The organism is Pseudorhodoferax sp. Leaf265 (genome assembly GCF_001422365.1).
Classification (GTDB): Bacteria; Pseudomonadota; Gammaproteobacteria; order Burkholderiales; family Burkholderiaceae_C; genus Pseudorhodoferax.
In genome coordinates this window covers 1-56,985 of the sequence record NZ_LMMT01000019.1, presented here as the reverse complement: position 1 = coordinate 56,985, position 56,985 = coordinate 1, and the positions used below count along the sequence as shown (strand labels likewise).

Sequence of the window (56,985 nt, the reverse complement as noted above, 5' to 3'; positions counted from 1 at the left end):
GGCCCAATCCGGCCGCGGTGGTGGGATTGCGTTCGGCGCGCGTCCAGCTGCGAGCCGGCGACGAGGTGGTCACGTTCGTCGCACGCGAGCTGGAGCCGTACCGCGGTTACCACACGTTCATGCGGTCGTTGCCGTCGTTGCTCGCTTTGCGTCCGAAGGCTCGTGTGGTGATCGTCGGCGGGGAGGGGGTCAGCTACGGAGCAGCAGCACCTTCCGGAAAGACTTGGAAGCAGATCTTCCTGGACGAGGTGCGCGGGGAGATCGATCCAACGCGCGTCCATTTCGTGGGTCGGATACCGCACGAGGTCTTGACGCAGCTGATGCAAGTGTCGGCGGTGCACGTTTACCTGACCTATCCGTTCGTGCTTTCGTGGTCCCTGCTGGAGGCCATGAGCATCGGATGCCTGGTAGTAGGCTCGCGCACGGCACCCCTGGAAGAGGTGATCGAGCACGGTCGTAACGGCTTGCTGGTGGACTTCTTCGATCCGAAAGCGCTGGCCGACACCGTGGCCGACACCCTCGGTCACCGTGGTGGGCTGCAACACCTCCGTGCGTCGGCGCGCGAAAGTGTGGTGGCTGGTTTTGATTTGCGGGGGAAATGCTTGCCCGGTTTGGTCGACTTTGTGATGGGATGAATCCCCCTGGTTCGGCATGAACATTGCGCCCGAGCTTGGTGTTAAATCGAAACGCCGATTGATGGCCTAACGCTTACCGACCGCCTTTGACTTCGATCTTCGTAACCCCGTTGATCAGTTGCGTGCTCAGCCATTGCCAGGCCGCGCGCTATTGGACCGCGGCCTCCGGCCAGAGCCCGGGGAAGTAGAAGCGCAGTGCGTGCTGCGGCACGCCGAAGCGCAGGCGGCCATCAGGTGAGTCGCTGCTCAGCAGGCCGCGTTTGAGCAGCGCGCGGATCTGGGCCTTTGCCAGCCGGTCGCCAAGGCCGAGGATGGACTTGAAGTCGGAGCGATCCAGTTCACCTTCGGCGACGAACAGGTGATGCAGCGCGCCCAGGGCCTGGCTTCCTACACCTTGGCGGACGACCTGCTCCTCATGAGCCAAGCAGGCTGCAAGGCGCTCCTTCATGCCCTCCGTCGCCAGCAGATCGGACATGAACTGCACCTCGCCCAGGCACAGTCCCAACGCATAGCTGATCCAGTTTTCCAGGCCGCGTTCGGTGCGGCTACCGCGGCCGTCGAGATCGCCGGCGCGGGCTTCGTCGGCTTCTGCCAGGTGGGCGTAGTACGCGTGGCTGCGCGCAAAACCGCGCGTGACGGACCAAATGCCATTCGTCAAGCCCAGCTGGGCGAGCAGCAGATGCGTGTGCAGACGAGCGACGCGGCCATTGCCATCGCGAAACGGATGAATCCACGCGAGCCGCTGGTGCGATGCCATCGCTGCAAGCACACGTCGTTCGCCAATGTGTGTGCCGCCATAAAACTGGCTCCAGCGTTCCAGGAAGTCCGGCAACTTAACGGCATCGGGCGCAGCGTGCCGGCCCACGCTCACCTGCTGCGTGCGCAGTTCCCCTGGCTCCAGCGGCTCCTCCTTCCTGGGCTGGCGTTGGTCGTCCGGCGGCAGGCGCGCGAACAGATCTCGGTGGATGCCTTGCAACGTCCGTGGCGACCAGACCGTGGCCCAGTCGGATCGCGACGCCCGGCGTTCGATGCTGGTTTCGGTGGCCATGTGGGCCAGGGCCAGCCGCTGACGGCGCGCAATGTCGGCATCGCTGGCGTAGTCGTTGCGCAGGGCCTGCTCGATCTCGGCCGGCGAAGCGTGTTCGGCCTCGATCTTGTTGCTGTAGTACGAGTGCATGGCCCGGAGTTGTCCGCGCAGACCCAGCAAGGCCCCGGGTGGGCACATGCCAGCGAGGCGGCCGGCGCTGCGGATCAGCTCTCGGGCTTGCTCGAGAAGCGGTGGCAACCGGTGCTCGCCAGGCAGCAGCGGCTCCATCTCCGAAGGATGGCTGTAGAGCGCGAACGCTTGCGAAATAGGCGGCATTGAAGGCAGTGATTGAAAGGACTTTCACCCCTTCCTGCAAGATGTTTTCGTGAGCTCGCGCTGGGCGAAACGTGGGCGGGCCGGCTCACGACCTCTTGAATGGCGCCATGGCAGCTGAACCGGCGCTACGGCGAGGGCGCCGTGCACGCCGCCAGCACCGGCATGAGCGACCACGCAGAGAATGGGGCATGCGGCAGGACCGCAGGAGGCCAAACCACACGACGTGTTGCGGAAGAGGTCGGTGGCGAGAACGCGATGTCGCCCATACGAGGCGTCTCGAAGACCGCCTGCGCGGAACCCGTAGCGCCTCTTGTATCGTCCGTGCTGGGCCACTGTCGTCGAAGTTGACCGTCTACAGACGTGCGCGGTCTGTAACGCATCTCGCACGGTGGCCCCCGCAAGCAGCCGCAGACTTTTTTGGTGCATGCTGGCGCAGGCTTAGACAACGCGTGCGACCCTGCATGAAAGGAGCAACCATGGTTTCCAAACGGTCGGTGAAAGGCACCTTGATCGCAATGGTGGGCGATGGCCTCGCGCTGGTGCGCACCGGACCTGAGCCAGCACCCCGAAAGACGCCCGCCTCGGAGTCTGCGCGGGTGTTGCTTCCAAAATTAGGGCGTGCGCTGAGCCGTCCTGGCCTGCCTCGGTCCAGCGTGTTCACCCGACCGGGCGTGTTCGCCTACTCGGCGCATCCAGACGATCCGAGATTGCTCGTCCAGCAAGCAGAAGACGGTTCATGTGTCACGGGACGGATGATCGGCGCCAAATTTGTTCCGTGCCCGCCGCCGGAAGTTCCTGTGCGCAAGCCTGGCTAGTCACTGGTCGCGCTTGACGCCACAATCGATCACCTCTGCTGGCCGTCGCTCGACAGCCTGACGCCGCCGGAGCGGATGGCGGCGCCGCTCCAGTCTGGTCCTGAGAGAAACGTGGGCCAGGTCGTGCGCTCGTATCCGCTTGTCACCTCGGTCGCCGGCCGACCTGAAGGCTAGGGCTTGGGAGGGTTGCGGCGAACACGCATGAGCTCACACGATCCGCACGCCCAGCATCCGAGCCAGTTCGACGCCGCGTGCGCGAGCGATCGCTTGAAGCGCTCTCACCTCATCGATCGTCAACAGATCCGTTCGGTGTGTCGTCTTGTGAAGCCTGCCTGGAAGGCGGCGCTCAGTTGCCGTGAAGACGGCATCCGAGGGACCCAGCAACTCGGTGAAATCGTACGACGGTCCGCGGGTTCGCGCCACGTGTGAAAGCTTTGGGTTTGGTTGCATCAACGCTAGAGATCAGGATCGCGGATCGTCATGCAAGCCCACGCTCTTCCGACCATCCCAACGCTAGCTCGAGCACGCGATCGACCATGCCCTGTCGAAGTGCCTGACTCACGTCTCGCCCGCCAAGCCCTCCGTGGCGACGGTGCCAGAAGATGAACTTATCAACCTCGTCGTCGCCTTTGAGCGCGCGGTTGATGCGGTGCACGTCGTCCAGCGAGAAGCACGCGAACACGGCAGGGTAGAACCAAAGTTCTCCGACCTTCAGTCGGAACAGCTCGTTGCGCTCGCAGGCCTCTTCGAGTGCGTCACTGCTCTGGCCGCATGCCTCGCCCAACCGCTCTGGCGTGATGAGCGAACCGTCGTGCACCCATCCCAGCCGCACGTCGTCCGCGTCCGCGTCCCGGTTCGCTTCGCTTTGTCGGGTCATGGCTGGGCTCCGTTGGTGATCGGCAGTTTCGCCAGCGACCACGGGTCGCGCAGTCTTTCGGACAACCCGTGCCGCTCGAACAAGGTCGCAAGCGCAGCTCCGTGTACGCGGGTGGTGGAGTCTCGACCGCAGACCATGCAGCGCGAACCGCAGGCCGTCTGCGCGGTCTCGATGTCGCTCTCGACGGCCTCGCGCAGGATAGCGAGTTCCCGTAGCCGAGCCTCAGCCTCCGGCTCGGAACGAGGCAGGCCAAGGTGGAAATAGATTCGGCAGGTCCCGAACTTCTCCTTGATTTGGAGGAACTGGAAAGACATGGCACTGCCGTGCAGACGAGCGTGGATGCAGGCGCACAGCGTTTCAAGAGGATCGAGCCAGCCCGCGTAGAGGTTGAGCATTTGGGGCTGCTCGAACATGTAAGGGCAGCGATCTACGAGTGCCTGGGCCTTATGATCGTTGGACATGCACTGCTCCATGAGCGTCAAGTGGGCGCCAAAGGGAACTATCCGCGACCCTTGCGCGCGCGGAAGTGGCCGTTCCTGATCGCGCCGATCACGTAGGTGCCGTCCTCGGCTTCTCGAACGAGGAGGGCAGGATCATCGGGAGCACGGAGTGGGCGTACACGCCACGCGCGCCGGTGAAGACCGAGCGGCGAGGCAGGCCAGACTTGCGAAGCGCGCGCCCCAGCCTGCGCGGAAGCTCCGGTGCTGATGGGCAGGGGACAGACGCTCGGGTGGTCAAAGCAATATGGCTCCGTGAAGACCGCGAACGTACTTCTTTGTCGCGCGCACCAGGCTGAGGCTGAGCCAGGTATAGAACGCGAACGCGAGGAACAGAAGCCCGAGGCCAAAGACCCAGATGGTAGCCACCCCCAACAGGATCAGCACCGCCATGGCGACGTACATGAAGAAGAGGCTGCCCGAAATGTCGCTGGCGTACAGGTTGTCGCCGAGCTTCACGGCTAGCAAGACGCCATTCTTCTTCAAGCCAGGCTGCACATGCAGCTCAACGGTCTGTTTCGACTCCAGAGCCACGTCGAGCTTTCCAGCAAGGCCGCCCACGACGACAACGTTGCGCAGCATGGTGCCGTCGGTGAACTGGACGTAGCTGTACGTGCTGCTGCTGATGTCCCCGTCGACCTCACCGACCCCAGGCCCCAGTTCCTTCAGCACCCCTCGGTGAACCCCTACCGGCTTTGGCATGTCGCATCCTTCCTGGTTGATCACAGGCCAACGCGAGCATCGGCTGGCCGGAGAATTGCTAAACATATATGTTCTAGATTCCACGCATTCTAGATGCGCCAATGCGGCGTGCCTCGAAAGCCTCCGTACTTCCCTCCGGCCTCTGATCTTCCCCGTGCCTTTCGCGCGGTGCGCGTTGCGAGGCAACTGACCCAGGGATCGTTCGACACGGTATCTTCGATGGCGCACGTCAGCCGCATCGAGCGCGGGACGAGCGATCCGACGTTCGGCAAGCTCGAAGCGTTGGCCCAGGTGATGAACGTGCACCCAGTGACGGTGCTCGCATTGAGCTACCTGAAGCGTCCCCATCCACGCGACCTTCAAGCGCTGTTCGACCGCGTCTCGGCCGAGGTCGAAGCACTCGGTATCGAGGAGTTTTCGGGGGAAACGTTGTCCCCGGGCGTCAAGCCGTCCGGAAAGTAGTCGTTCGCCTGGTCGCTGCTGGCCGCTGCTGGCCGCAGCTGGCCGCCGCAGTTCGACACGCGGCTAGGCTATGCCGTCACTGCTTGATCGGAAAGAGGGCTTTCAGAGGGTGAATGTTAGCCCCATGGTGGCTTCCTCAAGGCGCTTGCGCTCGGCCGAAAACGCAAAGTACTCGTACGAGATCGTGGCCCGATCATCCAAGCTGCTTGTCGGTCAGGATGAACTACGGACCGCTCACACGGTATGGCCATGGCTCGCGGGGCCCGCACACCTCGTAGTCCGCGCAGCAACTCATGCGGCACTGATGTCGGCTTGGCGATGCGACCCAGATGCGCCAAGTTCCGAACGTCATCGCGCAGCGTCGTCGGTTCAGGGCGGTGCATCGCCAGGCTGATGAATATCTCGACTCTGCGCCGTAGGGAACGCAAGGATTTAGATCATCAAACGATGGGACTGTTCGGGGCTAAGTCCCGCGGCCAGCGCGTCGGGTAGGCCATGTCGCGGCGTTCGGTTGCTTCGATCATGGGGGTATCCTCCGAAATGTCGTCGGCAAGGGCGATGATGAAACCCATCCGCTTCGAAGCCAAGTTGGTGAACGACCGCCGTCCCTGGGCAGCGCGCACGCAAATGCCCACGTCTGATAACGCCCCAGGTGTGAGGACGTGGGCGTACTGCAGACCTCCGCATGCCTGTTGCAAGAGGAGGTGTTGAACTGGTGATGGCCTAGCAGGCGCAGGCAAGTTGCTGAAAGGACGCGGGTGACGGGTATCGCATCGCGAAACGAACAGGATGCTGGTTCTGAACTGCGAAGGCATGGGTCGTAATCCTGGCGCGCAGCGAGTACAAGCTCCGACCTTCCAGTCGCGGCATCCTATGCGCGCGCGGGGGGAAGGTGGCGGTGCGCAACTAACCGTTTACCGGGCAATTAGCTTCTGCGCTTCAAGCGGCAGATCGACCAGCTTGCTCTTCTTGGCATAGTAGCGGTCAAGGCGACACTCTGTTGCAGCGCACACATTTGACCAGATCGGCCAGGTCCTCATCTGTCAACGCGACATCGGCGGCCCTGCGCCTGGCACGTTGGCGCCATTGGGTCGGAAAGCAATTGAAAAGTGACGACCGGGGTACCCCGGGTGGACCAAGCCACCGGCGCAACGCGCTGCTTGCAGCTTGAGCCTATCGTCGTCCTCCAGCCATTCGACCTTCTGGGGCCAGCGCCTTGAAGACTGGTGGATGTGGCAACTGCACGTGGGTGGCGTAACCTTGCCGGGTGCTCTTGAGTTGCAATGGCATCCGTGACTGGCGCGAGGCACCTCGGTGCCGAGTTCCGCGCGAGTTCGTTGCATCGAGCGGCGAGTTCTTGATCCGGTATCAACGACTTCTTCAGCAAGCCGCAGAATTGCGTGCACGACAAGATTCGTTAGATCGTCTCGTGAGACGCCTGCATACTGCCGCCAGGGTGATCTCGCTACAACCACAGCGCGATCTGCTGTGGCGACCGCTGCTGGGCAACCAGATGCCCCGCCCAGGGTAAACGCCGGTGCACACGCTTTGCCCTTGATCCCATAAGCGCTCGTCGGCCTTTGACGCACGGCAGCCCTCAGCGTGCAGGCGGTTTCCCCCGGCTACTGCGGTTGACGGCGCTCGCCCAGCGTTGCCTTGAAGTCTGCCCTGCCTGGCAGCCCGGCGGTCAAGCCGCGCGAGATCGGCTTCGCTCCTGCCCTGTCAGGGCCGACGAGGCCCGCTTGCGCCCTGCACTTTAGATTCCTCCACCGAGCGCTAGCAAGCCGTTGACAGAACCTGGGTTTTTCCATAGTGCACGACGACGTAGCTGTTCGACTCGCCAGCCCTCCATCTCTCCGACAGCTTGCACTTTGCGCATCCGGCAGCGCAAGACGCCCAAGTCGCGCCAAAGACCTCTACCTCGCTGCAGCCTTGCATTCGACGGCGTTGCGGCGACCGGTTGAACCGGGGGGCCTTCTTAGGATTTCGCGATCCTCTGTCGAGCGCCGGAGCTCAGCCTTCAGGACCCGCAGTCTCCGCCTGCGACGACTGCGCCTGGCGGTCGGTTGCCGGTGACGAGTGCGCCTTGACCCACTTGCTCAGCCTGTGCTGGCTCACGCCCATTCGAGCGGACATCTGGGCCACCCGATGGCAGCACTGCGTGATCTGCTTGACCGCATCGAGCTGAAATTCAAGTGCGGCAGGGTGCTCGCTCGTCGCGGCACAAGGCCCCGAGTTCGGGGCTCGGAGGTGGCTGCTGAAGCCGGGGCGATTCAAACATCATTCAGGCGGATTGGTCTGGAACACTTCTACGTCGTGTGCCTCTTCTGCCCGCGGACAAGTACTCGCCAGATTGCATCAGGAAGCTCTCGTTCCGCTGTATGCGCTCTTGGGCCTTGTACCCCAGCTTGTTGATGGAAAGAGCGCACAGAAGTTGTGCTATCGCAATAGCCCCAACCCCCGACTCCAAGAAGGTCCTGCTGGAGCTAGCTACGGTGAAGTGGAGGTTCTTAGCGAACTCGCCGATCGGCGCTGAGAAGCTGTCTGTGACGGCCACGACTTTCGCCCCTGACGCAGAGGCATGTTCTGCGAATGAATGCACCGTCCTGTTGAAGGGAGAAAACGTGAAACAGACAAGGACGTCATGTGCAGTGATGTCTTCCAGTGCGCTCTCCGGTGCGCCGCCGACGCCGTCCATGAGCACGACGTCAGGACGTGCCTTCGCGAGGAGATGCCGCATCATGAAGGCGGCAGGGAACGCGGTTCGCTTCGCGCAAACGAACACTCGTTTGGCCGTCGCAAGAAGCGCCGCAGCCTCTGTTGCTTGACCTATCGTCAGATGGTTGTGCGTTTCTTGGAGTACTCCAGTTTCCGCCTGAAAGAACTCCTGGATGAAGCTATCGTTGGCGCCGCTTGCAGCACGCGAGCCCTTCATCAGCGCACGCGCACTCTCGACGTTGCGTGTCCCATCGGACAACAGGCGCGGATGCGGCCCTTGCATGGACTTGATGAAACGCTCCTTGAGTTCGCTATAGCCGGTCAGACCCAACCTTTGAGCGAGCCTTACGAAGCTAACCGGCGGCACGTTGGCGCGTCTTGCGATCTCTCGCATCGATGAGAACGCTACTTCTTCTGGGTTGTTGATGAGGTAGTTGGCAGCCTCGATGGCCTGGCCAGTGAGTTCGAAGCAAATGCCTCGAATGTCCTCGATGACGTCAAATTTTTGCGATGACAAACGTGGCCTCCAAAAAAAAACTGCTCCGTAACTGTGCGCATACCGTAGATCTCAGCCGCCATTGCCCGCTTTTGGGGCGTTCTGTGGTCCGAAGAATGCGCGTGACGCCGAGCGGAAGAACATCGTCAAGCCGTTGTCGGACCGTAGCCCAAACGAGGTGTCAACGATGAGGACCCTGGATCAAGTGTTCCAAGAACTTCGCTCGAGAATCATAAGCTGCAACGGCGTGAAGGGCTGCACGAACGGTGCTCAAGTTCGGCCGCCGGGCTGCTCCTGTGAAGAGCCTGGAGTGGCGCTTTTCGATGACCTAGCGGACTGTGTGGGACCCCTGGCCCACCGGACGGCTGCCCAATATTGGTGCTTGGTCTATGCCATGGTTTTCCCTCGGATCGAATGATCCAAGTAGACAGCAACAAGGATCATGTGCTTCAATAAAGGCTTGTTTATCGATGTGTCTCGACGACCGCCATGAATCAAATTAGCAAGAACCCCGATGCAGATGCTCCTCGCGATGATGCGCGATCCGCTTCAAAAGCGGCCTTCCTGCGCGAACGATGCGTGGTGCCCGGAGGCTCCATGAGGGCCGCCTCTTGGTTCAGGCCGTACCCCTCCTACGTGGGGCGTGGAGAGGGTTGCTGGATCTATGACCTGGACGAGAGTCGAATCCTCGATTGCGCCAACAACTTCTTCTCGCTCGTCCACGGGCATGCGTTCCCGCCTGTGATCGAGGCGATCAAGAAGAAGCTTGGCGGCGGCACTGCCTTTGGCCTCCCTACCGAAAGCGAGATTCAGTTGGCGGAGGTTCTACGGGATCGCAATCCACAGTTCGAGCAGACCCGCTTCTGCAACTCTGGAACCGAAGCGGTGATGCACGCCATCAAGGGCGCTCGAGGTGTGACCGGGAGGGAGCGGATTGCGAAGTTCGAAGGCTGCTACCACGGTGCCTATGACTGGGTGGAGGTGAGCCTCGCGCCGAAACCAGGGGAGTGGGACGACGCCGATGGCAATCCGCGCTCGATCGCCGGCAACGTTGGCGCGCCGGCCTCGGTGTTGTCGCAGACCGTTGTGCTTCCATTCGACAACCCATCTCGTTGCGAAGAGATCCTCGAGCGCGAGGGCCCGACGCTGGCTGCCGTGATCCTCGACACGAACGCTTCACGGGCAGGCATGGTGCCGGTCAGCCGCGAGACGGCCGGTGTGGTGCAGCGGGCTTGCGAGCGGCACGGAATCATTTTGATCGTTGATGACGTGATCAGCTACCGGCTCTCAGTTGCTGGATCTGCGCCGCTGTATGGCCTCCACCCCGACCTGATCACCACGGCGAAGATCATAGGCGGCGGAATGCCGATTGGCGCGGTGTCCGGTCGCGCGGACGTGATGTCGGTTTTCAACCATGCTGACGGACCGCCAAAGGTCTCCATTGGCGGCACGTTCAGCGGCAACCCGCTCAGCATGGCAGCCGGGTTGGCCACGCTTGAGCATTACGACGCGGCAGCAGTGGATCGTCTCAACTCGAAGGCGGAGGCGCTGCGAGGAAAGGTGAACGCATCGTTCGCGGCTGCAGGCGTGCCTGCCCGCCTTCTGGGATCCGGCTCTCTCTTTCGACTTCATCTTACGACCAAGCCTGTCACAGACTATCGATCCGCCTATGCCGACGCCGCTTTGAGCAAGGTCTACGCCAAGATCCAGTTGGACATGCTGACCGACGGTGTCCTCCTAACTCCGAACTGCTCAGGTGCGCTGTCGACACCGATGACCGACGTGGAGGTCAATGTGGTCTCAGAGTTGCTCACGAAGCACACCCGACGCGCCATGGACGCTGCGGAAAGCGCCTAACCCTGCATCCACCCAGCATCGCAGATGCTTGCTCTTGCGACTTGCCGTCTGCTGGCGCCTGGGTGCTTCATCACATGTTCAACATCCGACCTATGCACCTCGAGCCGCCGCACTGGCTCCTTGCTGCGCCAGGTTCTTGCTCGCCGGTACAACCATGACAACTACAGGTATTGAGATCGCGATGAACACACGCACGATTGGCGTTTGGGAGCGACGCCTGATCGAGGTCAATCGATGGGTCGTCGTGGCGATGCTCGGCATCACGGTTGTTCTTGTGATCGGCAACGTGATCGCTCGGTACCTTTTCTCCTACTCGCTCACTTGGGTGGAAGAGGTCAGCCGCTACTTGATGATCTGGTCTGCCATGCTGGGCTGCGGACTGGCGTTGCGGGTGGGTGGTCACATCGCCGTCGATTCGCTTGCAGGAGCTGTGAAGCCTGCGGTAGCCAGAAGCATCCGTTCTGCCATCGTGTGCATCGTGTCCTTCACGTTGCTCGCGGTCACTTGGCTGGGAGTTGAGTACGTGGACTTTGCTTGGGGGCAGGAGACTCCGGTTCTAGGCATCTCGTACGGCCTGATCTATATGGCGATGCCGATCGGAGCACTTCTGATGCTTGTTCACTTGGCGCTTGTCGCCAGAAGTTGGGTCACCACTGGCAGCTGGGACAAGGTCGAAGGTTTCGACCCCCAAGCGATCTAAGAAGGCACTGACATGAGCCTCATCCTTTCACTGACCTTCGTCGCGTTGATGGCGCTGGGCGTGCCCATCGCCTTCGCCATGCTGATTGGGGGATTTGTTGCCATCCTTTGGCAGCCGGACTTGCCCGGCTTGGTGGTCGTCCAGAACATGTTCGGTGCCATTGACAGCTTCCCGCTGATGGCCATCCCGTTCTTCATCTTGGCGGCAGAGATCATGTCCGGCGGCGCGATGACGGACGTACTGCTGAAGTTCGCCGCGCGCCTTGTAGGAAACCGTCGCGGCGGCTTGGGTCACGCCAACGTGTTGACTTCGGTCATCTTCTCGGGCATCAGCGGCTCAGCACTGGCAGATGCAGCCGGCCCGGGCGCGATCCTGATCAAGATGATGAAAAAGGCCGGCTACAGCGAGTCGTACGCAGCGGCGCTTACCGCTTGCTCCGCCATCGTGGGGCCCGTCATCCCGCCGTCCATCATCATGATCGTCTATGCGATGACCGACACAAGCGTGACGATCTCAGGCTTGTTCATGGCTGGCATCGTCCCAGGTCTGTTGATCGCAGCGGCGATTGCGGCCGTGAACCAGATCATCAGCACCCGTCGCAACTATCGAAGCACGTTGGTGAACGACGGGACATCGACCCTCCGACTTTTCCTCAACTCGGTGCCTGCGTTGATGCTCCCGGTCATCATCCTTGGTGGCATTCACTCTGGGGTCTTCACGCCAACCGAGGCATCCGCCGCCGCGGTGCTGTACGCGCTCATCGTTGGGCGCTTCGTGTACCGGACGTTGCGCTTCGACATGCTGCCCAGCATGATCTTCCGAACGGCGCTCATGACGGCTTCGATCTTGCTGATCGTTGCCACCTCGGCAGTGTTCGCATGGGTTCTCACCATCAGCCAGATCCCCCAAGACGTCGCTGCATGGATCGCCCAGTTCCACCTTTCGCCGCTTGCACTGCTGATCGCCATCAACGTCCTACTGCTTCTGGTCGGCATATTCATTGAGCCGCTGCCGGGCATCATGATCACCGTGCCGATCCTGTCTCCCATGGTAGATGCCGCTGGGATCGAGCCACTACAGATGGCCATCGTCTGCATCATCAACTTGACGATTGGAATGGTCACTCCACCTGTTGGAAGCCTGCTGTTCGTGACCTCATCGGTGTCTGGCGTCAAGATGGGGCCGATGACCCGCGAGGCCATGCCCATCTTTGGCGCGCTCATGGTGGTTCTTGCCATGCTCACATTCTTCCCAGGTCTCTCCACCTGGCTGCCGGGTCTCATGGGCTACACCCACTGACCGTTCTCAATCCCCCACCGAAAGGAACGTTGAAATGAAAGTCGCCTACGCCATGCGTGCCGTGCTCTGTACGGCAATGTTGTCCGCCTTCGCGTCCTTCCCCGCGCAAGCAGAGAAGATCATCCGATACGCGCATTTCCATCCCGCCAAGATGGAAATGTCAAACCACGCCGCCGCTGTCGCATTCAAAGAGCACGTCGAGAAGAAGACCAATGGCTCATTGAAGGTGCAGATCTACCCGGCGGGTCAGCTCGGCACTGCACAGCAGATCATGGAGGGGCTGCGACTGGGCAGCGTGCAGTACGCCACGGTGCACGAGGGAGGAATCTCCAGCATCTACAAGAACTTCAACATCTTTGGAATGCCGTTTGTCTTCGACAGCCATGCCCATGCGTACAAAGTGTTGGACGGCGAGTTCGGTAAGGCGCTGGGAGATGACTTCCTAAAGAAGACGGGAATCCGGCTGGAAGGATTTGCTGACAATGGCTTGCGTCACTTCACCAACTCCAAGCGCCCAATCAAGACACCAGAAGACTTGAAAGGTCTCAAGATCCGTGTTCAACCCAGTCCCGTTTTCATCGAGATGATCAACGCGTTCGGCGCCAGTCCCACCGCCATCGATTGGAGTGAAACCCCGACGGCGCTCGCGCAGGGAACGGCCGATGGTCAAGAGAACGCGGTCATGACGATCCTTTCGGCCAGCCTGTACCAATCCCAGAAACACGTTACGCTGGACGGCCATGTGTACGGCCAGTTCGCCTACTTGGTCAACGATCGGTTCTACAAGGGTTTGACGCCAGTCGAGAAGGCGGCGCTGGATGAGGGCAGCCAGATCGCCATCAAGATCCACCGGGACATCGCCCGCGAGCTGGACATGTCTGCGAAAGAGGTGCTGTCGAGCAAAGGGATGACAGTGACCGAGCTCACGCCGGCTGAGATCGATCGGTTCCGCGCGGTGGCCCAACCTCCGGTGCGCAAGTACCTGGAAACCTCGGTCAGCAAAGAGTGGACTGACAAGTTGATCAAGGCTGCCGAAGCTGCACGGCACTGAACAAATCTGTCACGTCGCGGCCGCTGCATCAGCGGCCCCACCAGGAAGTTCTTCACGGACACCTCCAGTTTGGTGCGCACGAGGCTACATGGAGTTGGTATGAAGGTAACCATCTACGGCGTTGGTGCCATCGGCGGATGGCTGGGCGCCCTGCTTGCAGAATCTGGCGCGGAGGTGAGCGCGGTGGCGCGCGGTCGCACGCTACAGGTGCTGCAGCATGAAGGGCTGACGCTCAACCAAGAGGGGCGGACCGTGCGCGTGCGGGTCAACGCCACAGACGATCCAGCGAACCTTGGTGCCCAAGACCTGGTCGTGATCGCTGTAAAGGCCCCCTCGCTGTTGGACGTTGCTCGATCCCTTGGATCCCTAGTTGGCGCTGACACCATGGTGCTTACCGCTATGAACGGCCTGCCATGGTGGTTCTTTCAAGGCATCAAGGGTCCGCTTGCGCGGACGGGACTGCAGTCCGTAGATCCTGGTGGACTCATCGCGAACGCGATTCCCATGGAGCACGTGATCGGATGCGTCGTCCATGCAAGCTGCCAGCTCGATGCGCCCGGTGTCGTAAGGCACCATGCCGGCAAGGCGCTGTACATCGGCGAACCGACCGGAGGCGTGTCGCAAAGGGTCGAGAGACTTGGAGAGGTCTTGCAGCGAGCAGGGTGTGAAACCCACCTGTCGGCTTTCATCCAGTCGCCGACTTGGTACAAGTTGTGGGGGAACCTGACCATCAACCCCATCAGCGCGCTCACCGGCGCCACCATCGATCGCATCATCGGCGACGAGCTCGTCTGGCGCTTTGCCGCGAGCGTCATGGAAGAAGCCAAGCGAGTGGGCGCCCGTCTCGGCATCGAGATCAAAGAAACGCCGCAGGACCGCCATGACCTGCTCAGATCACTTGGGGCGTTCAAGAGCTCCATGTTGCAAGACGTTGAGGCGAGGCGGCCTCTGGAGATCGACGCGTTGGTGACATCGGTCACCGAGGTGGCGCGCCTCGTGGATGAGCCGACGCCATTCGTGGACGCGATGCTTGGACTGGTCCGGTTGCAGTCCCGGGAGCGCGGACTTTACTGAGCGCGCGTGCACGCCCACCTACCTGCGGCCAACTCCAGGCTCCCACCGTAAGCGGCGCCCGCCTTGCCCTATCCAACTCAGACACGATACAGATGAAAGAGTGTTCAATGAACGCGAACGATTCGTCCAAACCGCTACGGTCCCGTCAATGGTTCGACAACCAACACAATCCCGGGATGACCGCGCTCTACTTGGAGCGGCAGTTCAACTTCGGCTTCACTCGCGCTGAACTTCGCTCGGGAAGACCAATCATCGGCATAGCGCAAACCGGCTCCGACATCGCGCCTTGCAACCGCCACCATCTTGAGCTCGCAAAGCGGGTGCGCGACGGAATCATTGCCTCTGGAGGCGTACCTTTTGAGTTTCCGGTGCACCCGATTCAGGAGACGCTGAAGCGGCCGACCGCGGGGCTGGACCGCAATCTGCAGTACCTGACCCTGGTCGAGATTCTTCATGGCTATCCCATCGACGGCGTTGTGCTGTTGGGCGGATGCGACAAGACGACGCCCGCCCTGCTCATGGGTGCCGCGACCGTTGACATACCGGCGATCTTGCTCAATGGGGGGCCGATGCTCAACGGTTGGAATGGGGAGAAGCGGGTCGGCTCAGGGGTCGTCCTTTGGGAAGCCCGCAAAGATCACGCGGCCGGCGCCATCGACTATCGGCAGTTCATCGACATTGTCTCTGAGGCAGCGCCGTCAGTGGGCCACTGCAACACCATGGGCACTGCTTCGACAATGAACGCGCTGGCTGAGGCGCTTGGCATGAGCTTGCCGGGCAGCGCTGCCATTCCTGCACCGTACAGGCAACGGGCGCAAAGCGCCTACGACACCGGATGTCGCATCGTCGACATGGTCCGCGAGGACCTCAAACCCTCCGACATCATGAACCGCCAGGCGTTTGAGAACGCCATCGTCGTCAACTCTGCGATCGGCGGTTCCACCAACGCACCCGTTCATCTGACGGCGCTGGCACGTCATCTCGGAGTGGATCTGCCGCTGCGCGAATGGCAGAGGATCGGCTATGGGGTGCCGCTTCTGGTCAATTTGCAACCGACGGGTGAGTATCTTTGCGAGGACTACTACCGCGCTGGGGGTCTACTTGCTGTCATGCAACAGCTGCTGGAAGGCGGGCTTCTGCATGCCGACTTGATCACCGCAAACGGTCGAACGGTGCGCGAGAACTTGGAAGGCGCGGCGATCCTCAACGATCAGGTCATTCGTCCGCTGGCGGATCCGCTGATCACCAATGCTGGCTTCCTTGTAATGCAAGGAAACCTGTTCGACTCAGCCATCCTAAAGACCAGTGGCATCTCTGAGGAGTTCCGCGGTCGCTATCTGAGCAACGCTGAGGACCCCATGGCTTTCGTGGTGCGGGCGATCGTGTTCGACGGCCCTGAGGACTACCATGCGCGTATCGAAGACCCGGACCTGGGCGCAGACGAACACTGCGCCCTTGTGATGCGCGGCGCTGGCCCGGTGGGGTATCCCGGTTCCGCTGAAGTCGTCAACATGCAGCCACCCGCTGCGCTGCTGAAGCGTGGGATCACATCCCTGCCATGTTTAGGCGACGGGCGGCAATCTGGTACGTCAGGATCTCCATCCATCCTCAACGCGTCGCCAGAAGCGGCCGCAGGCGGCAACCTGGCGTTGTTGCGAAGCGGGGACAAACTCCGTATCGACTTTAACGTGTGCCGTGTCGACGTCCTGCTAACGGACGCCGAGATGCAAGCGCGCCGGGCACACTTGGACGCGGCCGGCGGTTATCCCGTTCCACAGAGTCAAACGCCGTGGCAGGAAATTCAGCGAGGTGCGATGTCTCAGTTGGATGCGGGCATGGTCCTTGAGCCCGCGGTTCGGTACCAGCGCATCGCCAAGCAACTGCCCCGCGACAACCATTGAAGTAGACCGCCGGGGCGCGGGAATCCAGACGCTGCGCGAGATCGACCGCAATCAGGACTGCGGGCCTAGTTTTGTTTGAAATCAGTTGGCAAGAGAGATACATATGTTGGCTTCTCCTTTTCGCATTGGTGTGGACATCGGAGGGACATTCACTGACCTGGTGTTGGTGGACAGTCGCAGCGAGATTCGCCCGTTCAAGGTTCCTTCGGTTCGTGCCAATCCGGCGGACGGCGTTCTCGCAGCGGTAGAGAAAGCGGCCGAGTACGTTGGCTGCAGCGTGGGGAAGCTCCTTGCGGACACCGAGCTCTTCGTTCACGGATCGACCGTGGCGACCAACACGCTCCTTGAAGGAAAGGGCGCCAAGGTTGGCCTGCTGGTCACGGAAGGATTTCGAGATTCGCTCGAGTTCCGAAGAGGTATCCGTGAGGACGTTTGGGATCACAGGAAGCCCAACCCGCCCGTGTTGGTGCCCCGGTACCTTCGCTTGCCGGTCGGAGGCCGTCTGGAAGCGGACGGCTCGGAGCGGACGGCGTTCGACCGAGATGGGGTGCTGCGCGCCGCGAAGGTGTTCCAGGAGGAGGGTGTGGCTGCAGTGGCCATCTGTTTCATGCATTCTTACGCCAACCCTGCGCACGAGCAGGCGGCGAAGGAAGAACTGCAAGCACTGCTTCCGAACGTCTGGATCACCTTGTCCTCCGACGTCGCACCTGTGGTCGGCGAGTACGAGCGCTGCATGACGACGGTGGTGAACGCCTATGTCGCGCCACGCGTCGTGCCATACCTCAGCAGCTTGAGCAACAACCTGAAGGAGCGAGGCCTGAAGCGCGAACTTCTGATGGTCCAGTCCAACGGCGGTGCCATCAGCATCGATGCTGTCTCAAGTTCACCTGTCACGTTGGTCCTATCTGGCCCGGCTGCTGGCGTAGGGTCATTGAAGTTCTACGCAGACGACATCAAGGCGGCGCAACTGGTCGCCATCGAGGTCGGTGGCACGAGCTGCGACGTGACCCTCATGGACAACGGCGCAATCTCAATGACCGACCAAGTCGTGATCGACGGGTACCACATGGCGATCCCCGCGGTTGACATCCTCACGGTCGGTGCTGGAGGCGGCACGATCGCTTCCGTCGACAGCGCGGGGATGCTGAAGGCTGGGCCGGAGGGCGCAGGCTCGACGCCCGGCCCCGCCTGCTATGGAAGAGGAGGGACTCGACCAACCGTCACGGACGCACAACTCATTCTCGGGCGCCTGAAGCCGGGCCCCTACGCGAACGGGGCCATTGTGCTGGACCTTGAGAAGGCGCGAGCCGCGGTCCAAGAGCATGTTGCGGGCCCTCTGGGGATTAGCGTCGAAGAAGGGGCGGCCGGCATCATCCAGCTGGTCGAGCAACACATTCAGCATGCGGTAGAGAAGGCGACGCTGGAACGTGGCTACAACCCACGAAACTTCACGATGGTTGCCGCAGGGGGGGCAGGTCCACTCCACGGTGCGGCCTCCGCGCGCTTGGTGGGATGCGGAGGGCTCTACGTCCCCAGGTTGGCTGGGGTGTTCTGTGCATTCGGCATGTGCAACTCGGACATCCGCCACGACTACGTCCGCAGCTGGCTCAAGAACCTCGATGCGCCCGCCGCGCAATGGGATGCTGCGCGCGAAGTGTTCCAGGCGATGGAGGCTGAGGCGGTCGCATTGCTTGCCAGCGAAGGGTTTGTCGGGAAAGACGTGAAGCTGGTTCGCCAATACGACTTGCGCTACTACGGGCAAGACCGCACGGTGGCAGTGACCACCTCAGCAATCGATCCGATCGAAGTCCGCCAAGAGTTTGAACGCGAGTACGTTCGCCTCTACGGTTACGCGCAGAACAATGGCCGAATCGAGGTCGTCAACTTGCGGGTCGCTGGCGTGGGCAAGATTCCGCCGCTGCTATCCCATGAAAACGCGCGGGTGGGTGAAGCGCCGATGCCAATCGAGTGGCGCCAAGTATGGGTTGGCAAGAAGGAAGGATTCGTGTCCGTTCCTGTCTACGACGGAAGAGGGCTTTCGAGTGGTCAGAGGCTCGCGGGGCCTGCCATCATCGAAGAGGTGACGACGACGATTGCGATCGGGGTGAACGACACATTGGAGATCACGCCCGCAGGCAATTACAGCATCAGACTCTCGTACGACGACGCATCCGCTTGATGTCGCTATCTCGTACCAACAGCTCTATTCAACATAGGAAACGGACAGAATGATGACTGCAGTCACATCCTTCAAGTGCGATCCGGTGGCGCTGGCCATTCTTCAGCGCCAGCTCAACCACATCACGTTGCAGATGGGCACGATCATGACGCGCACCGCGCGCAGCCCGATCTTTAGCCAAAGCCACGATTTCTCTTGCTTTCTAAGCGACAGACACGGCTCTACCGTGGCCCAAGCCGATGGGCTACCGATCCATTCGGGCGGCGGCGGCTTCGGTGTACGGGCAGTGCTCAGAGACTTCGGCGGCGACATTCATCCCGGCGATGTCTTTCTTTTGAGTGACCCCTACGAAGCGGGTGGCAACCACCTTCCAGATTGGAAGATGATTGAACCTGTCTTTGTCGATGGCGTGCACGTGGGCTTCTCGAGCAATCTGGCGCACCAGTCGGACATCGGCGGCGGGGCGGCCGGCACGTACAACACGGCTGCCACAGAGATCTTCCACGAAGGGATCCGATTACCAGTGCTGCGTCTGATCGAAAAGGGCAAGCGGCGCGACGACTTGTGGCGACTGCTCCTGTTGAACTCGCGCACCCCAGATCTGATGGAAGGCGACTTGGGTGCGATGCTGGGCACGACGCGTGTGGGCGCCGACCGAATGGCTTCCGTGATTGGTGAACTGGGTCTTGAGCAGGGCCTTGCCTATCTCGACGAGCTGCTGAACTACGGAGATCGCCGCATGCGTCAAGCGCTGGCGAAGATGCCGGAGGGCGTTTGGACAGGCTATGACATGAGCGACAACGACTGCTTCTCGCGGGTCGACGTTGAAACCCATGTCAAGGTGACGAAGTCGTCAGACACCATCACGTTCGACTTCACCGGCACGTCGCCCCAGATCAGAGGATTCAAGAACAGCAGCTTAGCAAACACCTATTCGTGCGTGTACGTAGCCCTGGCCTCCTTTCTCCCAGAAGATATTCCGCGCAACGAAGGCGCGTTCAGAGCGGTAAGCATCGTGGCTCCGGAGGGAACCACCGTCAACGCTATGGCGCCTGCCCCGATGACGATGAACACGATGTTTCCTGCACAAGACATCATGAACGCATGCTGGGATGCGCTGGCCAAAATCCAGCCAGAGAACGCTTGTGCAGGCTGGGGCAAGTCGTCGTACCCGGTGTCCAGTGGAAGGAACCTTGCGGGAGAAAGGTTCGTCTTGTACCACTGGCACTCAAGTCAAGGCGGGGGCGCCATCAACGGTCGTGACGGTTTCTCCATGATCAGCCACCAAACGACCCTGGGTGGACTGACGATCCCGAACGTGGAGGGGTATGAGCATGCCTACCCTATCAAGATCCACCGACAAGAGATGCGATGCGACGCCGCAGGCGCGGGTGAGTTCCGCGGAGGACCGGGTGTGGACTATGAGGTCGAGACGCTCGTCCCTGTGGAGAACAATTCGAGAGGTGAGGGACTGCACAGACAGACCGGCTGTGGCGTCAACGGTGGGGATTGGGGCGCGAAGGGCGAACTGAAGTTGATCGAAACGGCCAGTGGCCAGGCGGTCGAGTGCCCACAGTACGGGCTCATGCAACTGGGGCCATTTCGTCTGTCAATGAGCTCAGCAGCCGGTGGGGGATGGGGTTCGCCGTTTGACCGAGATCCCGACGCGGTGCTCCGGGATGTCCGCGACGGCCTCGTCTCCCCCAGCGCAGCTCTTGAAGCCTACGGCGTCGAGATCTCCAGCGATGGAAAGCGCGTGGCCTCGCTCAGGGCACGAGAGGGGCGCACTCCGCGGACGAGCTCCGCCGTAGCTTGAAGCTTGTTGTAGTCGATCCTCCCTTATGAACAGCGCTCGCGAAGCCAGCTGCAAGGTATGACACTGAAGAACACATTGACGACGTTCCTTTCGGACGTTGCGGCGATCGTTTCTCCTACCGGTATTCTGGTCGAAGAGATCGACGTAGAGCCGTACTTCACCGATTGGCGGAAGCGGTGGAAATCCCGAGCCATGGGTGTCGCATTTCCCAAAGCCACAGAACAGGTCTCCGATCTGGTTCGCCTTTGCGCTAAGAATGGGGTCGCTGTGGTCCCTCAGGGAGGCAACACCGGCTTGGTTGGGGGCGCAATCGCTCCGAGGGATCAACCCTCGTTGATCATCAACCTCTCCCGGATGAACGGGATAAGGAAGATTGATGCGTTGAACAACTCCCTGACGGTCGAAGCCGGATGCGTCCTGTCGACGCTGCGGGATGCAGCGAACGCTGCACAAAGGCAGTTTCCGTTGCTTCTTGGCAGCGTGGGAAGCTGCGAGGTCGGAGGTTTGATCGCAACCAACGCCGGTGGCACGGGTGTCCTGCGCTACGGGAACATGCGCGATCTGGTCCTGGGGCTCGAAGTGGTTCTTCCTGACGGTCGCATTTGGTCGGGGCTCAGGTCTCTGCGAAAAGACAACACAGGATACGACCTGAAGCAGCTGTTTATCGGGTCAGAAGGGAGTCTCGGAATCATCACCGCTGCTTCCTTGAAGCTGTTTCCCCGGCTGCGCAGGAGCGGAACTGCCATGGTTGCATTGCGCGATGTGGAGAGCGCCGTGGGCCTGTTGCGACTCTTCCAAGAGAGGTTAGGGAACTGTGTCGAAGCGTTCGAACTAATGTCCGCTGAACAGATACAGGTCGTCGGTGAACATCCGGCCGGTCGGCAGTCTCCCATGCCGCTGAATGCGCCTTGGTACGTGATGGTCGAGTTGGCCGAAAGCGCGGAGGACTGGAGTCCAGAGTCAAGCTTCGAGAGAGTGTTGGAAGAGGCCTTTGACAGGAAGCTGGTCGAAGACGCCGTGATCGCGCAAAGCGAAAGCCAAGCTAGCAAGATCTGGGAACTACGACACAGCACATCGGAGTCCAACGTTCACGCAGGATTCTCAATTCCGACGGACACCTCGGTGCCGGTTTCTTCACTGCCAGAGTTCCTGCGAGTGGTGACCGGTCGCTTGAACGAAGAGATCCCTGCCTGCCGTGTTGTGCATTGCGGCCATGTGGGGGATGGGAACATTCATGTGGTAGCGATTCTCGATCGCAAGCATTACGACTCATCGGACGTTCGTGAAGCGGCCGCCGCCAAAGTGAACTCGATCGCTTACGAGGCCGCTTCTCGATTTGATGGAAGCATCAGCGCTGAGCATGGCATTGGCTTCTGTCACGTTGAGGATCTTGAGCGGTTCAAGTCCGACGTGGACATCGCTTTGATGCAGATGATCAAGACCAGCATCGATCCGGAGAATGTTATGAATCCGGGGAAGGTATTGAGATCCTGCCCGACTTGCTGAACGCATCGACCCTGTTGCAGGCTTAGCCGCATTTTTGACCCGATGCTTGCGCGGGTCGAGCTTGAGTGCACAACGGCTAGGCGCCTACGCAGCTGCGTGAGATACAGAATGACCGTCAGCTCCGGCGACTCGACGGTTCGAACAGTCTTGCGCAGCACTGATTGCCTTAACTTTCTGTAGTTTTCATCATGAAACTTGTTTCTTTCAAACGTCTCCACGGATCCATGGTGCACCTGGGCGTGATTTTGGATAACGACCAGCTCTTGGATGTCACCGCGTTGGCCCAGTCGCCAGACGGCAAGGAGATTGGCACTCTGCCGCAGTCCATGGAGGCACTGATCCACGGTGGGGCAACAAGCATGGCGGCGATCAGCAGTGCTCTGAAGACTCCCGAGTCGGCCCGTTACCGTCTCTTGTTGAACGAGATCACATACGAGCCGCCGCTAAAGCCGCAGAAGAACGTGTTCTGCATCGGGCGGAACTATCGCGAACACATCATCGAAGGAAACATCGCCAACGGAAGGCCTATCGACAGCTTTCCCGAGGCAATTGAGGTTTTTACAAAGCCTCCTACTTCAGTGGTTGCGCACGGCTCGAACGTGATGCGCCATGGAAGTTTGACAATGAGCTTGGATTACGAGGTGGAACTGGGCGTCGTGATTGGAAAAGCAGGCCGAGGGATTTCGGAGAAAGACGCCTTGGATCATGTGTTTGGCTATACGGTGATCAACGACATTACTGCGCGCGACTTGCAGAAGCGTCATGGGCAATGGTTCAAGGGAAAGAGTCTTGACACGTCTTGTCCGATGGGTCCAGTGATCACGCACAAGGACGCCATCGAGAACCCGAATGCGCTGAAGCTGGGGCTTTCTGTGAATGGAGAGGAGCGTCAGGCAGCAAGCACCGAGGAAATGATCTTCACCGTCCAATCCATCATCGCCCAGCTCTCAGCGGGCATGACGCTGGAGCCAGGCGACATCATTGCGACGGGTACCCCAAAGGGCGTTGGCTTCGCTTCCAAACCTCCGCGTTGCCTCAATGTGGGCGACGTGGTCACTGCCTACGTTGAAGGCGTCGGTGAGCTTCGCAACATCGTAGTTGAGTAGGCTGCCGCATTCCTAAGCGGCTCTTTGCGCCGAAGCGGTCGCTGGCTTGATAGCTTCCGGCGCGCGGCGTCGCTGTGCCGACGAGGGCCCAGGCCCCTTGCGCAAGCCGACCCTGCGGCGGCCTGGCTCTCATATCAAAATCACTGGAAAGCAAAGCCATGAAGAAACTAAGAATTGCAGCCATACCGGGCGATGGCATCGGCAAGGAAGTCATGCCCGAAGGGCTGCGTGTTCTTCGTGCTGTTGCCGAGCGTTTCAAGTTTGCGCTCGAGATCACCGACATCGAATGGGCTAGCTGCGACTACCATTTGCGCCACGGTCAAATGATGCCGGACGACTGGAAGAGTCAGTTGCAGGGCTACGACGCCATCCTGTTTGGTGCAGTAGGTTGGCCGGATGCGGTACCCGACCACGTATCGCTCTGGGGTTCCCTGCTGAAGTTTCGCCGCGAGTTTGATCAATACATCAACCTCAGGCCAGCGCGCTTGTTCGATGGGGTGCCGTGTCCGCTGGCAGGCTGCAAACCCGGCGACATCGATTTCTACATCGTGCGCGAGAACACCGAGGGCGAGTACACCAACCTGGGCGGCACCATGTACCCCGGCACGGAGCGCGAAATCGTGATCCAGGAGTCGGTGTTCAGCCGCTTCGGTACCGACCGCGTGCTGCGGTATGCGTTCGAGCTCGCCCAGTCGCGCCCGCGCAAGCACCTGACGGTGGCGACCAAGAGCAACGGCATCGCTATCAGCATGCCGTGGTGGGATGGTCGCGCCGACGCGGTGGGCCAGGCCTTCCCCGAGGTCAAGGTCGACAAGCAGCACATCGACATCCTGACCGCGCGCTTCGTCCTGCAGCCGCAGCGCTTCGACGTGGTCGTGGCCAGCAACCTGTTCGGCGACATCCTCTCTGACCTGGGCCCGGCCTGCACCGGCACCATCGGCCTCGCGCCCTCGGCCAACCTGAACCCTGAGCGTAACTTCCCCTCGCTGTTCGAGCCCGTGCACGGCTCGGCGCCCGACATCTTCGGCCAGAACATCGCCAACCCGATAGCGATGATCTGGTCAGCCGCGCTCATGCTTGACTTTCTGGGCCTACGTGCGCCTCACGATTCGATCGTCGAGGCGATAGAGCAGGTACTCAAGGATGGGCCGCGTACCCGTGATTTGGGTGGGAAGGCGGGGACTGACGACGTGGGCAGGGCGATCGCTGCGCTGGTTTGATTGGACCCGTTTGACCCATTGGAATGCGAACGCTTCTGGAGCCCAGCTTAGTGGTGCGCCCGCAGCGCGTGAAACAACAGCCCTAAAGCGGGTTCTGTTCAGCCGCGCAGTGCCGCCTGGGCCGCGGCATTGCGCGCAGCAAAGCGGCGGCTCCACTCCTCCAAGGGCATGAAGCTGGGATCGGTGCGCACGATGCGATCGGTTTCAGCCCAGATCTCGGCATCGTCCAGGTCGATGTCCAGCGGGTCGCCGTGCGGTTGGCTCACATACCAGGGCGTGTCGAGGTAGACCTCCACCGTGTTGTCTTCCGGGTCCAGGCAGTAGATAGACAGCGCGTTGCCATGGTTGAGGCCACGCATCTTGGTCGCGCCCAGGGCGAGGGCCCGCTTACGCGCTTCGCGCAGGTGGTCGATGGTCTGCACCTTGAACGAGAGCTGCATCACGGTGCTGGGGCTGTCCGGCCCGCGGCTCGACGCCAGCGCCAGCTGGTGGTGCTGGTCGTTGCGCCCACTCAGGAACACGATGGTGAACGGGAAGGTGAAGCCCACGCCGCGGTCGGTCTCCTGCATGTCGAACACGCCGCAGTAAAAGCGCTGCATGGTCTCGACGTCACGGCAGAAGATGCCGCAGTGCGACAGGTTGGGTTGGTAGGAGGTGTCCATGGTGTCTCCGGCGTTCAGGGGTGCAGCACGATCTTGCCGAGCGTGCCGCCTTGGTCCAGCAGCTGGTGCACCTGGCGCGCCTCGGCCAGCGGAAAGCGGCTCGCGCGGGGCGCGCGCACGCGGCCTGCGGCCATCAGCGCGATGGCCTGCTCCATGAGGCCGCGGCGCAACGTGCGGTCCGCGTCCACCGCGTGGATCGAGAAGGTGCGCACCGCGAGGCTGCGGCCCAGCAGCTGGCGCAGTGTGTCGAACACGTCGGCGCTGGGCGGGCCCTGCACGATGTTGTAGGAGACGAGCATGCCCGAGGGCGCCAGCGCATGCAGGCAGGCCGTGAACAGCGCGCCGCCCAGGTGGTCGAAGGCCAGGTCCACGCCGCGGCCACCGGTCTGCGCCATCACCTGCTCGGCAATGCGCGCGGGATCGCCGTCCACCAGCACATCCACGCCGTGGGCCAGCGCGAAGGCCTGCTTCTCCGGCGTCGAGGCCGTGCCGATCACCCGCAGGCCACGCTCACGCGCCACCTGGGCTAGGGCCGTGGCCACGCCGCCGGCCGCGCCCGGAACCAGGATCGCCTGCGCCGGCGCATTGCCGTTGCTGGCCAGCAGCGCGATAGCAAGCTGGAAGTTTCCAAGGATCACGGCGTCGTCGAAAGCGATCGCATCGGGCAGCACGAACGGCGCCTCGGCCGGCACGCAGATCGCCTCGGCATAGCAGCCGCCGCGCTGTGGCAGTTCCCGCGCGCTGACCAGGACGCGCTGGCCGACGCGAGCTGCGTCCACACCGGCGCCGACGGCATCGACCGTGCCCGCCATCTCGTTGCCCGGGATGGCCGGCATCGGCGGCATCCACTTGTAGCTGCCGTTGCGGATCAGCACGTCGGGGCCGCCCGCGCCGATGGCCACGGCGCGCACGCGCACCTGGCCGGGGCCCGGTTCGGGCAAGGCCAGCGCGACCAGTTCCAGCACCTCCGGGCCACCCGGGGCCTGCAGTTGGACCGCGCGCATCAGCGTTGCCCGTCGTGCACGGCGACCTGGTCTTTCGCCAGGCCGCCCAGGCGCGCATGCACGCGCCCGCCCGTGCCCATCACCAGCGCGAACAGGATCTCGTCGGGACGCGGCGCGTCCTGGATGCCGATCTCCATGCTGTTGTAGTGGCTGCGCACATAGCAGGCATGGATGTGGTGCAGCGGCACCATGAGCCGGTAGCCCGTGGCGGCCACGGCCTTGGCGGCCGGCACGATGGCCTTGGGCTCGCCCAGCACCGCGCGCATGGCCCAACCGCCGGCCTCGTGCCAGACGGCACCATGCTCCATCTCGCCGTTCACGCCGACGATGGCGGCCTTGCTGTAGACCTCGACCTGCTCGCGGCCCAAGGTGTCGACCAGCTCTTGCGCCAGCAGCGTGCCCAGGCTGCGCAGCGCGGCCATGAAAGGCAGCAGGTCCGGCTCGTAGCGGCCCGCATACGGGTTGCGGATGACGGCGCAGGCGGCCGCCAGCTTCAGGGGCACGGCAGGCGGCGGGCCGCCCTCGTGGAAGACCGTCTCGACGGTCAGGCTGCGTTTGCGGATGGCGATCAGGGACATGAACGGGCTTTCGTCGGCGTCATTGCTCGGGGGTTCGGATCACTGGCGTGGCAACTGCGTCATTGGCGTGGAATCTGCGATTCGGCCACCACCATGGTCCATTTTTCGAGCTCGCGGGTGACCATGGCCTTCATCTCGTCGGGCGTGCTGCCGCGCGCCTCGCCGCCCATGTCTTCCAGCCGCTGGCGCACCGCTGGCGCCTGCAGCGCCTTGTGCGTGTCGGCGTTCAGCCGGTCGACGATGGGGCGCGGTGTGCCGGCGGGCGCCAGCAGGCCGGCCCAGGAGCGCACGTCATAACCCGGCACACCCTGCTCGGCCACGGTGGGCACGTTCGGCAGGCCGGGCCAGCGCTGCGGGCCGGTGGTGGCCAGCGCGCGCAGCTTGCCGGCCTGGATGTTGGACATCACGGCCGTGGGCGGCGCGATGATGAAGGGCACGTCGCCCGACAGCAGCGCGGTGACGGCCGCGGCGTCACCACGGTAAGGCACGTGCAGCATCGGCACCTTGGCCATCTTGGCCAGCAGTTCGCCGGCCAGGTGGTGGGTGGAGCCGATGCCGGCCGAGCCGTACGACACCGCGTCGGCCTTGGCCCGCGCAGCGTCCAGCACGTCGCCGAAGCCGCGCAGGCGGGCGTCGGCGCGCACCACCACCAGGAACGGAAAGAAGGTAACGGTGGAGATGGCCTCGAAATCGGCCACCGTCCTGTAGGGCAGGTGCTGGTACAGCGCGCCGGCCACTGCGTGGCCACCCGTGGCCAGCAGCAGCGTGTAGCCATCCGGCTTGGCGCGGGCCACGCTGCCGGCGGCGATGGTTCCGCCGGCGCCCGTCTGCGACTCCACCACGACGGGCTGGCCCAGCGTCTTGCCGAGCTCCACGCCAACGGCGCGGGCGATGGCATCGGCGTTGCCGCCAGGCGCGAAGCCCTGGTAGATTTTGAGCGCCCGTTCGGGCCAGGCCTGCGCCAGGGCCGGCAGGGCCGTGCTGGCACCCCAGGCGGCGCCCAGGGCGAGAAGGTCGCGTCGTTGCATGCGTGTCTCCGCGGCGGCCCGTCGTGCGGGCCGTCCTGTGGTGGAAGGTGGAATTCAGTCCTGCGCGACGACCGGGTTGCGCAGCGTGCCGATGGCCTCGATCTCCACCTCGACCACGTCGCCCGGCTTCATGAACCACTGCGGCTTGCGGCTCCAGCCCACGCCGGCCGGCGTGCCGGTGGCGATCACGTCGCCCGGCACCAGCGTGAAGATGGTCGAGGCGTAGGCGATCAGCTTGGGGATGCTGAAGATCATGTGGCCGGTGTGGCTGGACTGCACGGTCTCGCCGTTCAGGCGCGTCACCAGCTTCAGTTGGCGGCCCGGCTCGATCTCGTCGGCCGTGACCATCCAGGGGCCAAAGCCGCCGGTGGATTCGAAGTTCTTGCCCGAGGCGATCTGCTTGGCGTGGAACTGCCATTCGCGCACGCTGGCGTCGTTGTAGACGCTGTAGCCGGCCACGTGGTTGAACGCGTCGGCTTCGGCGATGTCGCGCCCGCCCTGGCCGATGACGACGGCCAGTTCGCCCTCCCAGTCCAGCGTCTCGGACACGCGCGGGCGCACGATGGGGCCGTTGTGCGGCGTCTGCGAGCGCCACACGCGCAGGAAGATCGGCGGCTCCTCCGACAGCTCGCGCTGCATGCCGGCGGCCAGCACTTCCTGGTGGTGGTCCATGTAGTTGCGTACTGCGCAGACGATCTTCTCGGGCTGCGGGATCACCGGCAGGAAGCGGATGTCGCCCAGTTGCGCATCGGCCTTCAGGCCCACGACCAGCGCATCGCGGCGCGCGAAGTCGGCACTGGCGATGAAGTCGGCCAGGGTGGCGTGGCCGGTGCGCTGTGCCAGTTCGGCGACGCCGTCGCCGAGCACGACGCCCCAGGTGTCGCGGCCGGCGAGGTGGTAGGACAGGAGTTTCATCTTTGGGTCCGTAGGGTTGGGTTGAATTCACGCCAAAACAAGCTACTGCACGAATCTGAGTTTATGCACAAACGGAGAATTGGGCACAAGAACAGAGTTCTGCTCGTTTTCCCTGATCGATGCAATACCGAGGTGACAAGCACAAAACCTGTGTGGTGCGTAGAATTGGCCCGTGACCGCTTTGACCATTCCTACTGACAACAGCGCTCCTCTGACGGAACAGGCGTTCCGAAGCCTGCGCCATGACGTGCTTTCCGGCGTATTTGTCCCTGGAGGAAAACTTAAGCTTGACGAGCTGCAACGTCACTATGGGTTCTCTAGCAGCCCGCTGCGTGAAGCGCTAAGCAGGTTGGCACAGGAAGGCATTGTTCGCGCCGATGAGCGGAGAGGGTTTCGTGTCGCGGCGCTGTCTTTGGAAGATCTAAGAGACATAACGCACATGCGGTTGATGTTGGATGTCGAGGCATTGCGCGGGTCGATCGGTTCCGGCGACGATGCCTGGGAAGCCGGAATCGTCTCGGCCTTCCACCGGTTGGAGAAGGTCGAGTCCAGGCTCACTGATGCGCCGCAAGTGCTTGACGAGGAATGGAGCGCCGTCCACCGCGCCTTTCACCTGTCGCTGTTGGCGGCATGCCCCTCGGAACGGCAGCGGCGCTGGAGTGCTAGCCTTTTCGACCAGGCTGAGCGCTACAGGCGCTTCTCGGCGCGCCATCGCCAAGCGGCAAGGCGCAAGTCGAGTGAGCATCGTCGGATCATGGACGCGACATTGAAGCGGGACATCGAGACGTCGTGTGCTTTGCTTTCGGAACACATCCTAAGCACTCAGCGAAACGCTGAGAACGCTCTCAGCCGTGCGATGGTTTAGCAGTTCGCTGATGTGACAGTCCTATGCGGCATTTGAGGAGTCCAGCCCTTCGTCGGCGCAGTCCATTCCGAGCAAGTCATTGGATGTCCCTCCCTCCGGATGTTGCTCCGCTCGAGCACACGGCCGCTGTCCCTTGCATACTCGGCTATGAACTGACGAATGCCACGGTTGAGTGGACTAGTGGAACCAGCGTGGAGTCGGGGACACCCTCTTTTGAGCACTCCGAACGACCGGCGGCAGCACGCCGGCCGAGCGCTATAGCGCAACATGAATAAGTCCTGACGGCCGTCGCAGACGCCATTCCACGAGTACAGGGCTCAACGCCGAGATCGACCAGCGTGAGGACGTCGGGCGCTTTGCCAAGCCGCTCAGAGACCGACAATGTTTGCGACCGCATCTTTCCGGTCCCGTTATGGCGGGGCGCTCGCGCCTGCGAGGTCACCCGCTCGCATTTTCCAGCGCATCGCCATCAGGATCGCTGATCTCCCAGGGACACCCGGAGCGTCTCTTCGCCAGATTCAACGCAAGTGGGCCAATGCTGTCCAGCAGACGCCGAGAGCGTCGTGTTCAACCGGTTCCGCGTCGAATCGCGCGGCACGACCTTGTTCCGCCGGTGTCCGGCTCAGCAACAGAGCGACCTCTTGGAACACGACCGATCTCAAGGCCCTGATTACCGGGCGTGAGCCAATTCAAGGGTTCGGAGCGCTAAGACTGCCACAGGTTGTGACCGCAAGCAGATCATTGCGCGAACGTTGCGGATCCATGTCGGCGCTCCCTTCTAGAATCGCTGCGTGAAAATCCTAGTGGTTGAGGACGAGGCCGACCTCGCCCAGGTCATCGCTTCTTCGCTGCGCAGGCAACAATGGGTCGTCGACCTCGCATCGTCCTTGGCTGAGGCCGAGTTGCTTGCCCTTGAGGGAAGTCATGATGTCATCGTGCTTGACCGAGGATTGCCTGACGGAGATGGCCTCGATCTCGTCAGTACTTTGAAGAGCGCATCCATCGCCGTGCCTGTCTTGGTGCTGACGGCAATGAGCGATGTCGCTGACCGCGTGCGCAGCTTGGATCACGGAGCGGACGACTACCTTGCCAAGCCCTTTGCGATTGACGAGCTTTTGGCGCGGTTGCGGGCTCTTGTCCGCCGGCCGGCCTTGCGAAGCCGCCCTCCAGTCGTGGCGGGACACTTGTCTTGGAATCCGGAAACAAGACAGGTGGTTTCGAACGGCATTGCGCTGGCGCTTCCGCGTCGGGAGCTGTTGGTGCTAGAGACGTTGATGCAGCACCGGGGAAGAACCGTGCTGCGTGGCCTCCTTTTGTCGCGCGTCTTTGGTGAAAGCGAGGAGATTCGATCGAATACGTTGGATGCCCACGTGTCCCGTCTCCGTGCCAAGCTCGAAGAACTGTCGTCCGGGGTCGAGATTCACTCCATCCGGGGTGTGGGCTACTTACTCCGCTCAGTCTCGCGCTGAATGAAGTTCTCCTCTCTACGTTGGAAGTTGGTTCGACAGTTGATCTGTCTGCAGATTGCCGTGAGCATCTCGGCTCTGTTTTTGTTTCTTGGCGTTATCTGGGCCAAAGTCGGCTTCATCGACAGTGAAGGCGATCGCAGTACCTCCATACTATCTCGAACGCTGCAGCGCTCCCCCGACGGCGGACTGCGGCTTGCCGAAGTTCCCTCGACTAGCGGCCTTCGCTCCGCACCAGGATGGTGGTTTGTGGCCGATGATGGGAACGAGCGCCTTGTCTATGGAAACGTTCCTGACCGGTATGTGAAACTGGTGACGGTGCTTGACGGCGCCGATCGGACAGCACTCGATCTGGTCGAGCCAAACGGTCGTCCTCAAGCCCGGTTTGAGCGTCTGGATACGCCGGCAGGGCGTGTGAACGTGATCGTCAAGACGGGTGCGCCACTCTTGACGATGGATATGCTGCGAGGGGCGTTGTTGGCCTACCTCTTTCTGATGGCGCCGATGGCGCTGTTCACAAGCATTGGATTCATCTTCGCGGTCCCCTGGGTCGTGAAACGCGGTCTGGCAGGCGTCATGCGAGCGGCGGAGCGAGCTGAAAGTATAGACATCGGGCGCAGAGACACCCGCTTGCCACTGCAGGCGGTTCCTTCTGAGGTGCTGCCTCTTGTCCAAGCGGCAAATCGCGCGTTGGACCGCCTGAGCGAAGGCTACGATCGCCAGGAACGCTTCCTCGCAGGGGCCGCTCACGAGTTGAGAACGCCGATCGCTACCGTGCGCTTGCTGGCCGAGTCGATACCCGAATGCGCAGAAAAGTCGGCACTTCTTCGTGCGTCGCTACGTTTAGGAATCATGGCAGAACATCTCTTGGACTTGCAGCGTCTTCGTGCCGGATCGGCTCACTGCGAAACGGTTGACCTTCGCGCACTGTGCGAGCAAGTCGTGGCGGATCTTGCGCCTCTGGCGATCGCGAACGAATGCGTACTTAGCTTCGCTGCTGAACGGTCTCAGGAGCTTCAAGCTGATAGGCTGGCAATCGAAAGGGCGCTTTCGAACCTTGTTCAGAATGCCATCGAACATGGCGGCAAAGGATGTTCGATAAACGTAGCTCTCTTGCACGGGAATGCCATTGAGGTCACAGACACTGGGCCGGGCATTCCTCTCGCAGATCGCGCACGTGTGGTTGAGGCCTTCCGTCGGGGATCCCCGAAGGGCCGCGGAGCTGGCCTCGGACTGCACCTAGTGTCAGAGATTGCGCGTCTGCACGGCGGTCGGCTGAAGGTGGGGACAACGCCCAGGGGCGGAGCGCTTATCCGTTTGGAGTTGGGCGCTCTCGCTTTCCAGGCGGTCAGATAAAAGGCTGAACGGTTGCGCCGATCTCATCAAGCCAATTGCTTCGCAGAGGCTTCGTACCTACTTCCCACATGAGTGCGGCGACGGGGTTATGTTCAGCTTACGAAGAAGAGAAGGCAAAGGCTAGCGATCGCAATGCCCGCAAAGGCAATCAGCCAGTTCATTGCGTTGCACTCTTCCGTTTCCTCTTCAAGGTCATGTAGGACCCAGTCCCATGTGGTTCCGACTGGTGATGGCGATGCCACCGCACCACCGGCACTCCGGACGGAAAGCGGCATTGCCTCGGGTAGAGATTTCTCTCGACAACGCTCAGGGGGGAACGAAGAAACGGTCCTCGATAGTGTATGAATGCAGCAGAGGGTTTGATCGCGGGTAAGGGCCACGTGGGAAACATGACCACTTCGGGATTCTCTACGGCACATAGCTTAGCGCCGATGCTCTGAAACGTACCGCCAGCGACCGTGGTCATCGACCCAGTAGGACCGCCCATACTGATCTCGGCTCACTCTCCTCGGCTTTCCGTCAGCAGTGATCATGCCAAGAGCGGCACCGCCCGCCGCGCCCACTGCGGCGCCCGCGACAGGATCTCCGCCCGCGACCGAGCTGATGATGGCGCCTCCCGCCGCACCAAGCAGAGCGCCACGAACGGCAGCATGCTTTTCGTGACGGTTCGCAGCGCATCCACACAGCGCAAGGCCTAGACACAGTGAAATTGCCATGGACTTCATCGTCGCCCTTCCGATTGGTTTGCTTCGCACGTTGACGCGACATGCTATTCGTCTGCATTGCGTGAACGTTGCGTCGCATTCAGAACAACTGCCTGAGAGGGGCGCCATGGAGTCTCGACCTCGTCAGATTGCACGACGAGCCAGTCTGCGAGGTGGAGCAGGGCCGAGATACGTGGCCAGGTGGCCAATTGGCTCCGGAGTTGGTGTATCGCGACAGCGACCCAAGGCGCAGGCCAGCCGCACACTCCGGCGGGACGCTCTACCTGGCCACCTTGCGGGGCGGCAGGCAGTCCTGTCGCCCCGAATCTTAAGTAACTCCTTACGCCAACGCTCGAGCTCTCGAGCTCTTGGTCGACGCTTTCTGACGGGAGCGCTGAAGGACACCGTGAGCCGTTCATACGGTGTCGATCGCGCTTCCTTGGGCACCGGTGCGCCGCTTTGTCGCACCGTTGTCCTGCGCGTTGAGTCACCCTAAGGAGATGATCGTTCGGCGGTACTCCGTTGTGACATCACTGGCGCGGACCGCACGCGTAGCTTGCCTCAAGGTTCGGATCGCCGACGCCCGAGAACCGTGCGACGTTAGGGTAGGCGCACAGCGGCAAAGTTCGAACGACGTCTCCTTCTGGAGCGTCACCAGCTTTTTTGGTGGCAACAATGCGTTCCGGCGCGACACCCGTTTCTACCCACTTATCCAACGCTGCAATCAGGTCTCGCGAGGGGTCTTTGGCATCCACTGTGGCTCCGGACAAGCTGTTCCCGAACATATTCGGTCCAGCCCCTCCGGCGCAGTGCGACATGCCGGGCGCTTCAAACAGACGGACAAACGTATCTGTACCAGTTGTTGTGGACTCGACCTGTCGAAGGTATTGGTGAATCGAGCCAGGGGGAATAAGAACATCCGAGAGCCCCTGATAGGCGAGAAACTTCCCCCCGCGAGCTTTGAAGGCGCGCATGTCCGGATTGTTGTTGTTGACGACGGGGCCGACGACGCTGTCCACCAAGTCCATATCAGAGCCGTAGTTGAAATCTCTGAAATCGAATGACGGTCCCAATACCCATTGGAACAGGTCAGAAAATGGCGCATGTGAGAAGAGGTCGAAGGTATACGCCAACCATTGGTCTTCAGAGCCCTTCTCCAGACCTGGAAAAATCTCCTGCCCATTGACATGGCGAACAGGGGCGTATGCCTTCTCGACCGCAGCTAGTTCCACTGAGGTCAAGCAGTCTGTGCTACCTGAGGCCGAACACTGGAGCACGGCCGGATTAAAGTTGCAAAGGTCCGGGCGCGCCACCAGCCCATCGGACACGCCGTCCAATGCGTCGCAGGACGCAAGCACGGAGCGATGCAGCAGGTCCAGCTTTGGGGCCGTCAGCACTGATTTCAAAGGCGCGGAATCTTCCCGGAAGCCGACCCATTTGGTTCCGATGCCCACGTGCGTTCCCACGCGCGATGGAACGGGTGCGCCGGAAACGATTCCGTCGTAGTCATCCGGGTAACGTGTTGCCTCGCTGATTCCTTGGCCTCCACCAGTCGAGCAGCCGATGAAGTAGGACCGCTTGGGTGCGGAATCAAGCACTTCGGCCGTTGCCCATTTGGCAAACGTTGTCATGAGATGCGTGGAGCGGTAACCCCAATCAATCCATTTTTCGGGGTGGCCGATCAATACGGCTCCTCCTTGGGATGCGGCCGGCGCCGTCCCCATATCGGTGTGCGCGACGGCAAATCCTCTGTTAAGGCCCGCCGCCAGTTCTCGGTAGTCGAGGGCCCCAGCAAAGCCTCCATTGCCAAGCCCTAAGAACTTTCCATTCCAGCCGGCCGTGGGCAACCAGACCTCGACGCGGATGTCGCTGTCTGAAGATGGCCTTAAGCTTGCGGCTACGCGGCAGAATTCAGGTAGTCCCTCAATGGCGGTAACGCCGTCAGGCGTTGTGAATCCACCCGCCGGCCGATATTCAACGGTAGATAACACCGCATCTGGATATGCAGCCTTTGCCAAAGCAGCGCATCGCGCTTCGGCATTTTGGACTGGAGCTTCGCTCTCGTTGTCTCCGCCTCCGCATGCGGACATCGCGAGGGCGACGGTCAACATGCAGAGGGTTTGCGTTTTAAATTTCATAGTCGATGCACGAGTTGGATATGTCGCTGACCGTTCTCCAGCCAAAGGTCACACGCCGCGACAACAGTGACGCATGACCGAACCCGAAATTGACCGGCACGCGGATTAGACATTCGCTAAGGTACCGCGTCAACGTCATTGGGTACCATTCAGTGTAAACCCCTAGGAACGTACTCGTCCGCATGACTACGCCCAGTGAGCAGACCGCGCGAGAGGAAGCGCCGCGGCCAATCCCGTCGCCTACGTCAGTGGCTCCTGGGTGACGCGCGACGTCCCGGGCGATTGCCCCCTCATAGCTGCCGCCTCGCTCGTACTCGAAATGAATGAGAGTCCGTTCTCGCTTGCCGCTCCCGTTGTGCTCTTTCAATCGCTACGATCTTTACTGCGGCCTTCTCGTAGCCCTAAAGCTGCCCACAGTCGCCGTTCATCGCGAGAGAACGCAAAGACGCATGCGAAAATCACCGGTACTGACATTGAACAATTGAACCGAAAAAATGCCGAGACCATCCACCCCAAGTGACGAATTCTGGCAGGAGTTGACGGCATTGATTCTCGAAGAGGGTATCAGCGGCATCACGCTGGGGCAAATCGCTTCGAGACTGAAATGCTCGCGCAGGCGGCTTTACGAGATTGCCGACACAAAGGAAGAGCTTTTCCTTAAGATTGCAGAGTCCACCTTGCGCGACATGCGAGAGACCGGTTGGGCAGATGCGGCGAGAGCCAACGACGCCTCTGCAAAAGTACTCGCTTACTTTAACCATGGGTCCAAGGTGGCAGGTCTCATGTCTTCCAAGTTCCTAAGCGACCTTGAGAGCAATGAGCAGGGCAGGAAGCTCTTTGATGAGCATCAGCGCATGAGAATTCAGACCCTTGAGAATTTTCTCGTGGAGGAAATGGCTGCGTCGACTTTCGTCAAACACAATGTGCGGTTCGTAAGCGAATCCGCTTTGCTCCTGATCAGAGCCCTTCGTGATGAGAACTTTAGGGTCGCATCGAAGGTCTCGTTCGAGCAAGGTCTCAGAGAACTATGGGAACTCCTGCTTTTTGGATTGGTCGTGCGGCCATCTGAAAGAATTGGAGATTCAAGCAGCGGTGCCTAGAACTCCGCACCCCGACCGTTGCCTGTCGGCGGGTGACAAACTGCCTGCCGAGCAGGACTAGGCACGGCGGGGTCCTCATTGGTGTTGGGGCAGCGAGCATAGATGGCTATGGGACTCAAGCCGCTCGAGCTGACCGGCCTTGCCGGACCCAAGGGAACACGCATCTTGGATGATCAAGAGACGCGAATTGGCTGCTTGACCAAGAAGCCGCAAGGACGCGGTGGCTTCGATGCGAATCGGAGCATGCGCCGCCAGCCCTCGTCAGAGCCCTCCCTTCAGTAGCAGCCCGTCGCCGCAGGCCGGCCCAACCCAACGTGCGCGCCCTGAAGGCCGGGCAGGTCAGGGATTACCCCTATTGGTACTGAAAGTAGATCTTCGAGTACCATAGGTGCTCGACTTCGGTAGCCTGATGTTTGCCGTGCCATCCAAGGCGTTGCAATCCGCACGGACGGACTTTGCACCCTGCACAGTCCTATGCATTCGCCCTCTCAACAACGCGCTAGTCCACTCTATTTCGCCCATGACAAAGTGTTATATGGTCGCTGAAATCATAGTAAGCGATTCAGAAACTTTCTACTCCGGGTATATGCCACGGGTAAAGCCTCTTCTAAAGCTGTTTGAAGCGTCAGTTGTCATCGCAACCAACGAGGTGGTGCGTCTGGAAGGCGAGCTGTCTTTCTCGCGGTTTCTCGTTCTCGAGTTCTCCAGCCGGGATAAGGCGATGGAATTCTATGAGAGCCCAGAATATAAAGAGATTGCAGTCCTGCGATTCAAGTCGGCCACGACCAATCTCTTCCTTGCTGATGCGCATAAGCACTCGTTCTGAGTCTATCAATCGGCGGGTACTTGATCCCGCGAGTTCGGTTTCCAGAAATTCGAGAGAATAGATATGCCTTGCAGTATTGTTGGATGGTCGCACCTTCCATTTGGGAAGAACGTCACAGACGATCTTGAAAGCCTGATCGCTTCGGCGGCGTCACAAGCAATTGCCCACGCCGAGATCGACGCGAGCCTTGTTGGCGGGATTTGGTTGGGAAACCTAAACGGCGGATTCGTTCCGGATATTTTTGCTTCTTCGCTCGTCCTGCAGGCGGATCAAGCTTTGCGCTGGGCCGGTTCAACGCGCGTGGAGAACGCATGCGCATCCGGAGCCGCTGCGGTCTACTCTGCGTGCGATGCCATTGAGTCAGGCCGGATCAAGGCCGCATTGGTGGTGGGTGCGGAGTTGATGACTCGGCGTTCAACTGCCGAAGTCGCGGCAATTCTGGGTGGCTGTTCCTACCACAAAGAGGAAGGCAATCTGGGCCTAACGTTTCCCGGGATATTTGCGAAGTATGCGAAGGCGTACTTCGAGCAGTTTGGAGACCACTCGACAACCTTGGCGCGAATCGCCGCCAAGAACCACGCCAACGGTGTGCGCAACCCCTACGCCCAAATGAAGAAGGACCTTGGCTTTGACTTCTGCAACACGGTCTCAGCCAAGAATCCCATCGTGGCCGATCCACTGAGGGTGACCGATTGCTCCCTCATTTCCGACGGCGCAGCAGCTTTGCTGATTGTCAACTCTGACATGGCAGCCGACTTCCCGCGGGCCGTTGAGTTCAAGGCGCGCAGTCACGTCAATGACTACCTGCCGATGTCGCGTCGCTCAAACCTGACTGACTTCGAGGGACCTCTACGTGCATGGGCACAGGCGTACACCCAAGCGGGTTGCTCGGTTGCGGACCTTTCGTTCGCCGAAGTGCACGACTGCTTCACGATCGCGGAGCTTCTCTCGTACGAGGCCATGGGCCTAGCAACTGCGGGCAAAGGCGCATCGGTCGTTGAAGACGGCACCGTGTTCCCAGGGGGCAAGCTGCCCGTCAATGCGTCCGGCGGCCTGAAGGCCAAGGGTCACCCGATCGGCGCCACCGGCGTCTCGATGCACGTCATAGGCGCCATGCAGCTGTGCGGCGAAGCCGGAACGTTCCAACTCCCCGCGCCCGAAACGGGTGCCATCTTCAACATGGGAGGATCCGCGGTAGCCAACTACGTGAGCATCCTTCGTCGCATCCGCTAACGAGGAACGAACATGAAAAAGCGCGCGCTGGTCACAGGATCGACCCAAGGCATCGGCCTTGCTATCGCGAACCAACTTGCAGCAGCCGGCCACTTGGTCGCCATCCATGGCATCGAGTCAGAGTCAGTCGGAAACGACATCGCGACAGCCATCTCCGTGGAGTTCGGAACGGAAGTTGTCTATGTCCGCGCTGACTTGAGCAACTCCGACGAGACGCTTGAACTGGTCGAGAAAGTCGAAGCTGCCCTCAACGGTCCTCTAGATATTCTTGTCAACAACGCCGGCATTCAGAATGTGGCGTCCATCGGCGAATTCACGCTCGCGAAATGGAGCCGACTGCTTGACGTAAACCTGACGGCACCCTTTATCCTCATGAAGGACGTTCTGGAAGGAATGCGAGAGCGTGGTTGGGGTCGCATCTTGAACATCGCATCTGTCCACGGGCTTGTCGGCTCGGTCAACAAGTCGGCCTACCTCGCGTCGAAGCACGGACTCGTGGGCCTTAGCAAAGGGATCGCCCTGGAGTTTGCTACGGCCGGCGTGACGGTCAACTGCATCTGCCCAGGATTTACCGACACTGCCATCCTTGAACCTCAGATCAGGGCACGCGCCGAAGCAGTCGGCGGTTCCCGCGAAGACGGCGTCAAGGAGCTGCTGAAGGAGAAGCAGCCCAACTTGAAACTTCTGGATCCGGCGCACATCGGCGCAGCAGTGGTGTACCTCGCGAGCGACGCGGGTAGTGGGATCACTGGCATCCAGCTTCCCATCGATGGCGGATGGACCGCCCAGTGACGGCCCTACGCGACCTCACCGAACCGAAAACCCTCTCAGACGTTCTGGAACGCGAATGACGGACTTCGTACTGCAAACCCAGGGGCTGACGAAGGAGTTCCGCGGATTCACTGCCGTGAGTGACGTGGCCCTTCAAGTCGAGAGAGGGTCGATCCACGCCTTGATCGGCCCCAATGGGGCAGGCAAGACGACCTGCTTCAACTTGCTTACCAAGTTTCTCGAACCCACGCGCGGCACCATCCGTTTCAACGGGCAGGACATCACTCGCGAGAAGCCGGCGCAGATCGCCCGCCGCGGGATCATCCGCTCGTTCCAAATCTCTGCAGTGTTTCCGCACCTGACGCTTCTGGAAAACGTGCGTCTCGGCCTTCAGCGCGGCGTTGGAACCACCTTCAAGTTTTGGAAAAGCGAATCCAGCTTGTCGGTACTGGATGGCAGGGCCATGCACTTCCTTGAGCAGGTCGGTCTCGAGGACGCGGCGCACGAGTTGGCGGTCAACTTGCCGTACGGCCGCAAGCGCGCCTTGGAGATCGCCACGACGTTGGCCATGGATCCAGAGGTCATGCTCCTTGATGAACCCACACAGGGCATGGGCCACGAAGACGTCGACAAGGTCGCGGCGCTGATCAAGCGCGTATCCGCTGGGCGAACCATCCTCATGGTCGAACACAACATGGCCGTCGTCTCGACCATCGCGGACAAGATCACCGTGTTGCAACGTGGATCTGTCCTCGCAGAAGGGCCGTACGCAGAGGTGTCACGCAACGCCCAGGTGATGGAGGCCTACATGGGCTCCGCCGAAGCCGCACTTGGGGGTGCCCACTGATGACCGTCGCACTGGAAATCCGCGGGCTCAACGCTTGGTATGGCGAGTCCCATGTCTTGCACGGTGTGGACATGTCGGTTCGAGAGGGCGAGGTTGCAACCCTCCTCGGTCGCAATGGAGCAGGCCGCACCAGCACCATGCGCGCAATCATGGGATTGACCGGCGACCGCAAGGGAAGCATCAAGGTGTACGGCCAGGAGACGATCGGCATGAAGACGCACCACATTGCGCACCTTGGCATTGGTTACTGCCCTGAAGAGCGAGGCATCTTTTCCAGCCTGTCCTGCGAAGAGAACCTCCTCCTGCCACCACCGCTGCGCTCCGGCGGGGCCGGCTTGTCGATTGACGAGATCTATCAGATGTTTCCAAACCTGGCAGAGCGCAAGACCAGCCAGGGGACCCGTCTGTCCGGTGGAGAGCAGCAGATGCTGGCGGTCGCGCGCATCGTGCGAACCGGGGCGAAGCTCCTACTGCTCGATGAGATCTCGGAAGGACTGGCTCCCGTCATCGTGCAAGCGCTCGCTCGCATGATCACAGCGCTTCGCCACAAGGGCTACACGATCGTGATGGTCGAGCAGAACTTTCGATTCGCGGCACCCCTTGCGGACCGCTTCTTCGTCATGGAACACGGAAAGATCGTCGAGTCGTTCACCAAGGGACAACTCAACGACAAGATGCCCATCCTCAATGAACTTCTCGGCGTTTAACTGGAGACTGAAATGAAGAACCTGAACCTCAAACTCACCGTGGCTGCCATGGTTTGCAGCACCGCGCTTGCTGCCACCGCTCAGGAAAAGGTGACCATCGGTTTCATCACCGATATGTCCAGCCTCTACTCGGACCTCGAGGGGCGCAACGCCGTCACGGCCATCCAGATGGCCATCGAAGACTTCGGCGGCAACGTCGATGGCCGGCCCATCGTGCTGCTGACCGCAGATCACCAGAACAAGGCCGACATCGGCGCCTCGAAGGCGCGTGAATGGATTGACACGCAGGGGGCGACGATGATCCATGGTGGCACCAATTCCGGCGCGGCACTGGCTATCGCCAAGGTCGCGGCAGAGAAGAAGCGTGTGTACTTCAATGCAGGGGCCGGAACGGCCGCGCTTACGAACGAAGAGTGCTCGCCGTACACGGTGCACTATGCCTACGACACCGTGGCGCTGGCCAAGGGCACTGGCGCGGCGGTTGTCGATGCCGGAGGCAAGAGTTGGTACTTCCTCACAGCGGACTATGCCTTCGGACACGCCATGGAAAGCTCGACTGCGAGCATCGTGCAGAAGAAGGGCGGAACCGTCGTGGGGTCTGTGCGCCATCCGATCAACGCGTCGGATTTTTCCTCGTTCCTATTGCAAGCGCAAAACTCGAAAGCCCAGATCCTCGGCTTGGCCAATGCGGGCGGCGACATGATCAACGCGATCAAAGCCGCCCGGGAGTTTGGAATCAGCAAGACGATGAAAACTGCAGGCCTCCTGGTGTTCCTGACCGACATTCACAGCATGGGTCTGCGCAACACCGAAGGTTTGCTCCACACGAGCAGCTGGTATTGGGACATGAACGACGAGTCGCGGAAGTTTGCAGCACGATTCTTCGAGAAAACGAAGCGCATGCCCACGGACATCCAGGCCGCCGACTACTCCGCAACCATGACCTACCTGAAGGCCGTCAAGGCGGCCAAGTCGACGGACTCGGACAAGGTGATGGCCCAGATCAAGGCGACGCCGATCAGCGACTTCTACGCGAACGGCTATGTTCGTGCAGATGGCCGGTTCGTCCACGACATGTACCTGATGCAGGTGAAGTCCCCGAGCGAGTCCAAGAAGCCGTGGGACTACCTGAAGTTGGTCAAGGCACTTCCGGGCGAAGAGGTCTTCACCACCAAAGCCGAGTCGAAATGCTCGCTCTGGAAGTGATCAACCTGGTGGACGCCCTGGCGTCCATGTCCAAGTAGCTGAACATGCAAATTTCAACTTCGGCACTGTTGAGCCAGCTCTTGCTCGGGCTGGTCAACGGGTCGTTCTACGCCATTCTCAGCCTTGGCCTCGCGGTCATCTTCGGGCTTTTGAATGTCATCAACTTCGCCCATGGAGCACTGTTCATGCTGGGCGCCCTTATCACTTGGATGGGGTTGGAGTACTTACAGCTGAATTACTGGGTGATGCTCGTGGTCGCGCCGCTTGTCGTTGGTGCGCTCGGGGTCGTCCTCGAGCGCGGGTTGCTGCGCTGGATCTATAAGTTGGACCATCTCTACGGCCTGTTGCTCACGCTCGGCATCACCTTGGTCGTCGAAGGTGTCTTCAGATCGATCTACGGTGTGTCCGGACTTGCCTACGACGCGCCCGACACTTTGAGCGGTGCGACCGACCTCGGTTTCATGATGCTGCCGAACTACAGGGCTTGGGTCGTGGGGGCATCGCTCTCGGTCTGTCTGTTGACATGGTTCGTCATCGAGAAGACCCGGCTGGGCGCCTACTTGCGCGCCGGTACCGAGAACCCTCGGCTGGTGGAAGCCTTTGGCATCAACGTGCCTGTCATGGTCACGCTGACTTACGCCTTCGGCGCCGCACTCGCCGCCTTCGCCGGTGTGCTCGCCGCGCCCGTCGTGCAACTCTCACCGCTGATGGGCCAGAACCTCATCATTGTGGTGTTCGCCGTCGTTGTCATCGGTGGCATGGGATCCATCCTCGGCGCCATCATCACGGGGATGATGCTTGGCGTCGTCGAAGGCTTCGCCAGGGTGTTCTACCCCGAGATTTCTTCCACGGTGGTCTTCGTCATCATGATCGTTGTGCTGCTGCTTCGTCCTGCGGGCTTGTTCGGAAAAGAGAAATAGATGGCAATCAAAAAGCTCGCTGGCCTCATGTACGGGCTGGCCACCCTGGCCTTGGTTCTCGCACCGTTTCTTGGCGCGTACCCAGTTTTCGTGATGAAGCTGCTGTGCTTCGCCCTGTTTGCGGCAGCGTTCAACCTGCTGATCGGCTTCACCGGCCTGCTTTCCTTCGGTCATGCGGCCTTCTTCGGAGCAGCAGCCTATGTTGCCGGTCACGTCGTGAAGGTGTGGGGCTTAAGCCCTGAGATCGGCTTGGTGCTTGGGACGGCCGTGGCCGCTTGTTTGGGCTGGCTATTCGGCTTGCTAGCCATCCGTCGCCAGGGCATCTATTTCTCAATGATCACGTTGGCCCTCGCGCAGATGGTGTTCTTCATCGCGTTGCAGGCGCCGTTCACGGGGGGCGAGGACGGGCTGCAAGGAGTGCCACGGGGCTCCGTGATGGGCCTTTTCGATCTGCGGGACGATTTGCACATGTACTACGTGACGCTTGGCGTTGTGGTCAGTGCATTGGCGCTGATCTACCGCACAGTGCATTCTCCGTTCGGTCAGGTGCTCAAGGGGATCAAGGAGAACGAGCCGCGGGCCGTTTCGCTCGGCTATGACGTGCACCGGTACAAGCTGCTCGCTTTTGTTCTTTCGGCTTCTTTGGCTGGCCTTGCGGGAGCTCTGAAGACGATCGTGCTCGGGTTTGCCACGTTGTCCGATGTGCACTGGACCACGTCCGGTCAAGTGATCCTCATGACCCTCGTGGGTGGCCTCGGCACCCTGTCAGGCCCTCTGGTCGGATCGGGCGTCGTGGTGCTGCTGGAGAACAAGCTCGGCGAGGTCGGCAGCTGGCTGCATGCGGCTACCTCGGTCGAGTGGTTTGCCAAGCTTGGCGAGTCGGTGACGATGGTCACCGGCCTGATCTTCATCGTCTGCGTGCTGACGTTCCGGCGCGGGATCATGGGCGAGATCATCCATGCATTCACGCGCCGCAGGTAGACACGGAGGGGCGACGCGCTCGCTGGCCGGACGCGGGCTGCACGTCATGTGGAGTTTGCGATCCGACTGGATTTAGATCAAGGAGAGAAGTGATGGACAAGGTGTATGCCTCGGGCAGTGCGGCATTGGAAGGGGTCGTCAAAAGCGGTCAGCTGGTTGCCGTTGGCGGCTTTGGCTTGTGCGGGATTCCCGAGATGCTGATCAATGCGCTCAAGGACTCGGGGGTGGAAAGCCTCACGGTTATTTCGAACAACGCGGGCATCGACGGCGTCGGTCTCGGTCAGCTGCTCGAAACGCGGCAGATCAAGAAGATGATTGCAAGCTATGTGGGTGAGAACAAAGAGTTTGAACGCCAGTACCTGGCCGGGGAGCTGGAACTGGAGTTCACGCCGCAAGGCACGCTGGCAGAAAAACTGCGAGCCGGAGGGGCTGGGATTCCCGCGTTCTTCACGAAGACAGGTGTCGGGACGCAGGTCGCGGAGGGAAAGGAGATGCGCGAGTTCGATGGCGAGCGGTACGTGATGGAGCGATCGCTTGTGCCGGAGGTTTCGCTGGTGAAGGCGGAGGTGGCGGACAAGGCCGGGAATCTGCGCTTTCGTCTGACCGCTCGCAACTTCAACCCCGCGGTTGCTATGGCCGGCAAGGTTTGCATCGTCGAGGTCGAGAAGCTGGTTGAGGTCGGCGAACTGGCTCCCGACGACATCCATCTGCCGGGCATCTATGTGCACCGCATCGTGGTCAACCCCAATCCGGCCAAGAGGATCGAGAAGCGCACTGTTCGGCAAGCGACGCATACTGAAGGAGAACGATGATGCGTTGGACCCAAGACCAAATGGCCGCGCGCGCGGCCCAAGAGTTGGAAGACGGCTTCTACGTGAACCTGGGCATCGGCATTCCCACGCTCGTGGCCAACCACACGGGCGACAGAGAGGTGTGGCTGCAAAGCGAGAACGGCATGCTCGGGATCGGCCCGTTTCCGACGGAAGACGAAGTGGATGCCGATCTCATCAATGCCGGCAAGCAAACGGTCACGACGATCGCCGGCAGCTCGATCTTCGGCAGCCACGACAGTTTTGCCATGATCCGCGGCGGGAAGGTCAACCTGTCAATTCTGGGCGCAATGCAGGTGTCCGAACGCGGCGATCTCGCCAACTGGATGATCCCCGGCAAGATGATCAAGGGCATGGGCGGGGCGATGGACCTGGTGGCAGGTGTCAAGCGCGTGATCATCCTGATGGAGCACACCGCCAAGAAGAAAGACGGGACCGAAGACCTGAAGATCCTTCCAAACTGCACCTTGCCCCTGACCGGCGTTGGAGTTGTCGATCGCATCATCACCGATCTCGCGGTCATGGACGTCACCCCTGCCGGATTGAGGGTGGTGGAGATGGCTCCTGGCGTGACGAAGGATGTGCTCGATTCCAAGACAGGCGTGCGACTGTCGTACGCCAAGTAGCTTGATTCTTGTGGGGGCTTCGAGCAAGGCACGTTGCTCTCAAACGCACCCGCCCAGACGACTGCGAAGGCCCATCAAGACCACGCGCTTTCGACCATGCGGTGGGAGCGTTGGAATGCATTGCCGACTGAAGAGACAGGGTGATCATATGAAGGCAACTTACATAGAGGGCCGGGCGTTCGGCGGGCCTGATGTCCTGCAGCTCAAGACGGAGGAGCTTGGAAGTCCCGCTCCCGATGACATTTTGATCAGGCAAAGCGCGATAGGTGTCAACTTCCTGGATGCGATGCAGCGCAAGGGCGCTGCCGCCACTGTGCCGTACCGCATGGGGTTGGAGGGCGCAGGGCAGGTGCTTGAGCTCGGGCGCAACGTCAGAGGCCTGTCGCCGGGGGACAGGGTCGTGTACGCGGGGGGGCCACCCGGCAGTTACGCTAGTGCGCGTCTGCTTCCTGCTTCGCGCGTGGTGAAGTTGCCTAGTTTCCTCGGCGCTGCCGAAGCCGTGTCTATCTTCTTCAAAGCCCTCACTGCGGACTACCTGGTGAACCGTCTGCGTCGGTTGAGGAAGGGTGATGCGGTCTTGTTCACCGCGGCGGCCGGGGGCGTCGGTTCATTGGCCGTTCCGATGTTGAAGGCACAAGGCATCACCGTCATAGGCACCGTCGGAAATGAGGACAAAGCCGACTATGCACGCGCCCTGGGCTGCGATCACGTGCTTGTGTTGCCGCGCGATGCTGCGGAGGCCATCCAGCGGGTGAAGAATTGGACGGGTGGTCGAGGAGTGACTGTCGCGTACGACTCCGTTGGAAAAGACACGTTCGAGCAATCACTAGGAAGCCTGTCACGGTTCGGCCTGCTGGTGAGTTTCGGTTGGGCTTCTGGCGATGTAGCCCCCGTGTCGCTTGGACGCTTGCGCGAGCAAGGCTCGGTTTTTGTGACGCGACCGACTGTGTCCCACTACACAGAGGATCGTGCCGACCTTGACGAGGCTGCTGGGAGGGTCTTCGCGGCGGTCGACCAAGGAGTGATCAAGGCGAACGTATTTGGACGGTTGCCGCTCGAGAAGGCGGGTGAGGCACAGTCCTTGCTGGAATCGGGCTTCAACAGCGGATCAGTCGTGCTCGAACCCGGCGAGTGAGGCGGAGGGCAGCGTGCCTCGGTCGCGGCCAGCTTGCGCGCTCGATTGACGGTGGCGGTTAATTCGCTCGACGTGGATTCAGGTGATGCTCATGGCAAGCGGCGTAGTCTGAAACGCCAGCTGGCGCCACTGCCCCTCATGAAGGGCCCACACCTGCAGAACGCGCGAGTCGATGCGTACGGTGCCGCTGCCGTCCTTGCGCACGGCCACCAGCTGCTGGCGCCCGGTCATCAGCGCGGCTTCGCCCAGCACGGTGACCTGCAGGTCGGAGCGGTCGACCTGGTGGTAGTCGACATGCGTGCCGCCCGAGCGGAAGTAGCTGTCATAGTCGTCGGTCTGCCCCTTGGCGTGCACGTGGGTGAGGCCAGGGTGCAGGATCTCGCGCAGGCGTGCGAAGTCGCCACGCTTCATCGCGTCGCAGCGCTGGGTTTCGAGCTCGAGCAGCAGGGCTGCGGTGTCGGAGGAGGCATCGGTCATCGGGGCGGTTCCAAAAGTGTTCGGTGTCAATCGAGCTGGATGCCCGTGGCCGCGACCTGCGCGGTCCAGCGGGCCTGGTCCTGTTGCAGCATCCGGGTCAGGCCCGCGCCATCCTCGTAGCGCGGGATGACTTCGAGCCGCCTGGCAGCGGCCTGCAGCTCGGGCGTCTGCATCACGCGCTGGAGCTGCGCGCCGAGGGCGCCGAGCGGCGCTGGCGCCAGCTTGGCGGGCGCGAACAGTCCATACCACTCGACCAGCTCCAGCGCGGGCAGGCGCGATTCGGTGAAGGTCGGCACGTCCGGCAGCGTCGCCAGCCGCGTGGGATTGCTCACGGCCAGGATGCGGATGCGGCCGGCACGGTGGTGCTCCAGCATGGTGGTGACCGGGTTGACGGTGGAGGCCACCTGCCCGCCCATCATGTCCTGCAGGCCCGGCGCCACGCCGCGGTAGGGCACGTGCACGAGCGGCGTGCCGATCTCGCGGCCCAGCATCACGCCCAGGAAGTGCGGCGCGCTGCCGGGGCCGGGCGTGGCGTAGCTGGCCTTCTCGGGGTTGGCCCTGGCCCAGGCGATGTAGGCGGCCAGGCTCGTGATCGGCGAGTTGCCGTTCACGGCCAGCGCGAACGCGTGGTCGCACACGCAGGCGACCGGCGCGAAATCGCGCAGCGCATCGAACGGCGGCTTCTTGTAGAGCAGCGGCACCAGGGTCAGCACGGACGAGGGTGTCAGCAGCAGGCTGCTGCCGTCCGGCAACGCCTGGCGCACTGCCTCGGCCGCCAGTTGCCCCGAGGCGCCTGACCTGTTGTCGACGACAGTGCTGCTGCCGGCATCGCCCAGCAGCGGAGCGAGTGCGCGCGCCAGGCTGTCGGCCGTGCCACCGGCCGGAAAGCCGACGACGAGCTTGCGCACTGCCGGCGTGCCTTGTGCCCAGGCCGGGGCGGTCAACGTGGCGAGTGCGGCAGAGCCGCTGGAGAGGAAAGTGCGGCGGTCCATGGCTTATCCCTGCAGTGCGGTCGCCCGCGCAACACCCAGTGCCTTGCAGGCGCGCGCCAGCAGGGCGGCGATCTGCGCGGCGCTCTCGGCCGCACCGAAGACGATGTGGTCGGGCCGCACCAGCGCGGCGGCGCAGCCGTGCTGCGCGAACCAGCCGGCCAGCACGCCGTCCTGCTCGGCAAAGCCCTGCACGCCGTGTGACTGCGCAGCGCCGCCGAGGTGGATGACCTCCGCGTGCAGGCTGGCCAGCGCGTTCGCCCACTGTTCCAGCTGTCCGGCGGTCGGCGCATCGCGCAGCACCAGCAGGAAGCCGTTCGGCAGCAGGTCGTCCAGCATGCGTGCCGGAGCGTCGGCCTGCGCGTGCACGACCGGCTGCGGGAACGGCGTGCCCGCAGGCAAGGTGTCGCTGTCGATCAGCCCGTGGTGGATGCCCGGCAGCAGGCTCTGGCGCAGCTGCATGCGCACCTGGCCGCCCTGCAGCGCGCGCAGCTGGCGGTCGCGCTCCGCGGCCTTCGCCAGGTCGCGCTCGCAGATGATCTGGCCCAGGCGCTTGACCGTGGCCGTGACGTCCTGCACTTGCGGGCCGCGTTCGCTGCCATAGCTGTCGAGCAGGCTGTCGGGCGCGCGGCCGGTCAGCACCCAATCGAGCTTCCAGGCCAGGTTGGTCGCGTCGCGCAGGCCCTGGCACATGCCCTGGGCCAGGAACGGCGGCATCTGGTGCGCGCTGTCGCCGGCCAGCAGCACGGGGCCCCTGCGCCACTGCTCCAGCACCACCGCGTGGAAGCGGTAGGTGGCAGCGCGCCAGATGCTGGCCTCGCCGGGGGCCACCCAGGGCGCCAGCAGCTGCCAGATGGCGTCCGTCGGCATCTCGCGCTGCTCAGCCTCGTGCGGCAACAGCAGGAATTCCCAGCGGCGGTGGTTGCCCGGCCCCACCACATACGTGCAGGGCCGCGCGGGGTTGCAGTACTGGATGTTGGTGGCCGGCAGCTGCGCGAGCTTGGCCTCGTCGATGCGCATATCCACCACGATCCAGGGCTCGTCGAACTCCAGGCTGCGCAGCGGCAGGCCCAGACGCTTGCGCGTGGGGCTGGTGCCGCCGTCGCAGGCCACGACATAGCGTGCGTGCACCTCTTGCGGCACGCCGTCGCGCCCGGCGACCGTCAGCACCGCGCCGCCCTCGGCCTCCCGCAGCCCGGTGACCTCGCTGCCCAGCTGCACCTGCACATGGGACATCCCCTGCACGGCCGCGCGCAGCGTCGCCTCCAGCGCCGGCTGGTTGAAGGTGTACGAGGGCGCCCAGGCCAGCGGCCAGGGCGCCGGCCCCATGTCGAAGTGCTGGATCGGCTCGCCGTCCTGGCCCAGGTACAGGGTGGGGCGGTAGCGCATGGTGTGCGGCGCCAGGGTGTCGGCAATGCCGATCTCCTGGAAGGTGCGCATGGCTTCGTGGTCGAGCGCGAAGGCGCGCGGCAGCGGGTAGACCGTCTCCGACTTGTCGAACACGACGACGCGCCGGCCGCGGCGGCCGAGCAGGGCGGCCAGCGCGGCGCCGACCGGGCCGAAGCCGACGATGGCGACGTCGAACGGCGCAGGGTTGGTGGATGACATGGAAGCCTGGGGTTGTGCGGGAATGCCTAAATTGTGCATAAAACAAATCTTTCTGCACCGAGGGTTGTTCCCGATGGCTGTCACGCCCTCGTCGAAATTTAATGCACAAAAGTTCTTTTACGCATTTTCAAAGGAGACGACATGGCAATGATGAAAGCCGCCCGCCTGCACACGGTGGGTGCCCCGATGGAGATCGAGCAACTGCCCATCCCGCTGCCGGGCGACAACGACGTGCAGGTGCGGGTGCATGCCTGCGGCATCGTGCCCAACCTGGGCAACATCCTGGCGAACTGGACCACCTGGTTCCCGGAGTTGCCATTGCCGCCGCTGCCGGCCATCTTCGGCCTGGACCCGGCCGGCGAGGTCACGGCCGTGGGCTCGCACGTGCACGCCTGGAAGCCAGGCGACCGCGTGTATGTGAACCCCGGCCTGTACTGCGGCGGCTGCCGCGCCTGCCGCAACGGCGACCTGATCAACTGCACGCATTACGCGTTCAGTGGCTACTTCGGCTTCTCACAGAACGCGCTCAAGCTGTTCAAGAACTACCCCTACGGCGGCCTGGGCCAGTACATGATCGCGCCGCAGTACGCGCTGGTGAAGTTGCCCGACAACGTCACGTTCAACCAGGCCGCGCGCTTCGGCTATCTGGGCACCATGTACTCGGCCATGCGCAAGGCCAAGGTCGGCCCGGGCCGCAGCGTGCTGATCAATGGCATCAGCGGCACGCTGGGCATCGGCGGTGCGCTGTTCGGCCTGGCCATGGGGGCCACGCGCATCCTCGGCACGGGGCGCAACAAGGAACTGCTGGAACGCGTCAAGGCGCTGGCGCCCGACCGCATCGAGGTCTTCTCCAACGCCGACGGCGGCGCCATCGACACCTGGGCCAAGTCGGTCACCGACGGCCTGGGCGTGGACACCTTCATCGATGCGCTGGGCCCGGGCGCGCCGCACGAATCGCTGCAGCAGGGCGTGCGCGCGCTCAAGCGCGGCGGCGCGGCCTGGAACATCGGCGCCATCATGGGCATCGTGGGCATGGACCTGCACACCATGATGGACGACCAGCAGAGCATCAGCGGCTCGGCCTGGTTCACCGCGGGCGAAGGGCAGGACATGGCCGACATGGCCGAGGCCGGCACGCTGGACCTGTCGGTGTTCGAGCAGGTCTGCTATCCGCTGGACCGGGTGAACGAGGCGATCTCGGGCATCGCGGGGCGCAACGGCGGCTTCAGCAACTTCGTCATCAACCCCTGAGGGCATTGCCATGCAGCAGATCCGACGCGTGGTCGCCGGCACCGGTGCCGACGGCAAAGCCCGCGTGCTCAGTGACGCGGTGGCGCCGCGCAGCGCCAGTTTCACCACGGTGCCGGGCTTCACGGCATCGCTGCTGTGGTCCACGGATGCCGAGGGCACGGTCGGGCGCTCCGACGCGGTGCCCGACCGCACGCCGCAGGTGGGCTTCGTGCCCGCACCGGGCGAATCGCGCCTGATGGTCGTCACCTTCCCGCCCGACGCGGTGATGATGCGCGCCGACTTCGACGGCGCCGCTTTCGGTGCCGAGTTCGGACAGTTGGTGCCCGGCCTGGCAGAGACCTTCGAGCCCGACCATCCCGGCATGCACACCACCGACAGCATCGATTACGACATCGTGCTGGAGGGCGAGATCACGCTGGAGCTGGACGATGGCCAGCAGGTGCTGCTGCGCAAGCATGAGGTGGCTGTGCAGCACGGCAACCGGCACGCCTGGCGCAACCTGAGCGAGCGGCCGGCCACGATGCTGTTCGTGCTGATGGGCGCCCGCCGGCAAGGCTGAGCGCCCCCACAGGCGGCGCGCGCCGCGCCGCCTGTTTCCGACATCGACGAGGAGACAAGACATGACTGCACAAGCAAGCCGTCGCGCCATCGTGCGCGCGCTCGGAGGCGCGGCCCTGGCCGCATCGGTCCCCGCATCCCTGGTGCGGGCCCAGGCCGGCGACAGGATCAAGATCGGCTGGGCCATCTCGAAGACCGGCCCGTTCGCCGGCGGTGCCGCCTCGGCCCAGCTACCGAACTACCGCCTCTGGGTGGACGACGTGAACAAGGCCGGCGGCATTGCGGTGGGCGGTAGCAAGCGCCTGCTGGAGGTGGTGGAGTACGACGACCGCAGCCAGCCCGAGGAAGCCGTGCGCGCCATCGAGCGCCTGGTGAACCAGGACAAGGTGGACTTCGTGCTTCCGCCCTGGGGCACCGGCATGAACCTCGCCGTGGCGCCTGCCATCCACAAGGGCGGCTTTCCGATGATCATGCCCACCTGCATCACCGACCAGATGCCGCAGCTGGTCAAGCGCTGGAACAACATGTTCTCGCTGCTGGGCACGCCGTCGAACTACTCCGACGCCATCGTCGCGCTGCTCGCGCAGATGCGCACCGACGGCAAGATCGGCAACAAGGTGGCCATGGTCAACGTGACCGACCAGGGCGGCCTGGAACTCGCGGCCGCCGCGCGCAAGTCGCTCAAGGCGGCCAAGTTCGACATCGTGGTCGACAGCAGCTACCCGATCTCCACCCAGGACATGACGCCGCTGATCGCCGACGCGCAGCGCGCCAACCCCGACGCCTTCCTGGCCTTCAGCTACCCGCCCGACACGCTGGGGCTGACCGAGGCCGCGCGCGTGCGCGGCTTCAACCCCAAGGTTTTCTATGTGGGCGTGGGCAGCGCGCTGCCGCTGTACGCCAACAAGTTCGGCGCCAACGCCGAGGGCGTGATGGGGCTCGGCGGCTGGAACCCGAACACCGATGCCATCAAGGCCTACATCGGGCGCCACCAGGCGCTGATTGGCCAGCCGCCGGAGCAATGGGTCAGCGTGCTGTGCTATTCGGGCCTGCAGGCGCTGGCCCAGGCCATCGAGAAGGTCGGCAAGCTCGACCGTGCGGCCATCGTCCAGGCACTGAACTCCAGCACTTTCGACACCGTGGCTGGGCCGCTCAAGTTCGACAACCACATCCTGGCCGGCGGCTGGACGGTGGGCCAGTGGCAGGGCGGCAGCTTTGCGGCCATCGCGCCGAAGCAGCCCGGCGCCAGGGAGCCCGTGGCCAAGCCCGCGTGGAAGGCCTGAATGCGGCTCGTCGACGCACTCATCTTCGGACTGACGCTGGGCGGCACCTACGCGCTGATCGCGCTGGGCCTGAACCTGCAGTACGGCGTGGCGCGCATCCTCAACCTCGCTTATGGCGAGATGCTGATCGCCGCGGCGCTGGGTGCGCTGGTGCTGTTCACGCAGGCCGGCGTCTCGCCGCTGCTGGCCCTGGTGCTGCTGGTGCCGGTGGCGGGCATCGCGGGCGCGCTGCTGTACCGGGTGGCGCTGCAGCCGCTGGTGCGGCGCGCGCGCAGCCGCGAGGCCCTGGAAGCCGACAGCATCCTGTCGACCTTCGGCCTGCTGTTCGTGCTGCAGGGCCTGATGCTGGCCGGCTTCGGCGGCAATTACCTGAGCTACTCGTACCTGGCAGTGCCGGTCGACGTGCTGGGCACCACGGTCTCGGCCAACCGCCTGCTGGCGCTGGTGGTGGCGCTGGTGCTGGGCGGTGGGCTGTTCCTGCTGCTCACGCGCACGCGCATCGGCACGGCGCTGCGCGCGGTGGCAGTGGCGCCGGAGTCCGCGCCGCTGGTCGCCATCGACGTGGCGAAGATCGCCATGCTGGCCTTCGCGCTGGGCACCGCGCTGGTGGCCGTGGCCGGCGTGCTGGTCAGCATGTTCTCGACCTTCAGCGCCACCATGGGCGTGTTGTTCACGATGAAGGCGCTGATCGTGGTGATGATGGGCGGCGTCGGCAACTTCGTGGGCTGCGTGTTGGCGGCGCTGCTGCTGGGCCTGAGCGAGAGCCTGGTGTCGACCTATGTGGACCCGGGCCTGACGCTGGCGGCCAACTACGCGATCTTTCTGTTCGTGCTGGTGTTCCGGCCCGCTGGGCTGTTCGGAAAGGGCCGGCGATGACCATGCGGACCAAGCTGTTCTACGCGGCGTCGCTCGTCGCGTTCGTCGCGCTGGCGTTCGCGCCGCAAGGTGGTAACGACTACACCACCTCGCTGCTGATCAACCTGCTGCTGTACGCGAACCTGGCCACGGCCTGGGGCATCTTCTGCGGCACCACGCGCTTCATCTCGCTGGCGACCGTGGCCTTCTTCGGCGTGGGCTGCTACAGCGTGGCCGTGCTGTCCGAGCACCTGCCCTGGCCGGCGGTGCTGGTGGTCGCCGCGCTGCTGGGCGGCGTGCTGGCGCTGGCCATCGGCGTCTGCACGCTGCGGCTGTCGGGCATGTACTTCGTGGTGTTCAGCTTCGGCATGGCCGAGATGATCCGCCAGCTCGTGACCTGGTATGAATCGAAGATCGCAGGCTCGGTCGGGCGCTACGTGTTCCTGGAGATCACGGCCGCGCAGATCTACTGGCAGCTGCTGGGCCTGCTGGCGCTGCTGTGGGTGATGGGCGCCTGGCTGGCCCGCTCGCGCCTGGGCTTCGCGCTGCGGTTGATCGGCGAGGACGAGACGGCTGCGCGCAGCTGCGGCATCCACACCGTGGGCGTGCGGCTGGCAGTGCTCACGGTCACGGCCATGTTCATGTCGGTGGCCGGGGCCATCGTGGCGCCGCGCTGGACCTACATCGAGCCGTCCATCGCGTTCAACGCGCTGGTGTCGTTCCAGGTGGTGGTGATGGCGCTGCTGGGCGGTGTGGCGGCCTTCTACGGCCCCATCCTCGGCGTGGTGCCGCTGGTGCTGGCGTTCGAGGCGCTGAGCAAGTACTTCCCGGACCACTTCAGCATCGTGCTGGGCGCCATCTTCCTGGTGATCGTCTATGTGCTGCCGCGCGGCCTGCTGGGCGCCGGCCAACGCCTGTTCCGGAGGCGCGCATGACCGCAGAACCGTTGCTGGAGGTATCCGACCTGTCGCGCCGCTTCGGCGGGCTCAAGGCGGTCGAGGGCCTGTCGCTGCAGGTCGGCCGCGGCGAGATCGTCGGCCTGCTCGGGCCCAACGGCTCGGGCAAGACCACGGCGCTGAACCTGATCAGTGGCGCGCTGGCGCCCGACAGCGGCTCGGTGAAGCTGGCCGGCCAGGAGACTGCCGGCGCGCCCAGCCACCGGGTGGCGCGCCTGGGAATCGCGCGCACCTTCCAGCTGGTGCGGCTGTTCCAGACCATGACGGTGCTGGAGAACGTGGTGGCCGGCATGGCCTTCACGCACGAACCCCGCTTCGGTGCAGCGGCCGCAGCGGACGCGCTCGCGCTGCTGGAGAAGCTGGGGCTGGCCGACCGCGCGGCGCAGCCTGCCGCCGACCTGACCTACATCGACCAGAAGCGGCTGGAGCTGGCGCGCTGCCTGGCCAGCCGCCCGCGCGTGCTGCTGCTCGACGAATGGCTGGCGGGTCTGAACCCGACCGAGCTGCAACTCGCCATCGGTCTGGTGCGCTCGCTGAAGGACGAGGGCGTGTCCATCCTCATGGTCGAACACGTGCTCGAAGCCGTGCGCTCGCTGTGCGACCACTGCGTGGTGATGAACGCGGGCCGGCGCATCGCCGCCGGCACGGCCGCCGCCGTGCTGGCCGACCCCGAGGTCGTGCGTGCCTACCTGGGAGACGAACATGCTTGAGGTGCAGCAACTCAGCGCGCACTACGGCCAGCACCAGGCGCTGCACGGCGTGGACCTGCAGGTGGGGGCTGGCGAGGTGGTCAGCGTGCTGGGCGCGAACGGCGCCGGCAAGTCCACGCTGCTCAAGTGCATCGCCGGCCTGATGGCCGGCCGCTGCACGGCCATGTCGCTGGGTGGCAAGCCCATCGATGGCCTCAAGCCCGACCAGCGCGTGGAGGCCGGCATCGCGCTGGTGCCCGAGGGGCGCGGCGTGTTCGGCGAGCTGACGGTGCAGGAGAACCTGTTCCTGGGCGCCTACCCGCGGCGGGCGCGCGCCAGCGAGCAGCGCAACCTGGCGCGCGTGCTGGAGCTGTTCCCGCGCCTGCGCGAACGCTTGCCGCAGAGCGTGCGCACCATGAGCGGTGGTGAGCAGCAGATGGTGGCGATCGGCCGCGCGCTGATGTCCAACCCCGAGGTGCTGCTGCTGGACGAGCCTTCGCTGGGCCTGTCACCGCTGATGGTGGCCGAGCTGTTCAAGTCGCTCGAACGCGTGCGCGACGCCCGGGTGGCCGTGCTGCTGGTGGAGCAGAACGCCAGGCGCAGCCTGCAGCTTTCGTCGCGCGGCTACCTGCTGGAGCAGGGGCGCGTGGTCGGCACCGACAGCGCGGCCGCGCTGCTGGCCAGTGCGGCCGTGCAGCGGGCCTACCTTGGAGCATAGCTAGCACTGGAAGTGCCAGGCGCAGTGTCCCGGATCGTGGAAGGTGAGCGGCGGTGACCACGTGCTGACAGCTGCTTGCTGATGCAATCAGCGACAGCGTGGCTGATTCAAGTAGGCGCACAGTCAACACACGCTGACGGCGTCACCAGCCCAGCTTAGGGGCCTAGGGTGGCCAGGGTGCACCTTTGGTCGAGGCTTCTCGACGCCGTAGGATTTGATTCCCCGGCCCCGTCCTGTCGCTTATCTTTGGAGATAGGAACAGGACTGTGCATATGACTAGGCATACGGAGTCAGTAGAGGTAGTCGTTAAAGACCAGCGCCGCAGGCGCTGGTCCCTGGCAGAGAAGGCGACCYTSGTGCGCCGCACCTACGARCCAGGCATGAGCGTTTCGCTGGTGGCTCGCCAGGAGGGCGTCTCGGCGGGGCTGCTGTTCCAGTGGCGCAAGCTCGAACGCCAGGGCGCCTTGACTGCGGTCTCCGCTGGCGAGGCTGTCGTGCCSGCATCCGAGCTGGCAGCAGCCCGCGCGGAAATCGCCAAGCTGCAGCGCGTGCTCGGCAAGAAAACCTTGGAGRACGAAATCCTCAAGGAAGCCGTGRAGTACGCCGCAGAAAAAAAGTGGATTGCGCGCTCGCCCTTGTTGCCCSGGGACGACCAGCGAAAACGGTCTGCCGGATGATGGGGTTGGCGCGCTCACATGTGCGCGACCTGCTTGGGCGCGATGAAGACTGGACCGATGGTCSCAGCCACCGCACGCCCACAGACGATGCTGGGCTGCTTGCTGAACTGCGCCAGGAGATTGCGCAGCTGCCCAGCTATGGCTACCGGCGCGCTTGTGCCTTGGTCAACCGCCNCGCCCACAGACGATGCTGGGCTGCTTGCTGAACTGCGCCAGGAGATTGCGCAGCTGCCCAGCTATGGCTACCGGCGCGCTTGTGCCTTGGTCAACCGCAAGCGCGCTGCTCAGGGTGCACCGAAGGTCAATGCCAACCGCGTCTATCGCGTCATGGCAGCAGCCGACCTGCTGCTGCCCAAAGCACCACGCGCGCCAGTCCGCACGCACCCATGAGGACCGTGTGGCAGTCTCGCGCAGCGACCTGCGCTGGTGTTCTGATGGGCCTGGAAATCAAGTGCGACTCGGGCCAAACTGTGACGGCCACCTTCACCAAAGACTGCTGCGACCGCGAGGTCATGGCCTGGCAGGCCGGGGAAGGCAAGGGGCTGCCAGGCGAGCCGGTGCGCGAGAAGCTCATCGAAGCCGTCGAGCGCCGCTTCGGCACGGTGGAGGCTGTGCCGGCAGGCCAGGAGCTGGAGTTCCTGAGCGACAACGGCGGGGCCTACATCGCAGCCGACACCAGGGCACTGGCGCGTTCGCTGGGCCTCAAGCCCATCAACACGCCCGTGTGCAGCCCGCAGAGCAACGGCATGGCC

49 protein-coding genes and 3 pseudogenes (1 of these 52 only partly in view) are annotated in these 56,985 nt (G+C 62.6%); 37 read left to right on the top strand and 15 right to left on the bottom strand.

What is annotated here, in order from left to right:
• Positions 1-635, top strand: the 3' portion of a protein-coding gene (locus ASF45_RS17635) for a glycosyltransferase (RefSeq protein WP_056665336.1). 583 nt of this gene lie to the left of the window's left edge; 635 of the gene's 1,218 nt are visible here — the last part of the coding sequence; its start codon lies off the left edge, out of view; the stop codon is at positions 633-635.
• Positions 636-783: 148 nt separating this feature from the next.
• Here the strand turns inward: ASF45_RS17635 and ASF45_RS17630 are convergent, their stop codons facing one another.
• The 4 genes from ASF45_RS17630 to ASF45_RS17615 form a co-directional block, all read right to left on the bottom strand.
• The gene (locus ASF45_RS17630) at positions 784-1,950 is read right to left on the bottom strand and encodes a Fic family protein (RefSeq protein WP_235580951.1); all 1,167 of its coding nucleotides are present in this window, start codon (positions 1,948-1,950) and stop codon (positions 784-786) included.
• Between the two features lie 1,341 nt (positions 1,951-3,291).
• Positions 3,292-3,690 carry a hypothetical protein gene (locus tag ASF45_RS17625; RefSeq protein ID WP_056665333.1) on the bottom strand — a complete coding sequence of 133 codons (399 nt, stop codon included), beginning with the start codon at positions 3,688-3,690 and terminating at the stop codon, positions 3,292-3,294.
• The gene (locus ASF45_RS17620; RefSeq protein WP_156473056.1) at positions 3,687-4,151 is read right to left on the bottom strand and encodes a hypothetical protein; all 465 of its coding nucleotides are present in this window, start codon (positions 4,149-4,151) and stop codon (positions 3,687-3,689) included. Before ASF45_RS17620 ends, ASF45_RS17625 begins: the two co-directional genes overlap by 4 nt.
• A gap of 273 nt (positions 4,152-4,424) precedes the next feature.
• On the bottom strand, positions 4,425-4,889 hold the full coding sequence (locus ASF45_RS17615; RefSeq protein ID WP_156473055.1) for a hypothetical protein: 465 nt from the start codon (positions 4,887-4,889) through the stop codon (positions 4,425-4,427).
• 93 nt (positions 4,890-4,982) lie between these two features.
• On the opposite strand from ASF45_RS17615, the gene ASF45_RS17610 reads away from it, so the two are divergent.
• Positions 4,983-5,351 carry a helix-turn-helix transcriptional regulator gene (locus tag ASF45_RS17610; RefSeq protein WP_063887709.1) on the top strand — a complete coding sequence of 123 codons (369 nt, stop codon included), beginning with the start codon at positions 4,983-4,985 and terminating at the stop codon, positions 5,349-5,351.
• Between the two features lie 1,973 nt (positions 5,352-7,324).
• Here the strand turns inward: ASF45_RS17610 and ASF45_RS36530 are convergent.
• Together ASF45_RS36530 and ASF45_RS17600 are read right to left on the bottom strand one after the other, a co-directional pair.
• Positions 7,325-7,517, bottom strand: a pseudogene (locus tag ASF45_RS36530) (IS3 family transposase); the annotation flags it as partial.
• 118 nt (positions 7,518-7,635) lie between these two features.
• On the bottom strand, positions 7,636-8,586 hold the full coding sequence (locus tag ASF45_RS17600) for a MurR/RpiR family transcriptional regulator (protein ID WP_056665320.1): 951 nt from the start codon (positions 8,584-8,586) through the stop codon (positions 7,636-7,638).
• A gap of 468 nt (positions 8,587-9,054) precedes the next feature.
• On the opposite strand from ASF45_RS17600, the gene ASF45_RS17595 reads away from it, so the two are divergent.
• From ASF45_RS17595 to ASF45_RS17545, 11 genes are all read left to right on the top strand, one after another.
• Complete coding sequence (locus ASF45_RS17595; protein ID WP_056665317.1) at positions 9,055-10,422, top strand: aspartate aminotransferase family protein; 1,368 nt, start codon at positions 9,055-9,057, stop codon at positions 10,420-10,422.
• Between the two features lie 154 nt (positions 10,423-10,576).
• Positions 10,577-11,122, top strand: coding sequence for a TRAP transporter small permease (locus ASF45_RS17590; RefSeq protein ID WP_235580950.1), 546 nt, complete (start codon positions 10,577-10,579; stop codon positions 11,120-11,122).
• Between the two features lie 12 nt (positions 11,123-11,134).
• Positions 11,135-12,421 carry a TRAP transporter large permease gene (locus ASF45_RS17585; RefSeq protein WP_056665310.1) on the top strand — a complete coding sequence of 429 codons (1,287 nt, stop codon included), beginning with the start codon at positions 11,135-11,137 and terminating at the stop codon, positions 12,419-12,421.
• 34 nt (positions 12,422-12,455) lie between these two features.
• Entirely contained in the window at positions 12,456-13,472 is a 1,017-nt protein-coding gene (locus ASF45_RS17580; protein WP_056665308.1) for a DctP family TRAP transporter solute-binding subunit, read from the top strand.
• Between the two features lie 99 nt (positions 13,473-13,571).
• Complete coding sequence (locus ASF45_RS17575; RefSeq protein WP_056665305.1) at positions 13,572-14,546, top strand: 2-dehydropantoate 2-reductase; 975 nt, start codon at positions 13,572-13,574, stop codon at positions 14,544-14,546.
• A 107-nt stretch (positions 14,547-14,653) separates the two neighbouring features.
• Positions 14,654-16,447, top strand: a complete 1,794-nt coding sequence (locus ASF45_RS17570) for an IlvD/Edd family dehydratase (RefSeq protein ID WP_056665303.1) — start codon at positions 14,654-14,656, stop codon at positions 16,445-16,447.
• 103 nt (positions 16,448-16,550) lie between these two features.
• Positions 16,551-18,626 (top strand): hydantoinase/oxoprolinase family protein, encoded by a 2,076-nt coding sequence (locus tag ASF45_RS17565; protein ID WP_056665300.1) that lies wholly within the window; start codon positions 16,551-16,553, stop codon positions 18,624-18,626.
• A gap of 49 nt (positions 18,627-18,675) precedes the next feature.
• Positions 18,676-20,442: a hydantoinase B/oxoprolinase family protein gene (locus ASF45_RS17560; RefSeq protein WP_200932171.1), complete on the top strand. Its 1,767-nt coding sequence runs from the start codon at positions 18,676-18,678 to the stop codon at positions 20,440-20,442.
• Between the two features lie 57 nt (positions 20,443-20,499).
• The gene (locus tag ASF45_RS17555) at positions 20,500-21,948 is read left to right on the top strand and encodes an FAD-binding oxidoreductase (protein ID WP_063887708.1); all 1,449 of its coding nucleotides are present in this window, start codon (positions 20,500-20,502) and stop codon (positions 21,946-21,948) included.
• Between the two features lie 188 nt (positions 21,949-22,136).
• Positions 22,137-23,054 carry a fumarylacetoacetate hydrolase family protein gene (locus ASF45_RS17550; RefSeq protein WP_056665296.1) on the top strand — a complete coding sequence of 306 codons (918 nt, stop codon included), beginning with the start codon at positions 22,137-22,139 and terminating at the stop codon, positions 23,052-23,054.
• 158 nt (positions 23,055-23,212) lie between these two features.
• Positions 23,213-24,274, top strand: coding sequence for a tartrate dehydrogenase (locus ASF45_RS17545; RefSeq protein WP_056665294.1), 1,062 nt, complete (start codon positions 23,213-23,215; stop codon positions 24,272-24,274).
• Positions 24,275-24,372: 98 nt separating this feature from the next.
• Here ASF45_RS17545 and ASF45_RS17540 read toward each other — a convergent pair whose 3' ends face one another.
• From ASF45_RS17540 to ASF45_RS17520, 5 genes are read right to left on the bottom strand one after another with little or no spacing between them, the layout of a single operon-like run.
• Positions 24,373-24,936 (bottom strand): VOC family protein, encoded by a 564-nt coding sequence (locus tag ASF45_RS17540; RefSeq protein WP_056665292.1) that lies wholly within the window; start codon positions 24,934-24,936, stop codon positions 24,373-24,375.
• Between the two features lie 14 nt (positions 24,937-24,950).
• The gene (locus ASF45_RS17535; RefSeq protein ID WP_056665290.1) at positions 24,951-25,940 is read right to left on the bottom strand and encodes a zinc-dependent alcohol dehydrogenase family protein; all 990 of its coding nucleotides are present in this window, start codon (positions 25,938-25,940) and stop codon (positions 24,951-24,953) included.
• Entirely contained in the window at positions 25,940-26,518 is a 579-nt protein-coding gene (locus ASF45_RS17530) for an amino acid synthesis family protein (RefSeq protein WP_056665288.1), read from the bottom strand. The genes ASF45_RS17535 and ASF45_RS17530 overlap by 1 nt, the downstream gene beginning before the upstream one ends.
• A gap of 59 nt (positions 26,519-26,577) precedes the next feature.
• Positions 26,578-27,546, bottom strand: coding sequence for a tripartite tricarboxylate transporter substrate binding protein (locus ASF45_RS17525; protein WP_056665286.1), 969 nt, complete (start codon positions 27,544-27,546; stop codon positions 26,578-26,580).
• A gap of 54 nt (positions 27,547-27,600) precedes the next feature.
• The gene (locus tag ASF45_RS17520) at positions 27,601-28,461 is read right to left on the bottom strand and encodes a fumarylacetoacetate hydrolase family protein (protein ID WP_056665285.1); all 861 of its coding nucleotides are present in this window, start codon (positions 28,459-28,461) and stop codon (positions 27,601-27,603) included.
• Positions 28,462-28,633: 172 nt separating this feature from the next.
• Here ASF45_RS17520 and ASF45_RS17515 point away from each other — a divergent pair, with 172 nt between their 5' ends.
• From ASF45_RS17515 to ASF45_RS34615, 3 genes are all read left to right on the top strand, one after another.
• On the top strand, positions 28,634-29,326 hold the full coding sequence (locus ASF45_RS17515) for a GntR family transcriptional regulator (protein WP_156473054.1): 693 nt from the start codon (positions 28,634-28,636) through the stop codon (positions 29,324-29,326).
• A 791-nt stretch (positions 29,327-30,117) separates the two neighbouring features.
• Positions 30,118-30,795 (top strand): response regulator transcription factor, encoded by a 678-nt coding sequence (locus ASF45_RS17510; protein ID WP_056665283.1) that lies wholly within the window; start codon positions 30,118-30,120, stop codon positions 30,793-30,795.
• Complete coding sequence (locus ASF45_RS34615) at positions 30,796-32,148, top strand: HAMP domain-containing sensor histidine kinase (RefSeq protein ID WP_082551085.1); 1,353 nt, start codon at positions 30,796-30,798, stop codon at positions 32,146-32,148.
• A 1,234-nt stretch (positions 32,149-33,382) separates the two neighbouring features.
• Here ASF45_RS34615 and ASF45_RS34610 read toward each other — a convergent pair.
• Positions 33,383-34,963: a tannase/feruloyl esterase family alpha/beta hydrolase gene (locus ASF45_RS34610; protein WP_162244018.1), complete on the bottom strand. Its 1,581-nt coding sequence runs from the start codon at positions 34,961-34,963 to the stop codon at positions 33,383-33,385.
• Positions 34,964-35,484: 521 nt separating this feature from the next.
• Between ASF45_RS34610 and ASF45_RS17500 the strand changes: the two genes are divergently transcribed.
• The 12 genes from ASF45_RS17500 to ASF45_RS17445 all read left to right on the top strand — a co-directional run bounded on the left by ASF45_RS17500 (position 35,485) and on the right by ASF45_RS17445 (position 46,172).
• Positions 35,485-36,090, top strand: a complete 606-nt coding sequence (locus ASF45_RS17500; protein WP_056665279.1) for a TetR/AcrR family transcriptional regulator — start codon at positions 35,485-35,487, stop codon at positions 36,088-36,090.
• A gap of 535 nt (positions 36,091-36,625) precedes the next feature.
• Complete coding sequence (locus tag ASF45_RS17495) at positions 36,626-36,916, top strand: DUF1330 domain-containing protein (protein WP_056665278.1); 291 nt, start codon at positions 36,626-36,628, stop codon at positions 36,914-36,916.
• Positions 36,917-36,979: 63 nt separating this feature from the next.
• On the top strand, positions 36,980-38,149 hold the full coding sequence (locus ASF45_RS17490; RefSeq protein WP_056665276.1) for an acetyl-CoA acetyltransferase: 1,170 nt from the start codon (positions 36,980-36,982) through the stop codon (positions 38,147-38,149).
• 12 nt (positions 38,150-38,161) lie between these two features.
• A complete protein-coding gene (locus tag ASF45_RS17485) occupies positions 38,162-38,941 on the top strand; it encodes a 3-hydroxybutyrate dehydrogenase (protein WP_056665274.1) in 780 nt (259 codons plus the stop codon).
• A 55-nt stretch (positions 38,942-38,996) separates the two neighbouring features.
• Positions 38,997-39,767: an ABC transporter ATP-binding protein gene (locus ASF45_RS17480; protein WP_056665272.1), complete on the top strand. Its 771-nt coding sequence runs from the start codon at positions 38,997-38,999 to the stop codon at positions 39,765-39,767.
• The gene (locus ASF45_RS17475) at positions 39,767-40,474 is read left to right on the top strand and encodes an ABC transporter ATP-binding protein (RefSeq protein ID WP_056665269.1); all 708 of its coding nucleotides are present in this window, start codon (positions 39,767-39,769) and stop codon (positions 40,472-40,474) included. The genes ASF45_RS17480 and ASF45_RS17475 overlap by 1 nt, the downstream gene beginning before the upstream one ends.
• A 12-nt stretch (positions 40,475-40,486) precedes the next feature.
• Positions 40,487-41,680: an ABC transporter substrate-binding protein gene (locus ASF45_RS17470; RefSeq protein ID WP_156473053.1), complete on the top strand. Its 1,194-nt coding sequence runs from the start codon at positions 40,487-40,489 to the stop codon at positions 41,678-41,680.
• A 44-nt stretch (positions 41,681-41,724) separates the two neighbouring features.
• Positions 41,725-42,600 (top strand): branched-chain amino acid ABC transporter permease, encoded by an 876-nt coding sequence (locus ASF45_RS17465; RefSeq protein ID WP_056665266.1) that lies wholly within the window; start codon positions 41,725-41,727, stop codon positions 42,598-42,600.
• Positions 42,601-43,581: a branched-chain amino acid ABC transporter permease gene (locus tag ASF45_RS17460; protein WP_056665264.1), complete on the top strand. Its 981-nt coding sequence runs from the start codon at positions 42,601-42,603 to the stop codon at positions 43,579-43,581. It begins immediately after the preceding gene.
• Positions 43,582-43,673: 92 nt separating this feature from the next.
• A complete protein-coding gene (locus ASF45_RS17455; protein ID WP_056665262.1) occupies positions 43,674-44,393 on the top strand; it encodes a CoA transferase subunit A in 720 nt (239 codons plus the stop codon).
• Positions 44,393-45,037 carry a 3-oxoacid CoA-transferase subunit B gene (locus tag ASF45_RS17450; protein WP_056665260.1) on the top strand — a complete coding sequence of 215 codons (645 nt, stop codon included), beginning with the start codon at positions 44,393-44,395 and terminating at the stop codon, positions 45,035-45,037. Before ASF45_RS17455 ends, ASF45_RS17450 begins: the two co-directional genes overlap by 1 nt.
• Positions 45,038-45,185: 148 nt before the next feature.
• The gene (locus ASF45_RS17445) at positions 45,186-46,172 is read left to right on the top strand and encodes a quinone oxidoreductase (protein ID WP_056665258.1); all 987 of its coding nucleotides are present in this window, start codon (positions 45,186-45,188) and stop codon (positions 46,170-46,172) included.
• Between the two features lie 78 nt (positions 46,173-46,250).
• On the opposite strand, the gene ASF45_RS17440 is transcribed toward ASF45_RS17445, so the two are convergent.
• Genes ASF45_RS17440 through ASF45_RS17430 form a run of 3 tightly spaced genes read right to left on the bottom strand, consistent with a single transcriptional unit; the run spans position 46,251 to position 49,246 of the window.
• Positions 46,251-46,649, bottom strand: coding sequence for a nuclear transport factor 2 family protein (locus ASF45_RS17440; RefSeq protein WP_056665257.1), 399 nt, complete (start codon positions 46,647-46,649; stop codon positions 46,251-46,253).
• A 26-nt stretch (positions 46,650-46,675) separates the two neighbouring features.
• Positions 46,676-47,641 (bottom strand): tripartite tricarboxylate transporter substrate-binding protein, encoded by a 966-nt coding sequence (locus ASF45_RS17435; protein ID WP_056665254.1) that lies wholly within the window; start codon positions 47,639-47,641, stop codon positions 46,676-46,678.
• Positions 47,642-47,644: 3 nt separating this feature from the next.
• Positions 47,645-49,246: a bifunctional 3-(3-hydroxy-phenyl)propionate/3-hydroxycinnamic acid hydroxylase gene (locus ASF45_RS17430; RefSeq protein ID WP_056665252.1), complete on the bottom strand. Its 1,602-nt coding sequence runs from the start codon at positions 49,244-49,246 to the stop codon at positions 47,645-47,647.
• A 141-nt stretch (positions 49,247-49,387) separates the two neighbouring features.
• Here ASF45_RS17430 and ASF45_RS17425 point away from each other — a divergent pair, with 141 nt between their 5' ends.
• The 9 genes and pseudogenes from ASF45_RS17425 to ASF45_RS36520 all read left to right on the top strand — a co-directional run.
• Positions 49,388-50,497, top strand: a complete 1,110-nt coding sequence (locus tag ASF45_RS17425) for an alcohol dehydrogenase catalytic domain-containing protein (RefSeq protein WP_056665251.1) — start codon at positions 49,388-49,390, stop codon at positions 50,495-50,497.
• 10 nt (positions 50,498-50,507) lie between these two features.
• On the top strand, positions 50,508-51,056 hold the full coding sequence (locus ASF45_RS17420) for a cupin domain-containing protein (RefSeq protein ID WP_056665249.1): 549 nt from the start codon (positions 50,508-50,510) through the stop codon (positions 51,054-51,056).
• Positions 51,057-51,117: 61 nt separating this feature from the next.
• Positions 51,118-52,338 carry an amino acid ABC transporter substrate-binding protein gene (locus ASF45_RS17415; protein WP_063887707.1) on the top strand — a complete coding sequence of 407 codons (1,221 nt, stop codon included), beginning with the start codon at positions 51,118-51,120 and terminating at the stop codon, positions 52,336-52,338.
• On the top strand, positions 52,339-53,214 hold the full coding sequence (locus ASF45_RS17410; protein ID WP_056665247.1) for a branched-chain amino acid ABC transporter permease: 876 nt from the start codon (positions 52,339-52,341) through the stop codon (positions 53,212-53,214). It begins immediately after the preceding gene.
• Positions 53,211-54,128, top strand: a complete 918-nt coding sequence (locus ASF45_RS17405) for a branched-chain amino acid ABC transporter permease (RefSeq protein ID WP_056665245.1) — start codon at positions 53,211-53,213, stop codon at positions 54,126-54,128. The genes ASF45_RS17410 and ASF45_RS17405 overlap by 4 nt, the downstream gene beginning before the upstream one ends.
• Positions 54,125-54,859, top strand: a complete 735-nt coding sequence (locus tag ASF45_RS17400; protein WP_056665243.1) for an ABC transporter ATP-binding protein — start codon at positions 54,125-54,127, stop codon at positions 54,857-54,859. Before ASF45_RS17405 ends, ASF45_RS17400 begins: the two co-directional genes overlap by 4 nt.
• Positions 54,852-55,556: an ABC transporter ATP-binding protein gene (locus ASF45_RS17395; protein ID WP_056665241.1), complete on the top strand. Its 705-nt coding sequence runs from the start codon at positions 54,852-54,854 to the stop codon at positions 55,554-55,556. Before ASF45_RS17400 ends, ASF45_RS17395 begins: the two co-directional genes overlap by 8 nt.
• A 272-nt stretch (positions 55,557-55,828) precedes the next feature.
• Positions 55,829-56,407: pseudogene (locus ASF45_RS36525) on the top strand (transposase); the annotation flags it as partial.
• A gap of 1 nt (position 56,408) precedes the next feature.
• Positions 56,409-56,985 (top strand): annotated as a pseudogene (locus ASF45_RS36520) (DDE-type integrase/transposase/recombinase); the annotation flags it as partial.

Excerpts from the sequence above, each read along its gene's own strand:
- ASF45_RS17630 (WP_235580951.1), bottom strand. The coding sequence starts at position 1,950 with ATGGAGCCGCTGCTGCCTGGCGAGCACCGGTTGCCACCGCTTCTCGAG.
- ASF45_RS17625 (WP_056665333.1), bottom strand. The coding sequence starts at position 3,690 with ATGACCCGACAAAGCGAAGCGAACCGGGACGCGGACGCGGACGACGTG.
- ASF45_RS17620 (WP_156473056.1), bottom strand. The coding sequence starts at position 4,151 with ATGTCCAACGATCATAAGGCCCAGGCACTCGTAGATCGCTGCCCTTAC.
- ASF45_RS17615 (WP_156473055.1), bottom strand. The coding sequence starts at position 4,889 with ATGCCAAAGCCGGTAGGGGTTCACCGAGGGGTGCTGAAGGAACTGGGG.
- ASF45_RS17610 (WP_063887709.1), top strand. The coding sequence starts at position 4,983 with ATGCGCCAATGCGGCGTGCCTCGAAAGCCTCCGTACTTCCCTCCGGCC.
- ASF45_RS17595 (WP_056665317.1), top strand. The coding sequence starts at position 9,055 with ATGAATCAAATTAGCAAGAACCCCGATGCAGATGCTCCTCGCGATGAT.
- ASF45_RS17590 (WP_235580950.1), top strand. The coding sequence starts at position 10,577 with ATGACAACTACAGGTATTGAGATCGCGATGAACACACGCACGATTGGC.
- ASF45_RS17585 (WP_056665310.1), top strand. The coding sequence starts at position 11,135 with ATGAGCCTCATCCTTTCACTGACCTTCGTCGCGTTGATGGCGCTGGGC.
- ASF45_RS17580 (WP_056665308.1), top strand. The coding sequence starts at position 12,456 with ATGAAAGTCGCCTACGCCATGCGTGCCGTGCTCTGTACGGCAATGTTG.
- ASF45_RS17575 (WP_056665305.1), top strand. The coding sequence starts at position 13,572 with ATGAAGGTAACCATCTACGGCGTTGGTGCCATCGGCGGATGGCTGGGC.
- ASF45_RS17570 (WP_056665303.1), top strand. The coding sequence starts at position 14,654 with ATGAACGCGAACGATTCGTCCAAACCGCTACGGTCCCGTCAATGGTTC.
- ASF45_RS17565 (WP_056665300.1), top strand. The coding sequence starts at position 16,551 with ATGTTGGCTTCTCCTTTTCGCATTGGTGTGGACATCGGAGGGACATTC.
- ASF45_RS17560 (WP_200932171.1), top strand. The coding sequence starts at position 18,676 with ATGATGACTGCAGTCACATCCTTCAAGTGCGATCCGGTGGCGCTGGCC.
- ASF45_RS17555 (WP_063887708.1), top strand. The coding sequence starts at position 20,500 with ATGACACTGAAGAACACATTGACGACGTTCCTTTCGGACGTTGCGGCG.
- ASF45_RS17550 (WP_056665296.1), top strand. The coding sequence starts at position 22,137 with ATGAAACTTGTTTCTTTCAAACGTCTCCACGGATCCATGGTGCACCTG.
- ASF45_RS17545 (WP_056665294.1), top strand. The coding sequence starts at position 23,213 with ATGAAGAAACTAAGAATTGCAGCCATACCGGGCGATGGCATCGGCAAG.
- ASF45_RS17540 (WP_056665292.1), bottom strand. The coding sequence starts at position 24,936 with ATGGACACCTCCTACCAACCCAACCTGTCGCACTGCGGCATCTTCTGC.
- ASF45_RS17535 (WP_056665290.1), bottom strand. The coding sequence starts at position 25,940 with ATGCGCGCGGTCCAACTGCAGGCCCCGGGTGGCCCGGAGGTGCTGGAA.
- ASF45_RS17530 (WP_056665288.1), bottom strand. The coding sequence starts at position 26,518 with ATGTCCCTGATCGCCATCCGCAAACGCAGCCTGACCGTCGAGACGGTC.
- ASF45_RS17525 (WP_056665286.1), bottom strand. The coding sequence starts at position 27,546 with ATGCAACGACGCGACCTTCTCGCCCTGGGCGCCGCCTGGGGTGCCAGC.
- ASF45_RS17520 (WP_056665285.1), bottom strand. The coding sequence starts at position 28,461 with ATGAAACTCCTGTCCTACCACCTCGCCGGCCGCGACACCTGGGGCGTC.
- ASF45_RS34615 (WP_082551085.1), top strand. The coding sequence starts at position 30,796 with ATGAAGTTCTCCTCTCTACGTTGGAAGTTGGTTCGACAGTTGATCTGT.
- ASF45_RS34610 (WP_162244018.1), bottom strand. The coding sequence starts at position 34,963 with ATGTTGACCGTCGCCCTCGCGATGTCCGCATGCGGAGGCGGAGACAAC.
- ASF45_RS17500 (WP_056665279.1), top strand. The coding sequence starts at position 35,485 with ATGCCGAGACCATCCACCCCAAGTGACGAATTCTGGCAGGAGTTGACG.
- ASF45_RS17495 (WP_056665278.1), top strand. The coding sequence starts at position 36,626 with ATGGTCGCTGAAATCATAGTAAGCGATTCAGAAACTTTCTACTCCGGG.
- ASF45_RS17490 (WP_056665276.1), top strand. The coding sequence starts at position 36,980 with ATGCCTTGCAGTATTGTTGGATGGTCGCACCTTCCATTTGGGAAGAAC.
- ASF45_RS17485 (WP_056665274.1), top strand. The coding sequence starts at position 38,162 with ATGAAAAAGCGCGCGCTGGTCACAGGATCGACCCAAGGCATCGGCCTT.
- ASF45_RS17480 (WP_056665272.1), top strand. The coding sequence starts at position 38,997 with ATGACGGACTTCGTACTGCAAACCCAGGGGCTGACGAAGGAGTTCCGC.
- ASF45_RS17475 (WP_056665269.1), top strand. The coding sequence starts at position 39,767 with ATGACCGTCGCACTGGAAATCCGCGGGCTCAACGCTTGGTATGGCGAG.
- ASF45_RS17470 (WP_156473053.1), top strand. The coding sequence starts at position 40,487 with ATGAAGAACCTGAACCTCAAACTCACCGTGGCTGCCATGGTTTGCAGC.
- ASF45_RS17465 (WP_056665266.1), top strand. The coding sequence starts at position 41,725 with ATGCAAATTTCAACTTCGGCACTGTTGAGCCAGCTCTTGCTCGGGCTG.
- ASF45_RS17460 (WP_056665264.1), top strand. The coding sequence starts at position 42,601 with ATGGCAATCAAAAAGCTCGCTGGCCTCATGTACGGGCTGGCCACCCTG.
- ASF45_RS17455 (WP_056665262.1), top strand. The coding sequence starts at position 43,674 with ATGGACAAGGTGTATGCCTCGGGCAGTGCGGCATTGGAAGGGGTCGTC.
- ASF45_RS17450 (WP_056665260.1), top strand. The coding sequence starts at position 44,393 with ATGCGTTGGACCCAAGACCAAATGGCCGCGCGCGCGGCCCAAGAGTTG.
- ASF45_RS17445 (WP_056665258.1), top strand. The coding sequence starts at position 45,186 with ATGAAGGCAACTTACATAGAGGGCCGGGCGTTCGGCGGGCCTGATGTC.
- ASF45_RS17440 (WP_056665257.1), bottom strand. The coding sequence starts at position 46,649 with ATGACCGATGCCTCCTCCGACACCGCAGCCCTGCTGCTCGAGCTCGAA.
- ASF45_RS17435 (WP_056665254.1), bottom strand. The coding sequence starts at position 47,641 with ATGGACCGCCGCACTTTCCTCTCCAGCGGCTCTGCCGCACTCGCCACG.
- ASF45_RS17430 (WP_056665252.1), bottom strand. The coding sequence starts at position 49,246 with ATGTCATCCACCAACCCTGCGCCGTTCGACGTCGCCATCGTCGGCTTC.
- ASF45_RS17425 (WP_056665251.1), top strand. The coding sequence starts at position 49,388 with ATGGCAATGATGAAAGCCGCCCGCCTGCACACGGTGGGTGCCCCGATG.
- ASF45_RS17420 (WP_056665249.1), top strand. The coding sequence starts at position 50,508 with ATGCAGCAGATCCGACGCGTGGTCGCCGGCACCGGTGCCGACGGCAAA.
- ASF45_RS17415 (WP_063887707.1), top strand. The coding sequence starts at position 51,118 with ATGACTGCACAAGCAAGCCGTCGCGCCATCGTGCGCGCGCTCGGAGGC.
- ASF45_RS17410 (WP_056665247.1), top strand. The coding sequence starts at position 52,339 with ATGCGGCTCGTCGACGCACTCATCTTCGGACTGACGCTGGGCGGCACC.
- ASF45_RS17405 (WP_056665245.1), top strand. The coding sequence starts at position 53,211 with ATGACCATGCGGACCAAGCTGTTCTACGCGGCGTCGCTCGTCGCGTTC.
- ASF45_RS17400 (WP_056665243.1), top strand. The coding sequence starts at position 54,125 with ATGACCGCAGAACCGTTGCTGGAGGTATCCGACCTGTCGCGCCGCTTC.
- ASF45_RS17395 (WP_056665241.1), top strand. The coding sequence starts at position 54,852 with ATGCTTGAGGTGCAGCAACTCAGCGCGCACTACGGCCAGCACCAGGCG.